Annotated in this window: 67 protein-coding genes and 2 pseudogenes (2 of these 69 running past the window's edge); 18 read left to right on the forward strand and 51 right to left on the reverse strand. The window is 64.9% G+C overall.

What is annotated here, in order from left to right:
- Positions 1–433, forward strand: the 3' end of a protein-coding gene (locus G6N44_RS27715) for an ESX-1 secretion-associated protein (RefSeq protein ID WP_163670504.1). Its footprint begins 536 nt before the window's first position; only the last 433 of its 969 coding nucleotides appear in the window; its start codon lies beyond the left edge, outside the window; it ends in the stop codon at positions 431–433.
- 51 nt (positions 434–484) lie between these two features.
- Positions 485–1,174, forward strand: a complete 690-nt coding sequence (locus G6N44_RS27720) for a sensor domain-containing protein (protein ID WP_088304767.1) — start codon at positions 485–487, stop codon at positions 1,172–1,174.
- Between the two features lie 112 nt (positions 1,175–1,286).
- Here the strand turns inward: G6N44_RS27720 and G6N44_RS27725 are convergent, their stop codons facing one another.
- The 5 genes from G6N44_RS27725 to G6N44_RS27745 form a co-directional block, all read right to left on the reverse strand.
- The gene (locus G6N44_RS27725) at positions 1,287–1,703 is read right to left on the reverse strand and encodes a hypothetical protein (protein ID WP_133062544.1); all 417 of its coding nucleotides are present in this window, start codon (positions 1,701–1,703) and stop codon (positions 1,287–1,289) included.
- Positions 1,704–2,272: 569 nt separating this feature from the next.
- Positions 2,273–2,746: a hypothetical protein gene (locus tag G6N44_RS27730; RefSeq protein WP_133062543.1), complete on the reverse strand. Its 474-nt coding sequence runs from the start codon at positions 2,744–2,746 to the stop codon at positions 2,273–2,275.
- Between the two features lie 400 nt (positions 2,747–3,146).
- Positions 3,147–3,572, reverse strand: coding sequence for a hypothetical protein (locus G6N44_RS27735; protein ID WP_088304764.1), 426 nt, complete (start codon positions 3,570–3,572; stop codon positions 3,147–3,149).
- Between the two features lie 247 nt (positions 3,573–3,819).
- Positions 3,820–8,520, reverse strand: a complete 4,701-nt coding sequence (locus G6N44_RS27740) for a DUF8437 domain-containing protein (RefSeq protein WP_163670506.1) — start codon at positions 8,518–8,520, stop codon at positions 3,820–3,822.
- The gene (locus G6N44_RS27745) at positions 8,520–8,879 is read right to left on the reverse strand and encodes a hypothetical protein (RefSeq protein ID WP_163670508.1); all 360 of its coding nucleotides are present in this window, start codon (positions 8,877–8,879) and stop codon (positions 8,520–8,522) included. Before G6N44_RS27745 ends, G6N44_RS27740 begins: the two co-directional genes overlap by 1 nt.
- Before the next feature lie 247 nt (positions 8,880–9,126).
- Here G6N44_RS27745 and G6N44_RS27750 point away from each other — a divergent pair, with 247 nt between their 5' ends.
- Positions 9,127–9,441 (forward strand): hypothetical protein, encoded by a 315-nt coding sequence (locus tag G6N44_RS27750; protein WP_133062542.1) that lies wholly within the window; start codon positions 9,127–9,129, stop codon positions 9,439–9,441.
- A 40-nt stretch (positions 9,442–9,481) separates the two neighbouring features.
- Positions 9,482–10,144: a DUF4304 domain-containing protein gene (locus G6N44_RS27755; protein ID WP_163670511.1), complete on the forward strand. Its 663-nt coding sequence runs from the start codon at positions 9,482–9,484 to the stop codon at positions 10,142–10,144.
- Between the two features lie 144 nt (positions 10,145–10,288).
- On the opposite strand, the gene G6N44_RS27760 is transcribed toward G6N44_RS27755, so the two are convergent.
- The 6 genes from G6N44_RS27760 to G6N44_RS27785 all read right to left on the reverse strand — a co-directional run bounded on the left by G6N44_RS27760 (position 10,289) and on the right by G6N44_RS27785 (position 16,092).
- Entirely contained in the window at positions 10,289–10,609 is a 321-nt protein-coding gene (locus G6N44_RS27760; protein ID WP_163670513.1) for a DUF732 domain-containing protein, read from the reverse strand.
- A gap of 138 nt (positions 10,610–10,747) precedes the next feature.
- A complete protein-coding gene (locus G6N44_RS27765) occupies positions 10,748–12,082 on the reverse strand; it encodes an AAA family ATPase (RefSeq protein ID WP_163670514.1) in 1,335 nt (444 codons plus the stop codon).
- Between the two features lie 127 nt (positions 12,083–12,209).
- Positions 12,210–13,388 (reverse strand): hypothetical protein, encoded by a 1,179-nt coding sequence (locus tag G6N44_RS27770; protein ID WP_163670516.1) that lies wholly within the window; start codon positions 13,386–13,388, stop codon positions 12,210–12,212.
- On the reverse strand, positions 13,378–13,569 hold the full coding sequence (locus G6N44_RS27775) for a hypothetical protein (protein ID WP_088304756.1): 192 nt from the start codon (positions 13,567–13,569) through the stop codon (positions 13,378–13,380). Before G6N44_RS27775 ends, G6N44_RS27770 begins: the two co-directional genes overlap by 11 nt.
- A 190-nt stretch (positions 13,570–13,759) precedes the next feature.
- Positions 13,760–14,992, reverse strand: a complete 1,233-nt coding sequence (locus G6N44_RS27780; protein WP_407666184.1) for a vWA domain-containing protein — start codon at positions 14,990–14,992, stop codon at positions 13,760–13,762.
- A complete protein-coding gene (locus G6N44_RS27785; RefSeq protein ID WP_088304803.1) occupies positions 14,989–16,092 on the reverse strand; it encodes an AAA family ATPase in 1,104 nt (367 codons plus the stop codon). Before G6N44_RS27785 ends, G6N44_RS27780 begins: the two co-directional genes overlap by 4 nt.
- A 239-nt stretch (positions 16,093–16,331) precedes the next feature.
- On the opposite strand from G6N44_RS27785, the gene G6N44_RS27790 reads away from it, so the two are divergent.
- The 3 genes from G6N44_RS27790 to G6N44_RS27800 all read left to right on the forward strand — a co-directional run bounded on the left by G6N44_RS27790 (position 16,332) and on the right by G6N44_RS27800 (position 18,854).
- Complete coding sequence (locus G6N44_RS27790) at positions 16,332–16,607, forward strand: hypothetical protein (RefSeq protein ID WP_088304754.1); 276 nt, start codon at positions 16,332–16,334, stop codon at positions 16,605–16,607.
- Between the two features lie 99 nt (positions 16,608–16,706).
- Positions 16,707–17,828 (forward strand): helix-turn-helix domain-containing protein, encoded by a 1,122-nt coding sequence (locus G6N44_RS27795; protein WP_088304753.1) that lies wholly within the window; start codon positions 16,707–16,709, stop codon positions 17,826–17,828.
- A 201-nt stretch (positions 17,829–18,029) separates the two neighbouring features.
- Positions 18,030–18,854 (forward strand): hypothetical protein, encoded by an 825-nt coding sequence (locus G6N44_RS27800; RefSeq protein WP_133062541.1) that lies wholly within the window; start codon positions 18,030–18,032, stop codon positions 18,852–18,854.
- Between the two features lie 46 nt (positions 18,855–18,900).
- On the opposite strand, the gene G6N44_RS27805 is transcribed toward G6N44_RS27800, so the two are convergent.
- The 7 genes from G6N44_RS27805 to G6N44_RS27835 all read right to left on the reverse strand — a co-directional run bounded on the left by G6N44_RS27805 (position 18,901) and on the right by G6N44_RS27835 (position 24,481).
- The gene (locus G6N44_RS27805) at positions 18,901–19,305 is read right to left on the reverse strand and encodes a hypothetical protein (protein ID WP_088304751.1); all 405 of its coding nucleotides are present in this window, start codon (positions 19,303–19,305) and stop codon (positions 18,901–18,903) included.
- Positions 19,305–20,615: a hypothetical protein gene (locus G6N44_RS27810; RefSeq protein WP_163670519.1), complete on the reverse strand. Its 1,311-nt coding sequence runs from the start codon at positions 20,613–20,615 to the stop codon at positions 19,305–19,307. Before G6N44_RS27810 ends, G6N44_RS27805 begins: the two co-directional genes overlap by 1 nt.
- 138 nt (positions 20,616–20,753) lie before the next feature.
- Complete coding sequence (locus G6N44_RS27815; protein ID WP_163670521.1) at positions 20,754–21,497, reverse strand: hypothetical protein; 744 nt, start codon at positions 21,495–21,497, stop codon at positions 20,754–20,756.
- A gap of 260 nt (positions 21,498–21,757) precedes the next feature.
- Positions 21,758–23,023 carry a hypothetical protein gene (locus G6N44_RS27820; protein ID WP_163670523.1) on the reverse strand — a complete coding sequence of 422 codons (1,266 nt, stop codon included), beginning with the start codon at positions 23,021–23,023 and terminating at the stop codon, positions 21,758–21,760.
- Positions 23,024–23,147: 124 nt separating this feature from the next.
- The gene (locus tag G6N44_RS27825) at positions 23,148–23,393 is read right to left on the reverse strand and encodes a hypothetical protein (RefSeq protein ID WP_163670525.1); all 246 of its coding nucleotides are present in this window, start codon (positions 23,391–23,393) and stop codon (positions 23,148–23,150) included.
- A gap of 226 nt (positions 23,394–23,619) precedes the next feature.
- The gene (locus G6N44_RS27830; protein ID WP_163670527.1) at positions 23,620–24,222 is read right to left on the reverse strand and encodes a hypothetical protein; all 603 of its coding nucleotides are present in this window, start codon (positions 24,220–24,222) and stop codon (positions 23,620–23,622) included.
- On the reverse strand, positions 24,206–24,481 hold the full coding sequence (locus G6N44_RS27835; RefSeq protein ID WP_235683161.1) for a helix-turn-helix domain-containing protein: 276 nt from the start codon (positions 24,479–24,481) through the stop codon (positions 24,206–24,208). Before G6N44_RS27835 ends, G6N44_RS27830 begins: the two co-directional genes overlap by 17 nt.
- A gap of 281 nt (positions 24,482–24,762) precedes the next feature.
- Between G6N44_RS27835 and G6N44_RS27840 the strand changes: the two genes are divergently transcribed.
- Positions 24,763–25,212 carry a lipoprotein LppJ family protein gene (locus G6N44_RS27840; protein WP_163670529.1) on the forward strand — a complete coding sequence of 150 codons (450 nt, stop codon included), beginning with the start codon at positions 24,763–24,765 and terminating at the stop codon, positions 25,210–25,212.
- A 568-nt stretch (positions 25,213–25,780) separates the two neighbouring features.
- Here G6N44_RS27840 and G6N44_RS27845 read toward each other — a convergent pair.
- The 14 genes and pseudogenes from G6N44_RS27845 to G6N44_RS27905 form a co-directional block, all read right to left on the reverse strand.
- Positions 25,781–26,311, reverse strand: coding sequence for a hypothetical protein (locus G6N44_RS27845; protein ID WP_064915165.1), 531 nt, complete (start codon positions 26,309–26,311; stop codon positions 25,781–25,783).
- Between the two features lie 316 nt (positions 26,312–26,627).
- A pseudogene (locus G6N44_RS29650) lies at positions 26,628–27,173 on the reverse strand (HD domain-containing protein); the annotation flags it as partial.
- Positions 27,174–27,418: 245 nt separating this feature from the next.
- Entirely contained in the window at positions 27,419–27,862 is a 444-nt protein-coding gene (locus tag G6N44_RS27855; RefSeq protein WP_163670533.1) for a hypothetical protein, read from the reverse strand.
- A 175-nt stretch (positions 27,863–28,037) separates the two neighbouring features.
- Positions 28,038–29,108, reverse strand: a complete 1,071-nt coding sequence (locus G6N44_RS27860; RefSeq protein ID WP_163670535.1) for a nucleotidyl transferase AbiEii/AbiGii toxin family protein — start codon at positions 29,106–29,108, stop codon at positions 28,038–28,040.
- 4 nt (positions 29,109–29,112) lie between these two features.
- Positions 29,113–29,844: a type IV toxin-antitoxin system AbiEi family antitoxin domain-containing protein gene (locus tag G6N44_RS27865; RefSeq protein WP_235683162.1), complete on the reverse strand. Its 732-nt coding sequence runs from the start codon at positions 29,842–29,844 to the stop codon at positions 29,113–29,115.
- Positions 29,841–30,272 (reverse strand): hypothetical protein, encoded by a 432-nt coding sequence (locus G6N44_RS27870; RefSeq protein ID WP_163670537.1) that lies wholly within the window; start codon positions 30,270–30,272, stop codon positions 29,841–29,843. Before G6N44_RS27870 ends, G6N44_RS27865 begins: the two co-directional genes overlap by 4 nt.
- Positions 30,273–30,409: 137 nt before the next feature.
- Positions 30,410–31,117: an HNH endonuclease family protein gene (locus G6N44_RS27875; RefSeq protein ID WP_088304739.1), complete on the reverse strand. Its 708-nt coding sequence runs from the start codon at positions 31,115–31,117 to the stop codon at positions 30,410–30,412.
- 167 nt (positions 31,118–31,284) lie between these two features.
- Positions 31,285–31,599, reverse strand: coding sequence for a hypothetical protein (locus G6N44_RS27880; protein ID WP_088304738.1), 315 nt, complete (start codon positions 31,597–31,599; stop codon positions 31,285–31,287).
- Positions 31,600–31,882: 283 nt separating this feature from the next.
- Complete coding sequence (locus G6N44_RS29150; protein ID WP_170309466.1) at positions 31,883–32,035, reverse strand: hypothetical protein; 153 nt, start codon at positions 32,033–32,035, stop codon at positions 31,883–31,885.
- A 153-nt stretch (positions 32,036–32,188) separates the two neighbouring features.
- Complete coding sequence (locus G6N44_RS27885; protein WP_157923420.1) at positions 32,189–32,674, reverse strand: DUF4262 domain-containing protein; 486 nt, start codon at positions 32,672–32,674, stop codon at positions 32,189–32,191.
- 76 nt (positions 32,675–32,750) lie between these two features.
- Positions 32,751–33,005 carry a hypothetical protein gene (locus G6N44_RS27890; RefSeq protein WP_133062535.1) on the reverse strand — a complete coding sequence of 85 codons (255 nt, stop codon included), beginning with the start codon at positions 33,003–33,005 and terminating at the stop codon, positions 32,751–32,753.
- Between the two features lie 213 nt (positions 33,006–33,218).
- Positions 33,219–33,473, reverse strand: a complete 255-nt coding sequence (locus tag G6N44_RS27895; protein WP_163670539.1) for a hypothetical protein — start codon at positions 33,471–33,473, stop codon at positions 33,219–33,221.
- Positions 33,474–33,542: 69 nt separating this feature from the next.
- Complete coding sequence (locus G6N44_RS27900; protein ID WP_088304733.1) at positions 33,543–33,872, reverse strand: hypothetical protein; 330 nt, start codon at positions 33,870–33,872, stop codon at positions 33,543–33,545.
- A 217-nt stretch (positions 33,873–34,089) separates the two neighbouring features.
- Entirely contained in the window at positions 34,090–34,314 is a 225-nt protein-coding gene (locus G6N44_RS27905; RefSeq protein WP_088304732.1) for a hypothetical protein, read from the reverse strand.
- A 388-nt stretch (positions 34,315–34,702) separates the two neighbouring features.
- Here G6N44_RS27905 and G6N44_RS27910 point away from each other — a divergent pair, with 388 nt between their 5' ends.
- A complete protein-coding gene (locus G6N44_RS27910) occupies positions 34,703–35,431 on the forward strand; it encodes a cytochrome C oxidase subunit IV family protein (RefSeq protein ID WP_133062534.1) in 729 nt (242 codons plus the stop codon).
- Positions 35,432–35,575: 144 nt separating this feature from the next.
- On the opposite strand, the gene G6N44_RS27915 is transcribed toward G6N44_RS27910, so the two are convergent.
- Both G6N44_RS27915 and G6N44_RS27920 read right to left on the reverse strand, forming a co-directional pair.
- Positions 35,576–35,884 carry a hypothetical protein gene (locus G6N44_RS27915; protein ID WP_163670541.1) on the reverse strand — a complete coding sequence of 103 codons (309 nt, stop codon included), beginning with the start codon at positions 35,882–35,884 and terminating at the stop codon, positions 35,576–35,578.
- Positions 35,885–35,921: 37 nt separating this feature from the next.
- Positions 35,922–36,065 carry a hypothetical protein gene (locus G6N44_RS27920; RefSeq protein ID WP_157923419.1) on the reverse strand — a complete coding sequence of 48 codons (144 nt, stop codon included), beginning with the start codon at positions 36,063–36,065 and terminating at the stop codon, positions 35,922–35,924.
- A 148-nt stretch (positions 36,066–36,213) separates the two neighbouring features.
- Between G6N44_RS27920 and G6N44_RS27925 the strand changes: the two genes are divergently transcribed.
- From G6N44_RS27925 to G6N44_RS27935, 3 genes are all read left to right on the forward strand, one after another.
- Entirely contained in the window at positions 36,214–36,492 is a 279-nt protein-coding gene (locus G6N44_RS27925) for a hypothetical protein (RefSeq protein ID WP_088304730.1), read from the forward strand.
- A gap of 139 nt (positions 36,493–36,631) precedes the next feature.
- Positions 36,632–36,970, forward strand: a complete 339-nt coding sequence (locus tag G6N44_RS27930; RefSeq protein ID WP_088304729.1) for a hypothetical protein — start codon at positions 36,632–36,634, stop codon at positions 36,968–36,970.
- Between the two features lie 196 nt (positions 36,971–37,166).
- Complete coding sequence (locus G6N44_RS27935) at positions 37,167–38,285, forward strand: hypothetical protein (RefSeq protein WP_163670543.1); 1,119 nt, start codon at positions 37,167–37,169, stop codon at positions 38,283–38,285.
- 32 nt (positions 38,286–38,317) lie between these two features.
- Here G6N44_RS27935 and G6N44_RS27940 read toward each other — a convergent pair whose 3' ends face one another.
- A complete protein-coding gene (locus tag G6N44_RS27940) occupies positions 38,318–38,683 on the reverse strand; it encodes a Fis family transcriptional regulator (protein ID WP_088305622.1) in 366 nt (121 codons plus the stop codon).
- 9 nt (positions 38,684–38,692) lie between these two features.
- Entirely contained in the window at positions 38,693–39,409 is a 717-nt protein-coding gene (locus G6N44_RS27945; RefSeq protein WP_133062591.1) for a DUF6884 domain-containing protein, read from the reverse strand.
- 173 nt (positions 39,410–39,582) lie between these two features.
- Here G6N44_RS27945 and G6N44_RS27950 point away from each other — a divergent pair, with 173 nt between their 5' ends.
- Positions 39,583–40,134: an ASCH domain-containing protein gene (locus G6N44_RS27950; protein WP_235683163.1), complete on the forward strand. Its 552-nt coding sequence runs from the start codon at positions 39,583–39,585 to the stop codon at positions 40,132–40,134.
- A 12-nt stretch (positions 40,135–40,146) separates the two neighbouring features.
- A complete protein-coding gene (locus G6N44_RS27955; RefSeq protein WP_088305624.1) occupies positions 40,147–40,659 on the forward strand; it encodes a hypothetical protein in 513 nt (170 codons plus the stop codon).
- 308 nt (positions 40,660–40,967) lie between these two features.
- Here the strand turns inward: G6N44_RS27955 and G6N44_RS27960 are convergent, their stop codons facing one another.
- Both G6N44_RS27960 and ligD read right to left on the reverse strand, forming a co-directional pair.
- Positions 40,968–41,402: a helix-turn-helix domain-containing protein gene (locus G6N44_RS27960; protein WP_235683164.1), complete on the reverse strand. Its 435-nt coding sequence runs from the start codon at positions 41,400–41,402 to the stop codon at positions 40,968–40,970.
- A gap of 245 nt (positions 41,403–41,647) precedes the next feature.
- Positions 41,648–42,637, reverse strand: a complete 990-nt coding sequence (ligD, locus tag G6N44_RS27965) for a non-homologous end-joining DNA ligase (protein WP_235683165.1) — start codon at positions 42,635–42,637, stop codon at positions 41,648–41,650.
- 149 nt (positions 42,638–42,786) lie between these two features.
- Here ligD and G6N44_RS27970 point away from each other — a divergent pair.
- Together G6N44_RS27970 and G6N44_RS27975 are read left to right on the forward strand one after the other, a co-directional pair.
- Positions 42,787–43,070, forward strand: a pseudogene (locus G6N44_RS27970) (serine/threonine protein kinase); the annotation flags it as partial.
- A 202-nt stretch (positions 43,071–43,272) separates the two neighbouring features.
- The gene (locus G6N44_RS27975) at positions 43,273–43,722 is read left to right on the forward strand and encodes a histone-like nucleoid-structuring protein Lsr2 (protein WP_088305627.1); all 450 of its coding nucleotides are present in this window, start codon (positions 43,273–43,275) and stop codon (positions 43,720–43,722) included.
- A gap of 546 nt (positions 43,723–44,268) precedes the next feature.
- Here the strand turns inward: G6N44_RS27975 and G6N44_RS27980 are convergent.
- The 3 genes from G6N44_RS27980 to G6N44_RS27990 all read right to left on the reverse strand — a co-directional run bounded on the left by G6N44_RS27980 (position 44,269) and on the right by G6N44_RS27990 (position 45,975).
- Positions 44,269–44,616: a hypothetical protein gene (locus tag G6N44_RS27980; RefSeq protein WP_088305628.1), complete on the reverse strand. Its 348-nt coding sequence runs from the start codon at positions 44,614–44,616 to the stop codon at positions 44,269–44,271.
- 34 nt (positions 44,617–44,650) lie between these two features.
- Positions 44,651–44,947, reverse strand: coding sequence for a hypothetical protein (locus tag G6N44_RS27985; protein ID WP_088305629.1), 297 nt, complete (start codon positions 44,945–44,947; stop codon positions 44,651–44,653).
- 62 nt (positions 44,948–45,009) lie between these two features.
- A complete protein-coding gene (locus G6N44_RS27990) occupies positions 45,010–45,975 on the reverse strand; it encodes an alpha/beta fold hydrolase (RefSeq protein ID WP_163670546.1) in 966 nt (321 codons plus the stop codon).
- A 299-nt stretch (positions 45,976–46,274) separates the two neighbouring features.
- On the opposite strand from G6N44_RS27990, the gene G6N44_RS27995 reads away from it, so the two are divergent.
- Both G6N44_RS27995 and G6N44_RS28000 read left to right on the forward strand, forming a co-directional pair.
- Entirely contained in the window at positions 46,275–47,534 is a 1,260-nt protein-coding gene (locus tag G6N44_RS27995; RefSeq protein ID WP_088305631.1) for a tetratricopeptide repeat protein, read from the forward strand.
- Positions 47,535–47,676: 142 nt separating this feature from the next.
- Positions 47,677–48,129: a DUF6166 domain-containing protein gene (locus G6N44_RS28000; protein ID WP_088305632.1), complete on the forward strand. Its 453-nt coding sequence runs from the start codon at positions 47,677–47,679 to the stop codon at positions 48,127–48,129.
- Positions 48,130–48,151: 22 nt separating this feature from the next.
- Here G6N44_RS28000 and G6N44_RS28005 read toward each other — a convergent pair whose 3' ends face one another.
- The 10 genes from G6N44_RS28005 to G6N44_RS28045 form a co-directional block, all read right to left on the reverse strand.
- Positions 48,152–48,529: a hypothetical protein gene (locus G6N44_RS28005; RefSeq protein WP_088305633.1), complete on the reverse strand. Its 378-nt coding sequence runs from the start codon at positions 48,527–48,529 to the stop codon at positions 48,152–48,154.
- A gap of 94 nt (positions 48,530–48,623) precedes the next feature.
- Entirely contained in the window at positions 48,624–49,598 is a 975-nt protein-coding gene (locus tag G6N44_RS28010) for a hypothetical protein (protein ID WP_088305634.1), read from the reverse strand.
- 67 nt (positions 49,599–49,665) lie between these two features.
- A complete protein-coding gene (locus tag G6N44_RS28015) occupies positions 49,666–49,923 on the reverse strand; it encodes a hypothetical protein (RefSeq protein ID WP_088305635.1) in 258 nt (85 codons plus the stop codon).
- Between the two features lie 19 nt (positions 49,924–49,942).
- Complete coding sequence (locus tag G6N44_RS28020) at positions 49,943–50,890, reverse strand: hypothetical protein (protein ID WP_088305636.1); 948 nt, start codon at positions 50,888–50,890, stop codon at positions 49,943–49,945.
- Between the two features lie 280 nt (positions 50,891–51,170).
- Positions 51,171–51,569 (reverse strand): hypothetical protein, encoded by a 399-nt coding sequence (locus G6N44_RS28025; protein WP_088305637.1) that lies wholly within the window; start codon positions 51,567–51,569, stop codon positions 51,171–51,173.
- A 302-nt stretch (positions 51,570–51,871) separates the two neighbouring features.
- Positions 51,872–52,423 carry a DUF1643 domain-containing protein gene (locus G6N44_RS28030; RefSeq protein WP_198542297.1) on the reverse strand — a complete coding sequence of 184 codons (552 nt, stop codon included), beginning with the start codon at positions 52,421–52,423 and terminating at the stop codon, positions 51,872–51,874.
- Complete coding sequence (locus G6N44_RS28035) at positions 52,416–52,628, reverse strand: hypothetical protein (RefSeq protein WP_088305640.1); 213 nt, start codon at positions 52,626–52,628, stop codon at positions 52,416–52,418. Before G6N44_RS28035 ends, G6N44_RS28030 begins: the two co-directional genes overlap by 8 nt.
- A gap of 352 nt (positions 52,629–52,980) precedes the next feature.
- Positions 52,981–54,831: a DNA cytosine methyltransferase gene (locus G6N44_RS28040; RefSeq protein WP_088305641.1), complete on the reverse strand. Its 1,851-nt coding sequence runs from the start codon at positions 54,829–54,831 to the stop codon at positions 52,981–52,983.
- Entirely contained in the window at positions 54,828–54,962 is a 135-nt protein-coding gene (locus G6N44_RS29735; RefSeq protein WP_264033067.1) for a hypothetical protein, read from the reverse strand. The genes G6N44_RS28040 and G6N44_RS29735 overlap by 4 nt, the downstream gene beginning before the upstream one ends.
- On the reverse strand, positions 54,959–55,074 hold the final stretch of the coding sequence (locus G6N44_RS28045; RefSeq protein WP_163670548.1) for a hypothetical protein. The gene runs 160 nt beyond the window's last position; 116 of the gene's 276 nt are visible here — the last part of the coding sequence; its start codon lies off the right edge, out of view — the gene reads right to left on this strand; the stop codon is at positions 54,959–54,961. The genes G6N44_RS29735 and G6N44_RS28045 overlap by 4 nt, the downstream gene beginning before the upstream one ends.

The raw sequence follows: 55,074 nt of genomic DNA on the forward strand, positions 1-55,074 counted from the left end.
GCCTGATCAGATCCGAACCGGTCCGTACACGGGACAGATGTCGATGGGCCAGCCAGATGCTGCGACCACTGGCTTCGACTACGAGCACAACTACCACTTCCGCATCGCCGGCATCGAACCGACCGACACCACCAAGATGGTGCAGATCGGCGACAGCTGGTATCCGGGCACGTGGAACCGCTACGCCTATGAGGTGCAAGACCTCAACCGCATCGTTGGCATCGGTGATCTTGGCGCTATCTCTGAGATTCCGTCGGCGTCAGCATGGACCCCCATCTCGCACAGCGAGATCCGCCAGTTATCGCATCAGTTCCCGACCAACACCTTCTACTTGCCTGACGGATGCGGATCGAACCTACAGCTGGTCGACACCAACATCCGCAACACCCCATTCCAGGGGCCGGTCGTGCCGATCATCCGCATGGGCCGGTAGTAACGGCACTGCACCGCCCGGCCGCATTTTTCACCCAGCCACAATTACCTGGTGCCCGTACCACGAGCCTGGCTCCCGATCGTCGCCGCGGCCACCGCCCTGCTGGTCGCCGGCTGCACCACTATCGCGGCCGGCACTGCTATCTCCACAACTGCCCCGCCGACCCACGCCCAGCTCGACCAGATCATGCTGCCGATCAACGAACTCAAGGCGATCGTGGGTGCCCGCAACATGGCATTGACGAGCAGGTCCACGACGCTGGACAACAACTTTTGGTGGGTTCGTGAGCCGAAGTGCGTGGGCGCGCTCTATCCCGCAGAAATGCGCGTCTACCGGTTCACCAACTGGAGGGAAATACGCACCGAGGTGGCCCAGGACGCCGACTCAGACCACCAGCACTGGGTACAGCAGGCGGCGGTGCGGCACGCTTCTGAGGATGACGCCCAGTCCACGCGCCGGATCTTCACAAAGTGGTGGGGGCAATGCGCGGGTTCTGCTGTCTCGATCGGCACGAGCGCTGGCGGCAACACCAGCGACCGCACCTGGAACATCGGCGCCCTCGACACCGAGGGCGACAATGTGATCAGTCAGACTTCCACCCGCGCAGGCACTGATGGATGGACCTGCCAGCACGCCTTGGCTGCGGTGTCCACGGTGGTTCTCGAGTCCAAGGTTTGCGGCTACCAGGTCCGCGATCAAGCGGTAACCATCGTGAACAGGCTGTCCGCCAACGCGAGGTGACTTCGCCGCAGTTTAGGAACCGAGGCTCTCGCTGGGGCCTGGCGGCCAGGGCGCAAGCAATCGCCGATTCGTTGCTCTCGCGCTTGACCTTCTCCGGTTCGTTCGGGAATCCTCACGATGGTGGCGGCGGCGATGAATTCCGTTGTGCCTTAACTTCATTAAGCCATACATGCGGTTTGTTGTTCCAGATAGCCGCTTCTATTGGATCCTCAACAGTCACACCTTCGGGCCCGAAAGTGTCGAGGACTTCCAACGCTAGCCTCATGCTGACGATGAGCAACGGCAGCTTCTCGTCGTTCCAGTCCTGCTCGAAGTCGCGGCTTTTGTCCACCACACGTCGGGCTTGGTCGGGCGCTACCCCCTGGGCGGATTGTGCGGTTTCTGCGGCCTCACGCATCGTGTTGAGCATCTTCTGGCCGTTGACGACCAGCCGGGCCAGGCTGATCACCGCCCCTTGCGGGTCAACGATGCTGAACACGGACTCGTCGGAGCCTCCGACAGATCCGGAGGCGTCGATTTGGTCTTCCACCCGTTCATTGTGCCTTTCGGCGAGCATGGGCTACCGATGTTTTCGTTACGGCATGGCATTTCTTCGTCACGTTGCAGCGAGCGAACCCCTCCACAGACCTTTGCGCAGTCTGTCGTCAAGTCCGGCGACCCGCGGCGTTGCACAGTGACGCTGCACGACCCCTGCTCGCACCCCACTTGGCCTGAAAGGCGAACTGGCCACCGGGTGATGCTCCGGTGGCCAGCTCTGAGGGGTGGTCTAGGTATCGCGATACACCTGGTGTGTCACCGCTTCTGCGGTCGCCGCGCCTGCTCTACGCGGGCTGCGTGCACATCGTGACCCGCTTCGGTGAACGGGCCTGCCCCGCAGGTGCACGACACCTTTCCGGGGGAAAGGCGATCTGGTTTGGCGTCGTGTTTCATTGGTGCAGTTCCCTTCTCGGGTTTGGTGACCAGGCTTGAACCACCTAGTCGTATCGGTGCCGCAATGTCGCTGCGACATCTCCCATGTTAGCAAAAGGTCCCGACAAGACTGCCCGATCGAATCGAGGCGATGTTTGGTTTACTCCATCAATCACGCTGGAGTGGTGCCTATTTGGACAACGCACTACGAACTTGCGCCAGCTTCTCTTCCCCAGTGCCACACACGCCGTACCCATTGATCATCGCACTGTTGACATTGCCGTTCCACGACCACTGCACGCTGATCTCTTGGGCGCCTTTGCGATACACGGTGACTGAGCCTGGTCCTGCGGCCGGTTCCCAACCCTGGCTCGCCGCTTGCTCAGTGATCTGAAGTGCGCACAGCGATCCGCAATCCACCCGCTGTTGGCCTTCAGACCGCGGCGCTATCGCGTCGACGACCATGTCTGCCAAACCGTTGTGATCAGCAGCGTGGATGTGGCCGCGGCGGCCGAACTCCTCGCCAAGCTCTTTGACCTTGCGCTCCAACTGCTGGTCAGCGACGAGGTCGTCGCTTTGCCGCGCATCGACCCACCCCATGATCAGGCGGTCACGAAGGAGGGTGAGCTCCTCGACCGAGGCACGACTCAGGTCAGCGTTCACATCAAGTGAGCCCTCTTCCAACCTCCCAGCGAGCTCAGAGGCACGGCCGGAGAGCACTCGAACGTCGCGCCGAGCCCTCGACAGCACCGCCCTGGCGTCACCGGCACAGCGCCGAGGCCCACCCGGTTCCTGCTTCGACCGACACATGCCGCCGCCCCTCTGCACCTGACTACTACGTCGAACTCGACGGTAGCGGCGCGCAAGTGGGCCGAATCGAAAAAACCGGGCCAGTTTCCACTGGTTCTCGGACCACAGAGACAGCGGCAGCACTAATTTTCTGCGGGCCGAGGCTGCGCACCGGAGAACGGTCGGCGGGGCAACGGACGAGGCGAACGGCTACCCCGGCAAGAAGTCCTGCGGTGCAGAGATGGACTCAGACCAAGGGCTGAGATTGCTAATTTCAGCGCATCGCCGCGGAGAGATTGGATTGGGTGTGTTGCACCGTGTTGGCGCCGTCTTGCATGCGCACCCGGTCCAGCTGCGCGATCCGGGCAGCAACCTCTGGGTCGTTAGGAACCGAAGCGAGCCGGGCGCGGTTGATGCGGTAATCGGTCTTGATCGACGTCATCTGCGTCTTGCCCTGATTCACCGCCGCGCTCACGGCGTCGACCCGCGATCGGACCCTGTCATCCTCTGCGGCGAACGCGGCGTTGGTACGCGACAGCGATTGGGTGCGTTCTTGCAGGTGCTCAGCCGCACGCGACTGCCAGTTGGCAGGCGCCGGCGGGGGTGTCATCCCGCGAACGGTGTCTGAATGGGAGACACCGTGCTGGCGGGCGGCACCGAACAGGTCATCCATCGCGTTGAGAAAGGCATCAGCGCTCATGTCCTGTCCCACCCCTTTCGTTCAAGCCGGGCACCTGTGTGACTTGCCTCGCCGGCAGGCCTATCGAGTACCCACAATGCGGCACCGCACCTCAAGCAAATATACCGACAACTATCTATACCTACTCGCGCCAATGCCACCTAGGCCCCGAGGACGCCACTGCAGCTCAGTCGTGAACGTAGCCGCGACCGTTCGGCGGTCCAGTCCCGCACCCCTCCTACCGGCCCGAAGACCGGCAGGAGGGCACCTAGGCGGCGGCAGGCGGGGTGTCCGACTCGTCGAGTTCCTCGCGGATCTGGGCCTCCACCGCTTTGAGTTCGCGGCAGGCGGCGACAAGCTCGGGCGGGTCCGTCAGATCTACGGCGTCAGCGGCCGCGCGGGCTTGCACCGCGCGGTGTTGCGCCTCGGCCAGTGTGGACTGCAGTGTGGCCAGCTCGGCGTCTGCCCAGCGGATCCAGCCGTCGACAACCTCGCGAGCCCATCGCTCAACCTCGCCGGCTCCGCGGCGCCGAGTCCGCCAGGGAAGCACCTCACTCCACACGTTGCGTGATCCGTACGTCAAGTGCAGCTCAAAGAACCCGCCAGTCTTGACGAAACCGACGGTGGCGCGCCCATCGGTCCACCGATGGAACCGGGTGGCGACAAACCGCCCCGGTTCGCATACCGCGGCAGCGGTGCGTTTGAGGTCCGCGCCGGCCACTGCTGACTTGTTCGCGACCAACGGGCGCAGCACCGCAAGCCGCCGGCCGAACTCCTCGGCCCGCCACTCGGCGGCTTCGGCCTCATTGCGCAGCCGCTGCACGTTCTGGCGCGTGGTGACCTGCGCCAGGCGCAGCTTGCGGACGCGGACGGCCAATTCGTGCTGTTGGAGCAACAACGTGTTTCCGGATGCAGCGGCCTTGAGCTCCGCGAAGTTCAGGACGGCCTCGCCTACATCGTCGATCTCGCGTTCGATGGCGGCAGATCCCCGGTAGAACACCTCGAATGAGCGGGCTTTGCGTTCGATAATGTCGAAGCTGCGCGCGTCGAACGAGTACTCGCTGACATACGAGTAAATCCCGACACCGGTGTCTATGAAACTGTTGCCGTAGCGCAGGCCGCGCGCGTTGCCCTGCTCCCATGCCGCAGGCGTCCAAGGAACGTCCACCCTGTGGATCGAATGGAGCCGGTGCTGAATGTTGGTGCCAATCCCCGCTTTCGGAGTACTTCCTAGCAAGATTGCGCAGGATCCGTTGCGGCAGGCGGCAAAGATAGCCTCACGCGCTTTGGGTGTCGTGGCTTCGTGAACGAATCGGATGGTGTCGGCGGGTACACCGCGGGCGATCAGGCCTGCCCGGATCCGCCCGTAGCTTTGCGCATCGCCGTCTTTCGGGGTTCCCAGGTCACACAGGACCAGTTGAAACGCTCCTGGGGTTGACCAGTCGGGATACTGGATGCCTCGGGTGCGGTGATAGATATCGGCGATGTTGGCAGCTGCGGCGTCCAATTTTGTGGCTGCCCCGCCGACTCCCACGAGGGCGGGGTCCAAGGCCACCGCTCGCCCCTGACTGCAGATCACCAGCATGTTGTCGATCCGGCCGTCGCGGACCTGCCGGCGCCGGATGGCCTCGGCGCGGTCGATGAGGGTGTCCATGAATTCGCGGGCCTGTTCGGTGGGCTCGACAACCACGGTGTGACGAATGGCCGCTGGTCGCGGAAGTCCCGCCATTTCGACGCTCACCATGGACATGAACTCTTCGAGCATCGACAGCAGCTCGGGAGCGTTCTGAATGACCGCTGGCCGCCACTTGCTGCGGAATCCGTTGCCGTCGGGGCTGACTTCAACGAGTTGTTCGTAGCGGATGAATGTTGCCGCCCAGGCGTCGAAGTGCTCCATGCCTACCTCCGTAAGCAGGTGGGGGGCCAGGTATTTGGTCCAGACAAATGCTTCGGCGAGGGTGTTGGTGAACGGTGATCCGGTGAAGAAGCCCACGTGCGGGCGGCGAGGATCGGCGCGACGCAGCAGTGAGACCTTCATGTGCAGATCGGCCGCTCGATCGGAAGCGCCAAGGCTGAACCCCTCGGCGCGGCAGGCGATCGGCAGCCGCCGGAACTTGTCGACCTCGTCAACGCACAGGTAGTCGATACCCAGAAGATCCCACGTGAGAATGTCGGGATCGTTGGTGCGGTCCCGCAGCTTCTCGAGTTGAGCTTTGTGTGTCCGGACCTGACGAGCTATCTGCTTGCCGGTACTTCCGCCACCTCGCAGGTAGGACTCGAGGTCGCCCAGTTGGTCGTCATACCAGGCGGTCTCGTCTTCCACTGAGACAGGAATCGCTGAGAACGTTTCGTGTGTGAGGATGATCAGCCTGAAGTCTCCGGTGACGCATCGGGCCATGAAGCGTCGTCGAGCCGCGCCGTGTAGGTCGCTGCGATTGATCACCAGTACGTTTTCGGCGGGAAATGCCTGCCGTGCGGTACGTGCGGTCTGCTCCAGCAGGTGCCCGGGCACAATGCAGGCCACGCGGTTGGCCAACCCGAACTGACGCAGCGTTGCCGCCAGCAGCTGGATGGTCAGGCCTTTGCCCAAGCTCATCTCGTGAGCTGCCATGGTGCCCGGGGTAGAGATGGCCATGTCGACGAAATCGCGCTGCCATGGCCACGGTTCGACGCCCTCAGCCAGTCCCGGGAAGCTCAGGTAGGACCCATCGTGCTTGCGTTTCACCCGCGAGTTCATCGTCTCGTTGTAGGAGGTGACAATCCGCGTTTCACGCTCGGCGTTCTCCCACACCCACAGCGAGAACCGTTCGGCGATCGCCGCGGCTTTCAGTTCGGCCTGCTCGGTCTCGTCGGCGTTGCGAACCCGCCGTTTAGCCCGGGTGCGCGGGTCAATGACCTCGTCGTACACGACGGGGCTGGCGCCGCGCAACGCCGTCTGCAGCAGTTCGAAGGCGTTGCGCCGCGACGTGCAGTAGGCGATCTTGGCGGCGTCGGACAGCCACCGCTCGGGTCCGTCGACCTCCCATTCGGCCAGGGGGCCGATGTGTGTCACGCTCGGTCGCGCGTCGAAGACTTCTTCGCAGAAGTCCTCGATGTCGGCCGCGGTGATAAACGGTGAACCCAGCTCGATCCGGATCTCTTCGCGGCCCAACCATTTGGGCTGGATTTCGCGCAGCGAGGCCACGTTGCGCTCATACGTCGGATCTGTGTCGGCGGCCGCTTCGGCGGCGCGCAGTTTCACCCGGACATTTCCTGACAAGTAGTCCCGAGCGAGGATCGGTTGTCCCTTGGCCTGCGGATCGCGGAATACCAGTTCACCGAGAGCGTCCAGCGCGGCATCGGGACCATCCAGTGACATCAGCTCGGCGATGCGCTCCAGGTCCAGCCCTCGTCCCTCGCCAAGAGTGATCGATAGTGCTTGCTGGGGGTTGTCGGCGCGGCTGGCCCGCACCGGCGGCCGGTTGACCCTTCGCTGCAGGATCGCAGCCGGTGTGGCCGTTCCGCTGTCTTGGTCGTAATCCTCCAGGGCCAGCACCAGCGAGGAGTCCGGATCTTCACGAAAGCCACCCAGCCGCGGGGTTTTCCAGCTCAGTTTGGCGATCCCGGTTTTGGGGTCAACCGCACCCACTTTCAGCTCACCACGGTTGAGGGGCCCGAATCGTTCGACGTAGCGCCTGTACAGCGCAGCGCACTGCAGTCGCAGCGGCTCGATGTCACTGTCGGGCCGGGACCAGTCAGCATCGGCCGCCACCATCAGCATCGCCGCGTCCCGCAGCTCGATGAGCGCCTGCAACTCGGCGGTGGGGCGTGTGACGTCGGTCAGCGCGCCGGCCACCACGCGGCGCACGGTGCCATCAATGAGGTGGAGCGATCCTTCCTTGCGTCCCTGGGCGTCGGCAAGGATCATCGCGGCCGCCTCCGCATTGGCAGCGCGGGAGGGCTTCTCATAGGGCATCAGTGTGGGGGCCACCTCAGCGAACGCGGCGGCGACCGCCATTTCGGAATCCTCGGCCAGCACGGCCAACGGGTTGCGATCAAACCCGGTCAGTGTCATCTGCCCGGCCACGTGCTGGGGGTGGGATTCCCAGTAGGCACTCACCGCGGCGCGCCGGTGCCGGCCGTCGATGATCCCGGCAAGAGTGACTGTGGCCGGGTTGGGAGGTCGCCAGCCACCGGGCGCCTCGCGGTTGTCGCGCACGCGCAGGACCACGACATCAGCGATCACATCGGTTCCTTCGCCGGCGAAGTAGCCGCCGGGCAGCCTCACCGCGGCAAGCAGGTCGGCGCGCTCACGCAGGACACCGGAAAGTCCGGTGGCGCTGTCGAGGGTGTGGCGGGAGGTGATGACCACGACGTACCCGCCGGGACGCACCGCATCGATCGCACGCGACAGGAAGTACCCATGCAGCGAGGAGTGATAGCCGCTCGCCTGGTCATAGACACTGGATTCGGAGAACGGCACATTCCCCACGACGACGTCGAAATCGTTTCTCAGCGTGACGGTTTGCAGCTCGGCGGCATGAATGCACGCTTCGGGGTGTAGTGCGGCGGCGATACCCGCCGCCACAGGATCTGCCTCCACCCCGGTGTAGTCGATCGCCAGCCTTTGGGGTGCATGGCTGAGGAATCGTGCGGTACCGCAGCCCAAGTCAAGGACCTTTCCGCCATGGAACCCGGCTGAACGCAACAGCTCATAGATGTGGGTGATCAACGCTGGAGGTGTGTAAAACGAGGTATCCACGATGCGGCCAGCCGCCGACATCGCGTCGGCGTCGAAGTCTTCGAACTCGTCGGCGAGCTGCGCCCACGTGCCGGTGGGCATCCCGTCAAAAAGCGGCGCGGCCGGCCCCCAGCCGGGGAAGGCCTCCAGCACGGCGCGCTGTTCGGGTGTGGGGTCTGCGCCGGCAAGCTCCCGCAGCGTTCGTGCGGCGTGCAGAGCGCGGCGCGCGGCCTGGATCGTCGCCGCCATTACCGCACCGCCTCAAACTTCGTGGCGTCCAGGTCCGCAGCGGCGAACACCGCCCCACCCAGCCAGCGGACCTTGCGAATCCGGTTGTGGCTGTGGGCGTATACGAACCCGGGCTGCCCCTCCTCGACCTTCGCAATCGTGTCGAAATAGCCCTGGGCGCCCTCAGCTGTGCTGTACAGGCGGCCCGTGCCGTCGAGGCTGTGCGGTGGGTCTACCCGCAGGTTGTGCGCAGAACCCAGCACGGTGACATAGAGGCTGCCCAGTTCATCGAAGGCAGGAGCATCAAACGTCCAGTACTCGGCGCCGACCTTCGGGCGCGACGGCGCAGACAAGGCATTGGTATCAGGATGAACGGTCATCGCCTGAAATCCCCTTTTCGGGCTCGGTGACCGGGCTGCTAGACCCGGACGTATCGGTGGTGCGCCACCTTGCGGTGGTTGCGATGTCGAGGGTATCGCCACCCACCGACAACAACCGACGGGAAATGTAAGCGCTCGATCCGATGTGGCGATCGCCCTCCAGGCCGACAGTGCGTCGCGAGGACGCGACGATATTGGCCCGAAATACTGCGATCTGGCACCATCGCGATGGCCGATACTCGAAACCATGACCTCGACCGAGAATCGCCCCTACGTTTTCGAGCTGGCCGCCCAGGCGCTCATCAGCGCCGAGGAAGCCGAGATCTCGCGATCGATCGTGGAACGCAAAGACATCAGCACCGAGTCATTCGATCGGGCCGTGGCCACGGTGCAGGCCCTCAAGGCCGCTGGCGAGGATCTCGACGAGTGGGTACGTCGTCAGTACATCGTGGACGGCTGGCTGCAAGGCTGGTTGCAGGTGGACGCACAGCTACTGACCGATGCGGCGGCGGCATCTACCTGGCAGCTCGCCCAGCTCGCCGCCGGGTTCTACGGGCACTGACCACCCCGCCGCTGCGTCTGACAGCCAGATCGCATTCCCCGTGAGTAACGGCCACCTCTCCCCCGCGGCACAAATGCGCCGCACCCTTGATCAGCTTCTGTCCCAACAGGTCCGGCCAGTTCTCAAGCAGCGGGGCTTCACCAAATCAGGGCGCCGGTTTCTACGACAGCGCGGGCCGCTCTATGACCTCATCGACGTGCAAGGCAGCAAGTGGAACGCTGTCACTCCCCACCACGGCTTCTTCGTCAATATCGGGGTCGGCTCAACCGAGATCGATGCCGTATACCGCAACCCCGGCAATCCCAATCGGCCCGAGTACGTTCTGTACACGCGGTGGGAGACACTCCTGCCGGGTATGCCCCGAGAAACCACATTCGACCAAAGCACCGACATGGTGTTCTTCGCAGAGCTGTTTATCGGCGCACTGCGCCGGCTCCTGGACGTTATCGACCCCATCGATGCCAGCCCCGGCCTGGCACAGTGGGCAGTGCAGCGCAACCTGTTGAACCGCATGGAAAAAGTTTGTGCCTACCTGGCTGCCACCGACGACATCGACAGCCTTGCCCGCTACGTCTCCAGAATCCGACAGCGCCTCGCCGACGATCGCCGCTGGCCAACTGTGAACCGCACCATTCTCGACGTAATCGGCCCCGTAGGCCCGGCATTCGTCGAACAGGGCCTGCTCGATCCCCCGACACCCTAGCCAGCTGGTTTCCTGCACGCGGGGCGGGAGAAATACGTTGCCGCGCCAGGCGGTGAAGGCAAGCGGTACTCGGCGAGCTGTGTGCTCGCCCGCCGCTGTGCCAGTTGCCGCCCGGGCGTCGGTGGGGTTACGGCCTGCCGACGATCACCAGTCAGTACTCCACAGTTCAGCCGGGCAGTAGATCCCGAGGGCATTGCGCACGAAGGCCTCTGCGTACATGCGTTCCTGGGTGAAGGCTGGGTCGGCGGCAACCTCGTCGACGAGACGATCCCATGTCGCGCCCGTCCTGCTCTCGGCGCACATACGGCGCCCCTGGCTGACGGCATTATCTGCAGACGTGTAGTGCACACCCCACGCGCCAAGCGCTGTCAGGAACGTCTCATCGTCGCTAGCGGCACGCGCCGGCGCCGGCGCCAACACAGCAGCCAGGCTTGCCGCAGCCACTGCCACCCAGATCTTTCTCACGCTGCATCCTAAATGGCCGACCGGCCCGTCGTAGCCTCGCCGGCAGATCCCATCTCTCGACCGAACGACCAGGAACACCTCGATCGCTGCCAACCTGTGTTGCGTGCCGACGGTGCCGGGCCCCGCTAGGGGCAGAGCTCAGAAGTGAGCACCCCCGGCCAATTGCTCGACAACCGCACGCGATTGCGTGAACTGCTCGCCCTCGCTGTCTGCCAACAGCTGCGGCGTGAAGTCATCGATGAGTACCGACAGGTGGCTGCGGTGCCGTGAGAGCATCACGCACAGTCTGCCTCCGTCGAGCGCGAACGTTTCCGCGGTGCGCCGACCGGCCAGTGGATGAACGGCAACGACCGCAGTGCGCTCCAATCCCTGCAGGCTGTTGGCTGTGCCGCACAAAAGGTTTGGGTACTCGGATAGGGTGGCGCGCACAGCTGCAGCCTGCGCGACATGTGGCACCACCACGGCGATATCGGATTCCCCCAACGTCCGCCGCCCCACAGCGGTGACCACGCTCCCCCTCGTCAGCAAGGTCTCGACCCGATCCACCACCGCCGCTACGAGGCCGCGATCAGTTGGCCCATCGGTGACGGGCAGCAGTCGGTGCGCCATCTCAGGGACCACGGCTCCGTCAATCTCGACGTGTTCTGCCGGTCGCCGCGACGTGAACGGCATGTCCGGATAGAACGCGGGCTGCACCAGCGCGGTGGTCTGTGGCCCCAGCCGGTAGGTGTGGCGCAGCGCCACCGAGGCCACCACATCGGGATGCGCGGCCGCCAGTGCGATCGGCGCGGGCAGGTGCGGACCGGTGGGTGAGTCGGCCCACCTGGACACATCCCCGGTCACCACCGGATCGATCTGACCCGGGTCACCCACGAGCACGACCTGTTTGGCCATGCTGCCCAGCGCGCCGAGGTCAGCGTAGGTGGCCTGGTAGGCCTCGTCCACGATCAGGACGTCAGCGGCCATCACATCCGGGTCGGCGAACAGCCAACGTGCCGTGGTGGCGACCCGCACCGCTCCCCCGCTGCGCGGCCAGACCGGGTCGCCCGGTGCTTTGATCGGGCATCCCCCGGCGTCGGGGCTGACATTGCGTTTCCACAACAGTGCGATTTTGGTGTGGTCGCACACTGCGGCCAGTCTCCGCGCCAGATCGATTGCCTGTGCTCGGGTTTGGGCAGCGACCCCGACGCGCAAATCAGCCCGGACCGCCAGCGCCGGAGCCAAAAACGCGACGAGCCGGGTTTTCCCAGCACCCGGCGGGGACGGCACGGTTACAACGGGATCTCCGCTCCACACCGACATGAGAATGCGCGCCGTCACCGGGTCGTGCAACAGCTCTTGCCCCGGCCATTGAACTGACGCGCCCGACGGCCGCTGCCGCGGCTGCGGCGCAGCAGACGCTGGGGCAGTGTCCGTCGCAGCCGTTGCGGCTTGGCCGGTGCTGTCGGCGCTACGGGGCTTGATGATTCGCATCGAGGATGCTCCTAGCAGAGACTCGGTGGCTGGGCTGCTACACCCGACCGGATCGGATCACCGTGTTGGTGATGCGTCGAGTCTATCGGCGGGCACCGACACATTTCGGTGCCCGCCAAACCCTCCACTACTCGTCGTCAGCGGCGGCGATCAGCACGTCCAGCGGCACATCGCGGCGAGTGAGTCCGGGTGTGCGACCTGAGGCGATCCACGAATCTGTGCCGAACTGCAACCGCCCGTAGCGGTTTCGGCGCGAACGAACGGTGGACTGTTGCGGCGGGGCGGGCATCAACGATGCCCAGTCCCCGGCATGAGGCCGTAGGTCTGCCCGCACACGACTGATCGTGAGCCACAGGGCACCGTTGACCACCGCCGCCTTATTTATCTCGCCTTCGAATCGAACGGCACGATCGTAATTGTCCAGTCCCCCTTGCCACCCGGTGACTTCCGATCCGTCGCGCAACCGGGTGTCCAATCGGTTGCAGGCCACGGTGAAGGTGCCAGCGGTCGTGGCGACCACCTCCCCTCCGCTGACGTGGCCGGTGTGGGTGGCGCGTTGCCGCCACAGCCGGTCGCTGCGCAATGCGGCCTCCCACAGCTCGGCGGCGTCGCAGCGGCGACGTAGTCCCATCGCCGCGACCGGTGCACGGTCCTTGGCCGCCCAGTCGGCACCGGATGCGAACCTGTTGGCTGCCACGGTGAACGAGTAGCGGTCGTCCTCGCTGGCATCGGCGAGCATGTCGAGTAGTGGCCCACGAGCGAGCCGTTGCGCCCACGGCCACATGCCTCGGATTCCCACTGCTACGCCGAATGTGGCCCGCCAGTGCTCGCTACGGCGTTCGGCAGATGGCAGCGCGCCGGTGATGTAGCGCTGCCGGGAATGGCTCATCAACGTCACGACAGCGCCGGTGCCGGGGTAGCCGGTGCGGTCAGCCCACCAGCCCACGACCGCAGCGGCCGCAGCCACGTCGGGCCGGTTGCGTCCGGCTCGGGCCGCCGCGGCGAGCAGCCCCAGCGCGCCCCCATCGGTGATCACCAGTTGCGGCAGGGGTTGGGCAGCGGGGTCGTCGTCGAATCCGGCTCCCGCATCGCGCAGCGCGCGCAGTACGTCATCGCCGCTGACGCGGCGGGGCTGCCCGTTGGCCACGGCTATGTCGGCGGTGAGGGTTCCGGCCGCGTCGGTGGCGACCTCGGCGACGATCGCGGTGGGCGACAGCTCAAATAGGGCCCCGGCCACCCGCAATACCGGCTGGCCGCTGCGGGCTGCGTACAGCCGCTGTGCCAGGTCGTAGTACTCAACGGTCATGGCGCACCTGCGCTGCCCGTCGAGCCATGTCCCATCCGTGCTGAACCGCTTCGGTCGCTGCGCCCTCACCCGAGAGGTCCGCGCCGATATCGGCGACCGAGATTCCGGTGCCGGCCAGCACGCGGCGGGCATAGTCCTGCAGATTGTCGCGGTCGTCCTGGCCGCTGTGCGAGTGTGTCATTCCCTGTGCCTTCCGGCTCATGCGAACCCGGCTGCTACACCGGACCTTTCGTGGGTGTGAGTAGCCGTGGTGGCCACTCACACCCACGATGTTATCGCCCGCCACCGACAAACTCGGCCGCGGGAACTCAGCCAGCAGGGGTCGGTGGTGCCCGATTCGCGGACACCACCGACCTGCAACTACGGCGGACTCACGCGCGCTGCGCGGCTGTTGGCACGTCCACCGTGATCGCCCACGGCGGGGTGCGAGTCGCAGCGGCGGGATTGCCGATCACCACGCATACCAGCCGCGCCCGCGTGGGCACGTCGGGCCACGGCGTGTCGCCGTCGGTAAGCACGACCACGACATGCGGGGCAGGGTGAGCCTCATGTGCTGCGGCGATCCCTACCCGCATATCGGTGCCACCCCCTCCGGTGAGCACGATGTCACTGACCCGGTTCACCCGTTGTGCAGCAGTCGAATCCGCGTCACAGGTGTAGACCCGAAGCTGGTCTCGCGCCACGGTGGACGTTTTGAGTACCCCGTTGACCTCCGACAGTGCGGCGCTGAGGTCACTACTGGTCATTGATCCCGACGTATCGATGACCAATGACACCGAGACCCTCGGACCGCGCATCGAGGGCAGCACCACTCCGGGCAGCCGCCGCCGTGACGGGCGCTGGTAGGTGTAGTCGGTGCGGCCCTCGGCATCGGCGATCGCAGACCGGACTGCTTTGGCCAGCAACCGCTCCCACGACACGGCGGGCGGGGCCAGAACGTTGTCTGCCCAACGCCGCACCCCTGCCGGGACGGTACCGCGCCCGTTGGCGACTTCGTCGCTGACGCGTTGGGCCACCGCACGTCGGATCACATCAGCGGTAGCCTGGTCGATCCCGGCGCGACCGTCCATGACGTGGGCGGGGTCGAGTTCCCCTGGTAGTGCCGCCGCACCGCTACCCGATCCGCAGCCCACAGAATCGTCGTCGCAGTGGTCACGGCTCATCTGCTCGTAGTACTGCTCGGCGGTGCCGCCCGCCTCACAGCCCAACGCCTCCGGTGTCACGACCCCTTCGGGCAGTTCGGCTCCGGCAGCCAACAGATCGTCGTTGATCTCGGCGTCACCTGCCAGATTCCAGGCATCGAAGGCCAACGGTTGCGGCATCGCCTCACCGCGCGCGGCATGCTCGCGCAGCAGATGCCCCAACTCGTGCAGCAGCACTGCCCCTGCCTCACGTGGCGTCCACGCGGTTTCACCGATCAGACACGCCGGGTCGGCGTACAAGCGCCAGTGCTTGTCCACCCCCAGTGTGCCCAGACCGGGTGCTGCCACGGCGATCATCGAGAACAGGCCCGACGAGAAGTAGGGCATCTGCTCGCTGGCCACCAGCCGGGCGACTTGGAAAGCGCGCCGCTCGGCGGGTGTGAACTCGCGGACCTGCATCACGCCACCTCCGCATCGAGCAGGCCAGCTGCCCGCAGCATCGGCGCGAAGTTGCGCGCTGCACGCGGAATGGGTGCCTTGGCGGGGCGGGCCTTGGCCAGCCTGCGGGCGGCGGCTGCGGCCACATCGGGTGCCCCGGCCTCGGCTGCGGCCACCAGCGGTCCCCAGGCTTTGCGGAACATGTCGAGGGTGCGCGCCTGGGCTGCCAAGGTGGTTACGGCGGTCAGGACGGCCCACACCCGGTCGGGTCGTTCTGCTTTCCAGTCCATCACCGCAGGGTCAGCGATGACGGCCTCCGGATCGGGCAGGTCGCTGGTGCTCAACCATGACAGGAACTCCGCACCCACACCCTCGCCGAGCAGGCCGAATGTGACTGCCTGGATCGCTGCGGTGTCGTCGGCGCGCAGGTAGGCCAGCACGTCGGCGACCATTTTCCAGGATCGGCGGGTGTGGTAGGGGCCGTCGCCTTCGACGATGCGTTCGGGTTCGCAGTCGAGCAGGTCGGGGCGAAGTGAGATGAATCCGCTGACCGCGCCGGAGGTCGCCGCCCGCCGTGACGGGCTATCGACGCCTGCCCGCGACGCGGGGCTTGCCGCCCATCCGGTGGCCATGCCGTCGAGCCATTCATCGACAGTCGGCGCAAATTGCAGGTGGCAGAAGCGGTTGCGCAATGCGGCGGGCAGCTCATAGCCCGCTCCGGAGTATTCCGGTGGGTTCATCCCTGCGACAACGGCCACGCCGGAAGGCAGTTGCAGATCGCCCACCACTCGATCAAGCACAACTGCCAGCATCGCGTTCTGCACCGAGGGTGGGCACGTCCCGAGTTCATCCAAAAACAGGATGCCGATCCCGGCGGCGTCGAGTCGTTTGGCCCAAGCCGGGGGCTCCATTCGCACGCCGTCTTCGCCGACAATGGGCAGGCCTGCGAAGTCCGACGGCTCGCGCAGCGACCCCAGAACGGTCTCGCACGCGATGCCCTGGGCCTTGGCCAACGACCTCACGAGCGAAGTCTTTCCGAATCCTGGGGCAGATACCAGGAGGCTGGGCACGCCTGCGCGTGCGCACGCGTCGATCACAGTCACTACGGTTGCGGTATCGGTCATGTTGATTGGCCCCTTTCCGGGCTTGGCGTACCGGACTGCTACATCCGGTCGGATCGTGTTGTTGAGAAACATGTTTCCCAACACCACAGACATTACCGTGACCCACTGACAAGTTCGGACGCCACCGATCCCGCCGTCGTCCTGCCGCATCTTGCGACAGCGCCCAAAGTAGGCTGAAAACGGCGGTTTTCGCCCACCGCGGTGGACGTATGGTCGAAGCAGGAGAGTTTGCTTCAGCAATGGACGGAGATAGCACAGTGGCGCGGATCGAGTACGCCGGGTTGGCCTGGGATGCCGGCACCTTCACTGGCGACGCGCGCACCCACGACCGTGTTCGCGCTGTTTTGACTTCCGCACCAACGGTTTTAGTCGCCGTCCCGGGCCACTACCACGCCATTGAGGCCGGCCGGTGCAGTCTCGACGACGTCCAGGCGGCGTTCATCGCCGTGGCCGAGGCCGATGGTCGGCGCAACGAGCTGGTCCTGCTCGCAGACGGAGACCCCCACCCGTACTGATATGCACCCCGACACACACCGCCTTACCGAACCGCACGCGGACATCGTGTGTCTGCGTGCGGGTATCAGCAACCCAGGGCCGATCACTGGGGTGCTGACATGACGATCGCTGTTTTTGGATTGCGGATCCGACAAGCCCGACTGCTGCGCAACCTGACCGGCAAAGCCCTGGTGGGCACGCTGGGATGGGAGGCGACTCGCCTGACGCGCCTTGAGCGCCGCGAGGCCGCGACGCTGTCAGCATCCGATCTGCAGACCTTGGCTGCCGCGTTGCGGTTCCCCGAGGGGTTCTTTACCTCACGACCCACGACGTACCTCACCGCGACCGACCTGTCCTATAGCGGCCCTTCCACGACCAGCAATGCTCAAAAGAGCCGCACCACACAGCTGTTCGCGCTCACCGGTGACTTGCTGACCGAGCTGCATACTCACCGGCCGCTACCGCCGGTGCAGATCGCCCCGGCAAGAAGCGAGTGCGACCCTGTCACCGCCGCGGCCATGACGCGGGTCCGGCTCGGTATCCGGTCGGGCCAGCCGGTCACCAACCTTCTCGCGACCATGGAGCGCTGCGGGGTCACTGTGGTGATGCGTCAGGGCCGATTCGGGGACCGGCCAATCTCGACCTCGCCCAGGGCGCCAGGCGAGCGGCACACCGGCAGTTCCACCTGGGTTGGGAGGACCAAGAATCTGCCCATCGTGATGTTGCGCGACGTGCCTTCGTGGGAACGGACCCGCTGGGCATTGGCCCACGAGTTGGGCCATCTGGTTCTCACCCGTGCCGGCGCCCAGCGGTGTCCGGACCATGAGCAGCATGTCGATACCTTCGCCGCCGAGCTGTTGGCCCCGATCTCTGCGGTGGCACCAACAGTGCCCCCGTCGCCGTCTTTGGCTGAACTCACGAAGATAAAACGTCGCTGGGGCATCTCGATCGCCGCGCTGTCGAAACATCTGCGCGATATTCAGGTGATCAGTGATCACGACTACGGTTCGCTGCACAACGCTCTCCACACCCGCATCAATCCGGCGACCGGATCAACGTGGGGCCATCATGAGCCCGGGTGGCGAGACCGCGAACCCGAGCGACCCCGGTTGCTGGGATCTTTGCTCAAAGAGGCCTCGGAGACCGGCGCGGTGGATTCGCTTGTCCGCACGTGGCCGGCCGAGCTTCTCGCCGAATTGACGGCCGGGCAGCAGACGACGGGCGGACAGGAGCCGTCGTGAATCTCCCGGCGAGCGGTGCCGAATCGTTTGCCACATATAGTTGAGCAATCACAGATATTCGTGCTTACATCGTTCTTTTCGATTTGCGGCACATCTTATTCTCATTGCTGTTAGTGTGCGACTCGGATGATTCGATGGCTCGTTTGCAGCCTTCCTCAAGGGGGAGTCATGGCCATATCTGGGTGGATTTACCGTGCCGCGTTGACGTTCGCCGCGCTGTCGATGGGGGTGTCGGTCGCGATGGCTGTGCCACCGGTGGCCGGCGCCGACTACTTCGAGAATCCGACCGTTCCCGACGCTCCGCCTGGAGACGGCATGGGACACGTCTCTGTATCCACAGCCCCGGGCAACACGGTGATCGTCGACATCGTTGGCCGCTACGACGCAGTCGATACGACCGGGCCCTTTGCGAATGCCTGCCTTGTCAGTCTTGGAGCCCACCAGGTCGAGCAACATGTGGCGCTCGATGAAACCGGCAGCGGTACTGCGACTTTGGTGGCTCCGTTTGACGGCAGATGGGCACTGGGAGGTAGCTGCGGCACGCATCAGCCTGCGGGCTCGGATGTGAGCGCGAACCTGAATCTGTTCGCGCCGTTCGCGCCTCTGTGCCCCGATTGCTCCTCCCGCGCCTACGCCCTGCATCTGGTCGGGGCGCCGTACATAGCCGGGCCGAAGTACGCCAGGCCCGCGCCGCGCAAAGCGCAGCAGCAGCCCGATCTCAGTTGCACCGACAGCATGCGGCAGACGTTCGATCAATACGGAGCGTCGGCCGAAGTAGCCGATCTTGCTGCGGCACTGGCCAAGAAGCCTAAGCCGGACCTGGCAGGAAAAGCCTACGGCGCCTGCGCTCTGATCGCCGACAACCCGCGTGATGCATTCCTGGCGTTATGCAACGTGGGCCGGTCCATGATTCCTGCAGATTGGGCCTACCTCGCGATCACAGAGCTGGGAAGGCAAATCTCCAACGAAGACGTTGAGAGCTTCGGCCAAAGCGCGAGCGATTCCTGGAACGCGCAGTGCAGGTAGCCCGGACTCGGCGACGGGCCGCGCGCTGAACTGCGCCCACTCAGCCTCAGCTCACGCCTGTGTCTTTCCGGCGCGGCCGGCGCTGAGCGCCGAAAGTGCGGACGGCAGCGGGCTCCCAGTACAGGGTGCCTCCGATGCGACGAGATTGTGGTGCGGGATTACGTTTGCCTGGCCGGTTGACGTAGGCATACCAGGTCCGGGTTTCGATCCCCAGGTGCTGGGCGCATTGGTCGGCCGTCCACAGGTTGTCGGTGGCGGACTTCTCGAGGATCACCTGAGCGCTCTGCGTGTCCGCATCCCAGAGCACGACACGATCCACACGGGCGAGGGTTTCGACGATGGCGGCCACGGTGGTGATCGGTTCTGCGCCTGACAACGTCACGTCGTGTGGGCCCGCGGCCACGTGCAGTTCGACATGGCCGCCGGTGCTCTCTAACCAGGCGGTGCTCATCAGGCCGCAGCCTCAGCGACAGGTGTCAGCTTGCAGCGGATCACCGTGGTCTGTTTGATGCCACGGTATTCACCGTGTTCTTTCACTGTGGCGCGATCGAGATGATAGCTGGCACCCTGTTCGATCTCGTTGTGCCGACCGCTGGCTTTCCATTTGAGGACATGGCCGTCGGCGGTGCGCATCACGACAATCGTGTCGGTGGAGTTGTAGCTGTACCCGTCGACATAGAGCACCGTCTGCACAGTGACCTCTAGGTCAGTCAGTTTGTCCTTGGGTTGACCGATCCATTCGCTGGCCGCGACCGCCTGTGCGTGAGCTTTCACTTCGGCATCCTTGCGCAGCACGCGATTTCGAACAGCAATCAGAGACACCACCAGGCCTACACTGCGCGCGGTGACGTTCTCCCCCGCCAGGGCGGCCGCCATGTTGGCCCCGTAATCGTGGTTCGGGTCGAGGGTTTGGGCACCGGCCAGAAGTTCGTCGACGATGTCATCGGACACCTGGGTGGCCGCCGCGCGCATCGCGTCGATGTAAGGGCGCTCTTTTTCCGCGTTGCGGCCAATGGGCTCCCAGTGCCACACGTACAACGCGATCTGGCCGGTGGAGCTGATCGGCTTCCAACTGTCGCGGGCTTGCGTGGCGGTGATGAACTTGGTGCCGCCATCCGATACCGCCCAGGCCATCGCCAGCAGTTGCCGGATCGGGTAGACGACGGGGATCCGGCCGCCGAAGTAGCCGCTGTCCTCACCGGCGGGCAGGAGCTCCTCGGGGGCCAGTGTCAGCGTCCACAGTCCCGCAGGCGTGACGCCGAGGAAGGGGCGCAGGCACGACTTGCCGATTTGGATGATCTCGCCGGTGGCGTCTTTGCGGACGACGTACGAAGTGCTGCGGTGACGCGTTTTTCCGCAGTAGTCGCAGTGGTGGTCTTCGGGCCGGGTCCAGCCGTCGAGGTTCTGACCTGGGGCGGTGCGAACGATCATGCCGCCCTCTTCGCGGGTGAGGCCGGCGACGAAGGTGTAGCCCGGGACGGTGATCTCGGGTGCGGACAAGGTGATGCGCTGCATCGGAATGTACTGGGCGATACCGCCGTTGCTGGAAACTTCGCGGGTGAACGGCTCGGCGGTGTAGGTGAATCGCTCGCTGGAGCCGGCGCGAGCCAGGCGCCGGTTGGCTTTGTCGATACGGGTTTCCAGTTCGCCAATCCGGTCGGCGTGGATCTCGTAGACGGGCAGCTGCGGGCCAGCAATCTCGGCAGCATCGTCGGACGCAGCAACAACAACGTCGTCGTCGCAAACAGCGGGCTCGGTCATGCCACCACTATTACATACTGAGTATGTAATAGGCAAGCGATGGCGGCCACCGCGGGCGGCATGCGCATGTCGGCGCCTGTTCCACGCGCGGGGATTTGGCCAGCTCGTGCCACGACGAGTGCACGCCGCTTGTCGGAATCAGCCGGGATTCGCACCACCTGAGCGCGACACTGCCCGGACTCCCGCGCGCTGAACGAGCCGCTCACCTCTGAAGTCCATGTAGAGGTAGTTGGACTCATTGACCGTGGCGTCAGCATCGAATGATTGCGCGGCGAGTCGTTTTACCGTTGCCCGTACGGCGCTGACGAAATGCTCTGGCAATGCGACCATCCGAATGGCCAGAACGGGTGCTTCTCCCCCGCTGATGAGTCCGACAGGAATCGCAAGGCGATGTCGCGGCTCGACTGCGGGCATTCCTGGGGTCTTCCCGTGTGGGGTGTCCCGGTGTGGGTTGAACGGGAGGAATTCCCATGGCGCGCTGCCGAATCGGCAGCACAGTATGCCGTTGTAGCGGGCATCGATCCAGGCGAAATGTGCGTCGGCAGTCGCGAACTCGGAGATCTTTTCCGGTGTCAGATCGAGTGGGTTGATGAGGACAACGCACCCGTCGGTGGTCAGGACCAACTCCTGTCCCGGCCAGCGGCGGATGCCTGAGTCATAGACCTCACCGACGCGCAGTCGCAGTGGATCGGCGCTCTGCGAACGCGTGGTTGCATCTTCCATGCCCTGGCGGGCGGCTTCCCTCCGCCGGCCGTGCTCGGGCAGCCCCCACCAGCTGTCTGCACCATCCCTGGGGACTGCTGCAGCCAGCGTGGCGGCCGGCACCGGTCCTCCGTACTCGGTCGGCGCGGCGACGATGGGCCCGGGATTCTCTTCTGGCACGCCGATTCCCTCACCACGGGCCGCTTTCCGCGGGCGGCGCATCTACGGGTTCTCAGCGTTCGCAGAGTGGGGCTCGTCTTCGGCCTGTTCTTCGGCCCGGGCGATGCATAGTTCGATCTCGCGTTCGTGACAGGTGGTGATGTCTGACATTGCCACACCTTTCTTCTTCGTCGTGTACACCATGGAGCTGAAATCTGCTGGGGCGTAGCGTCGTCCGACTTGGCGACTCTCGTCATCGGAGCAGAAGTATCCCGGTGGGTTCACGTGGCCCCTCGGGGATCGCCCGGGCTGAAGGCCAGTAGGCCCAGGATGAGGTTGCGGTGTTGGGTATCGGGATTGTGTCCTGCGGCGCCTTCCAGACCCCCGTATTTTCGATGGAACAGCGCTTCCATCCCCATGCTCAAGACGTTGTTGCGGCTGTGGTCGGGGTAGTCGATGCCGACGGCAACGTCGGCGAATCCTCCGTCTCGGTACCAAGTGTCGCCTCCGATCACATACCGCTTGCGGCGTTGACCGACGACACGGCCCTGCAAGAAGGTTTCCGTCGCCAAGGTGACAGCATGATTGTGCTCGGCCATGCGGTGGCTGAGTTCGTGCAGCATCACCGCCGGATCTCGATGAGCGCGGTCAAGTGACGCGTAGGGCCCCACGGGCCCAGATGCGATGTCCTGGCCGACGTAGACGAAGCCCGGCCGATCGCTGGCCACGGTTCCCACGTTGGGCCGCCGGCGCCGATAGGTCGCCAGCCGGGCCCGTAATTCTGGGGTGTCTTCGACGAGTGGCATCGCCCAGCCCTGACTGAGTTGCACGTGCGGGTAGGGCTCGGGCGCGGTGGTCAGTCCGTCGGTGAGCTCGCCGGCCTCTCTCGCCATTAGCGGCATCGTCAGCATGGGAGCTTGTGTCGCGGGGCGGTAGCACGACGAAATGCCGCCCACGTTGCTGTCTTCCTTGATGATCAACGGTTTATACGGCGGCCGATTGGTTGCCTGGACCCACTCGTCGGGGAAGTAACCGCTCTGCTGGCGTGCCATCTCGACACCCTCGCGGTAGCTCCCGGGTTGGGTTGCCAACTCTGCAGTTCCGAATGACCTGATTTCGGCCAGCGTGTCGCGGTATGCCAGAGCTCGCGCCTGCAGGACCGCGTCCCAGGTTTGGTCCTCGGCGCCCTCGGGCGGCAAGGGGTGGCTGAGCTCGACTTTGTAGGCCACTTCGGCGCCGGCTTCGATGACCGCGTCGCGGTATTGCCCTCGGTATCCGTCGTCTACGCTGGCCCGTTGGTAGGCGTCGTGGACCTGGTCGCGTTCCACACTCCACTCGTCGTCGAACCACCCGCTACTGCTTCCACCCGCGCCCCCGGGCAGCGTGCTGTAGGCATCGGACGCCCCGCCGGCAGGTTCCAGACCCGCCTCGAGTTGGGTTTCAGCTCGTACGAGTTCTGCGACGCTGCTCGAAGCGCGCTGATAGGCCGTCCGGGCATCCGATGAGCATCGCCGCGGTCCGCCGGGTTCGGTGCTGGATAAGCACATCTAGTGCTCCGATGCCGCGTTGACGTTGGAATTCACACATCGAGGCTATCGATTCCGTACCGGACGATTCCTGGGAAAAACGGCTCATTTTCGCCGATCGCGGTGAGGCTGCCAGCGAGTGACTTCAGGTTCCGCGGGCAGCCGCCGCACTACGGCGGCGATCCTCTGATGGCCGGCCCAAGGCCCTCTCCGGCGGCAGCATCGGTTCCAGGACATCGAGGGCACGTTCTGGGTCAGCTGCCACCCAGCGCAGCGCCGCTCGCAGATACCGAGTCAACGAAATGTTGCGTTGACGCAGCTCGGCGCTCGCTGCCGTGTATTCGGCGTCGTCGGGGCGATATGTCCGCTGTCGATCGTTATGACCGGCCATACCAAGGGATTCTAGTGGCGCCACAGACCCGAGCGCAGTTATCGCGGTCGGCGCATACCGATTCGTCGCTCCCCCGGCGTGTCGCGACCCACATTGTTCTCATCGCCATGGCCCGGACGCCACGGCAAGCGCGTGCCGCTACCGCGGCCGGTGGGGCCAACAGCCAGACCCGGCCCCGGCGGCATTCACCGATGGCGCCTACTCGGCCGCCCGCGTGTCGGGCGGCCTAGGCACCGGCCACTTTGGCGATCTCGCGGCGGACCCATTGGCGCGTCGCGTCGGGAATCTCGACGGAGCGATCACGTGGATCCAGATCGACAACAGCCAGGGCAGCGACCACCTCGTCAGCGCGCAGTCGCCCCTGCCGGAACTCGTCGAGTGCTACCACTAGCGTTTCGAGCATCGCGCGCATCTCGGGCGGGTACTTTGCGAATTCCACTCCAGCCCACGCCAGAGCCTCGCCGCTTTCGCGATCGATGCGATCCAGCGCTCCGTTGACGTTGCTGCGGAATTTGCGCAGCAACCTGCTCTGCTCTTCGGATAAGTCCCCAGAGGCCAGCTCGGTCTCCGCCTCGTCGCGCCAGCCAGCCAGCGTTGCCACAATTCGCCGGCGGCGCCGATCATTGAAGCTCAGTGCGCGCCAAAATGTCCGCCACGCAGCTTTGTATTGCTTGTCCTGGCGGGCCGGCACTAAGTGTGCGGCGATGTAGGCATCACCGACCTGACTGGCCGTGACCTCGCCGACCCACTTCGGGGTCACCCTTTCGGGCAGGTCAACAGCGGGATAGTCCCAAGGGCGCACCAGGTACACATTACGGGCCGTCGTCATTGGGTCCCTCCTGGTCTAGCCAGCGGTCAATCGTGTTGGTGGATTTCGATAACAGCGCGGCGATCTCGCGGATCGAACCGCCTGCATCTTTGGCGCGGCGAACCGCTCGCCGCAGGGCAATCTGAGCACCTTCGGCGGCCGCAGCTGCGGCAAGCAGTTGCGATCGCTGCGGCTCCGGCACCGGCTTCGCGCGCGGGCCGGTAATCGGACGTGCACGCGCGCCAGGCGCTTCGATGTCGCCATTTCGCTGTTCGACCACCCGCACAGTGTATCGGTTATCGCTACACTTCCTGGGACAGAATTGACCGGTTCGGGAGCAGTGCCGCTCGCACCTACCGAAGCGGTGCTCGATACGTCTGGTCACGGAGATCTACTGTCGAGGTGGCCGGCCGGGATCACCCGGTAAAGCGCGGAACGGCGCGCTCAGGATCGTCACCGTCATCAGGAACGCAGGGAGGAGCATGAGCATTGGGTACGCGCTGGAGACACGCGATCGGGGCATTGCTGTTGGCCGGGGTGACGGTCGGATGTGGTGACGGGGTGACAGATCCAATGTCACCGAAGCAGGCACGGGCGCAAGTGATGTATGCCGGCAAAGAGTTGGTCCGGGATCTGAAGTTGCGGGACAACCTGACCAGAACGACGTTCACCTACGAATCCTGCACCGACGACAACAAGGGCCCGTTCAGAGGCAAGCTTGTGATGATCTTCTGGATGCCCGGAGCGGCCCGGTCCGCGCCACTGGACCCTGCGACGCTCATTACCGCACTGCTACAGCACGGATGGCAGGGCGATCCCGACTCCCACTCACACAGCAGCGCAACGTTGACGAAGAACGACGTGGACGCATACGTACATGTGGTCGAGGCCTACCCGCCCCCAGTAGGACACGCCAGCATCGACCTCTACGGCCAATGCCGCGACACCTACGACCACTCTAAAGACCCGTTCGACCGCGGCGACGTCACCGCCGAGTTGGAATCGCAATAGCCCCTGGCTACTTCGCAGCCAGACGGGCGCCCGGTCATCTCGTGTACCAGTTCTGTATCGGGCCCAGAGTTCCTGGAATAGTCGTTGCCAATCACCCAGGCTTTCGCTGGTGTCTATCTGGGGCAACAGGTCGTCTTACTGCCACACGACATTTGACAGCGGGGAACTTGTCGGTGGCCGCGCTGAGCGATAGTCACAGTCGATGCCGGTGCGGTCAGGCCAGACGGTGGTGACCATTCCGTCCGGACACTTCGCGCATGCACCCCCAGCGAGTTGAGTTCCGCCCGCAGGACACGCCGCTGGCCCGGAGGCAGCGGCCACTCCGGCCGATGCCGGGAGCAGTAGCGCGCACGACACGAAAGCATGGATCACCTTGTGGGCCATCGTGTTCCTTCCTCTCACCCGCCGCAGTGCGATCGCCGGGACGACGCGTTCATCGGCACTGCACGCATTGCCCGCGACGCCAGCAAGTCGTGACACGGATCCATTGCGGCCAGCGCAGGCACTCTGGTCACATGAGATAGCGGCACCTCCATCCGACTCTCCTTGTCGCGCAATTTGACTGGATTCATAGGGACACCTTGACAAGAATCTCGCTCGGCCCCGAACCGTCCCGCTCCCTGAGCCGCAAGTAGGTCAGTCGGTGCCGACCATCGTCAATACCCTTGGCTTCATCACAAACAGTGATCGGGAACAGCAGGTAGTCGCCGGCGACGAACCGGCCACCATCCCATCGAGCCCCATGAGGAATATCGTGGTCGTCGCAATGCGTTCTTGCACTGTCAATCCAGTCGCCTTCCTCGACCGCCTGACCAAGACACCCGACTCCGTGCGCGAAAGCTGTCGCGCCAGAAACCACTTCGACGACCGAGGGGCTCCAGCTGGCTTGACTTAGCCATTGATCTACGACCGCCCGGTAGCGCGCGTCAGTCGCGAACGCCCGTTCGTGAGCGGCCGGGTTGTCACATTCGGCTTTGAGGAGGTCCCTCATTGCGCGGCGAAGCCCAGGAATCTCGTCCTTGCCCAGCCCGGCGGGCCAGGGCAAGGCAGCAAGTGCGCGCACCTCGTACCGAAACAGTTCGCCTCGTTCTACCTTCATCCGAGTCGATCGCACCCAGGAGAGATCAGGTCACAACCAGTTGCCGGATTCCACGCAACCTCGGTCCTCTCGATCTTCGAAGCGCTCATCGCACTCCGCGAGCGCTGTTGAACCGCCCGTTGTCTCCGGTCCCGAATGCCCAGACTCCTTGGGCCGCTTCCCTACCCAGTTGGCCGACCGCGACCTTGCGTTCGAGATTGCGAATCTCCTCCTCGGAGAAAATGTCGCCGTGGTCGGCCGATATCCACGAAGCCAGCCGCTCGGCCGGCGCGCCCTGGCGTTGCTCCGCGTTGCGGGCCGCCTCGGCTGCAGCGAGGACCCGGCGGGCATGAGCCACAAGCAAAGGCGCCGACTTGGTGATGGCTCGATGAACCGGATGGTCAGCCGGGTATCGCGTGAGCACCTCGATGAGACGATCGCCGGGATTCACCGATGAACCGTCTGGCCCAGTGCACAGATCCGCACAACTCAAGATGGCCAACTTGGCGGCCTCGGGCACTGCGTACTCAGCCAGCAGATGCTGGAGGCCTCTTTCCTGAGCCTCGAACGCCGCGCCGGTGTGATGCGCGACGAGGCCTACTACCTCCGCTGGAATGCCTCCACTCATCCCCACATAAGCGGCTAGATAGGCGGCGCCATCGATGGGATGAAATCGGGTGTCGATCAGGCATGGCGCATATCCGATGTCGTGCAGCCAAGCCGCGCAGACGATCTCATCAGCAGACTCCGGCGCAAGCACTTTGGCCAACTCAGCGGCGGTAGTGGCCACCCCGATGGTGTGAGACCACCGGCGGGGCACCGCATCCGCAAGAAGTGCCTCCGCGATCTGCCGCGCCCGCTCGACATCCAGCGAGACCCTCATACCAGTTCTCCTCCCTGATTTCGTTTGGCCAGGTCTATCTTCAACACCGGCCCCACAACTGCTGCGCTGCTTGGGGTTGGTTTCCACGGCGACTCCACTCCATGGAACTTGCAGCTGATTCCAGCTCGGAAACAGAGCTTGAAGCGGATTCGCGTGCCGGCCCAGGGACATCACGCTTTACCGCCTTCTTGCCGAACATGTGCGGCCTCCTTCGCCTGGAAAGTTTGCCTATTCACCTGAATCAGTTACGAATTCGGCGTGGAATGCTTGGTTTGTCGGCCGGCGAGATCCCGTCCAACACCCCATACGGCGATCGCGTGGGCGCCGACGGCGGCGAGCATGATGCCAAGCGGGCCAACAAGGTTGATGATCCAGTCCGCAGCTGACGCGTCATTGCCGCCGGCCGCTTCACCTGGCGCGCTGAGAAGAAACGGCAATATCGGCCCAGGGAACATCCGCATACCCACCGCGACGATGGCCACCGCCACACCAAGACCGAGTAGCAGATGCTGCAGCCTCTGCCGCTCCGACAGGCCGCCTCGCCGGCGGCGTAGCGTATACGAAGCCACAACCAGGACCGTCGCGGCGAGCGGCACATGGAACAGCAGGACGGGCGGGGTCAGGTAGGCCAGCGGTCCCCAGAACCGCACCTGCTGAAACGTCGAAAGGACTAGGACATCACCGTTCATCGTTCGCTCTTCCTCTCGCCACCGGTACCAGCATCGTGGGCAGTTCGCGAAGCCTTACTGCTACTGGCGTTTTTGACCGTTCATAATTGCTTCGCATCCTGATTTCGATTCGCCTGCAATTCTCCCCCGCAGGCCAGGCACCGTGCGGCGGGTTTCGCCACCGATTCCCGTGCAATCACTGTGCGGATCCACGATGAGTCCCGCGCACTCGGTCCTTGTCGTCGCGGGCGGCCCAGGTTTGGCGATCTGGGTCCCAGCGGTGATGGTCTACCGTTCCGAACAGCACCGGACCAAGGAATCGGTTGGCTTCTGCGAGCGCACCATTGGCGGTGTGAAGCTCGGCCGGCAGCGGGGTGCCCTTCACCCGTGGCGGGTAGGCCTGGTGCCAGCTCGCATCAGGCAGTACGAGGTGCCGTGGAATCGTCACCCCGCGCCGCTGTTGTTGCAGGTCGAGCGCGCGGCGCAGTTCCCCGGCGTCGACTGCAGTGCACCGGGCCAGGATGACGATGTCGGCCAGGTCGTGTGGTCGACTGGACGCGACGTTTCCGTTCCCGTGGATTTCGTACATTGCCGCGACTTTGTCGGCGAGGTGCGCGGCCACGGGGTACACCGGGACGGCCGGCAGCGGGTGGACGTCGTCGATGTCGACCACTGGGGCCGCGGTGAGCGGTTCGGCCGGAAAGGGGATGTAGTGTCCGGTGGCGATGTCGATTTTCGCGGCGGCGAACCGTCGCCCTTCGAGCCCGTAGACGATGGTGCCGGTGAACGTTCCCGGGCCCAGGGCAGGATTCAAGGTGATATCGAATTCGCCGTGCTCGCCGCCGCGGCGTTCGGTGGCTTCGGTCAGGACCGCAAGTAGGTCTCGTGCCTCTATTCCTGCGGCGATGTCGACGTCTGTCGTTGAGCGTGCCTCTGGCGAGCGGATTTGCAGAGCGGTGCCGCCTGTCAGCATCCAACCCGGTCGCTCGTCAGCGAAAACCCGTGACAGGAATTGTTGCAGGACAAAGCGTCTCGCGATGTCGTTGTGCTGCAGCCCGCTCTGTTGCGAGGCGAGGCGGATCCGATCGTTGAGTGCACTGCGAAAGGCCCGCGCTGAGCTGTAGGTGCGGTTGGCGTCCAGTTGTGAGGTGAGTTCGCCGGCCCGCGCGGCCAGGCGGTCACGCTCGGAGCGTGCGCGTTCGTAGTTGTCGCGCGCGTCCGACGGGCACCGCCGGGGTCCACCTGGCTGGTCTGCCGAGCGACACATGGTGCTATCCGAGCCGGCGGCCGGCGGCCTCGGCGAACAGGATCGCCAGCTCGGTGCCGTTGCGCGCGCCGTATCGGTCGGCATATGGGTTCAGCAGGTATCCGACTTGTTCCCTGGTTACCAGGTTCTGTGCTACCGCGTCGGCGATCACCGTTCCCAGGTGTGATCCATCGATTCCCGCGAGAGCAAGGTCGGCAATGATGCGGGGCGCGGTGCTCACTGGCAGCCCGTCAACAAGGTCCCAATCCACGCCTCGCTGCCCGATAGCGCGCACGTAGGTGTGCACGGTCGAGGAGCGCACCGAGACGCGCCGCGGGGCACTCAGGTGCATACCGGCACTGACCACGGTGCCCAGCTCGCGGATCACTGCCGCTGTTTCGTGGCTGAGCACAGAATCCGGATCGGCCCGTCGCACTGCGATGTCGGCCGCGGGGCGCAGTGCCAGCCACTGCGCTGCCCAGTCCTCGTAGGGGTGCTTGTCGGCGGCCGCGTCGGTGAACGCGTAGACGCCGTCATGGGCCCGCCACAATTCGCCTTTCTGGGCGCCGCGGTGCAGTGCCGCCGAGGTCACACCCAGGTTTCGGGCTTGTGCAGCGGTGAACAGCCCGAACTGGTCGGCGGCGATCGCTCGCAGCCGACGCCAGGGCGCGTTGCCCGCGGCCATGCACGGATAGTAGCGGCGCCGGTGTGGCGGCAGGGGCCGCCACACTGCGCGCCGCAGCACTAGCTGGGTCATCGCACCTCCTGCATGAGCTGCCTCAGCGCTTTCTGGACGCCGCTGAGGACGGCACTTCGTAGTTCTGTTGATGCCCGTCCGTTGCACGCGCCGGCGGCGAGGACAAACCGGGACAGGTCGGCCAGGTCGGCCAGGCGCTGCGCGGATCCGGGTGTTGGCGTTCGTTCGGCCACCAAATTGCTCAGCCGCATCGCGCCACCGATGATGTTCAGCAGTGAACCGACGCCTGGGGGCAGGACACGTTCCTTGAGCAGGCCGAGTCCCGGTGCCGGTTCCGGGTGTTCGCTTTGGTGGACCAGTTCGGCCAGCGCGCTGGCTACCTCACCGGGCAAGGGGGCAGGGCCGTGGTCGAGAATCGTCTGACACAGCAGTCGCACCGTCGTCCACGCGATCGTGGTGTGTCCCTCGGGAATCGTGGAGACGTTCATCGCAGCGCTCCTGGGGCGCTTTTCCTCAGGGGCACAGTGTGTTTGATCAACACCACTGACTTCAGCCCGTGCCACTGGCCCGTCCATTCTGTCGCGGTACGAAACATGATTGATGGATCCGCCGACTGTCGGCCTGCCTAGGCCGTATTCAGACACGAACGTGTGGCGGTAGCCTTTTCGGCCTGGGTGATCGGTAGCGCGTATTTGACTGCCACGCCCAAGACCCGGCCGATATAGGTGCAAACGAAACCGACGTTCTCAGGAAGCCATTCATCCAGTCCACCATCGGATTTCGACATATTAGCCTTACCGGACACAACAAGGAGGTTGTCGTGGTCGTTGGCAAAACGCTGCCGCTGCTTGAGATCCCACGCCCACGCCCCCGAATCCCAAGCCCTGGCAAGGGGATACAGATGGTCGACCTGCAGCACGCTGGCTTGCGTGTTGGTGTACTGAATGGTTTGGCCGGTATAGGGATCGGACTGCAGAGTTCCTGAGAGAACCTTGCAATTGCGCGTCCCGGGCTTGAATACCACGTCGGTCAACGCCTCACGCAGCATCGTTTGCCGTGTATCGCAACCCGTCCGACTGTCCGGGTCGTTCCAGGCTGGGCCGAAGACGCATTGGTGGCCCTTCTTGCAGCTCCGGTCATATCCGGGAACGTCTGCGATGGTGGGCACCACCTGGACTTGGTCAAGCAGCGCTCCGATCTGCCCAGCATCGGCGACGGCCACCGCGGTGGGCCCGCCGGTAGAACGCTGCACTACACCGGGCGCATACACACCAGCGGCGATCGCCGCCGCGCCGATCGCGGCCAGCGACCAACGCAACCGTCCCCTGCCCATCACACCTCCAGTTGCTACCGATGCCTTGTGCAAGACATCGAGTTCTCAGTATCGGCGACAAAACGGGGCCGCCGGACACGAAAATTGGGCCAATACCGCGGCGTTGCGGCTCCGGAGAAGACGGTGCGCGCACCCGGCCGCGGCCTGCACGTTCGCTGTCGAGCGCGTTAGGCCAGAAAGAGAATGAGCCCGATCAGCACCCCAAGAGCGAACAGCGCCTTGGTCGTCGGTGGGTAGCGCTGCCACAGCGACGTCAATCCCTGGGCTGGCTGCGCGGCGGCGGGCTGCGCCGGATAGAACCCGAACGGTCCCATGGGGCCGTTGCCGGCGGCAGCTTCCACGTAGACCACGCGCACATACTGCGCGCCGTTGGGCACTGACACCGGCGCGATCACGTCCGCCTCCGGGAGGAATCCCGCCGGCCATACCGTCGCGTCACCGAAGCCACGGTGCGGCTGCGGCCGATCCTGCACGTTGTTCATGACGCTTACCCTACTCTTTGCCGTAGCGGCTTTCGCTACAGTTTTTGCTCCTTTTAGCTTGATTTGCACCTAAGTGCTGTATCGGTTACTGCACCAGTTCACCGCGCGGCCGCGGCCGGTGGGCACTTCCTCGGTCGGGTCGTGCACTGGCCATCGCGACTACCGTATCGAGGGCTGGCCCCCTCAAATCTGGGAAAATCGGGGCAGTTTTGCCCGGCAGCGATCCGCCCGGATCAGCCGAGGGTGCAGCAACCGGTGCTGGTTCTCGGCCGGGAACGGGCCATCAGTACTGGCCCGCCGCCAGTTCGGCCTCGAACTTCTGATGTTCGGCACGGCGCTGGGCGCGCTTCTGCTTGCTGTTGCCGGCCTTGGTGCGCTCGCCGCAGCACTTTCCACAGCAGGGCTGGCGCCCGGGACCGAGCATCTTGGCATGCATGATCAGATCTCCTTCGTTTGGTGGCGCGGGCATCGCATGCCCGTCCGGTTGCGTTCGGCCGTATTCGGCCTGATGAGTTGAAGTGTAGGTAGAGCCACCGACAAGTTGGCGATCGCGCAGCTGGGCCCGACCGGCCGCAGTCGTCGACGCGCGTCAGGTCTTCGCCGGAGCAGTACCACGCAAGGGTTGAGCAGCAGAGCTCAGTGCGCACCCTGGTTCCCAGGGCAGCCTGCCCGCCGCGTCGGGCCACACGATCTGCACCGCGCTCCACTGGGCATAGAGGCAGTTGACCAGGAGTAGGTCGCGGCTGTCGGTCATGGGCATTGCGGCCAGTTCCAGCCCGCCGCCGACAACCTCGGGGAAGCGTTCGCCGGGTGCGGGTCCAGCTCCACGGTCGATGAGGCGTCGGGCCAGGGTGTCGAGGAGCTGCTTCGCCACGCTGGCGGGCACTCCGTAGATCGCCAGCTCGGGCTGCCCGATCGTGGTCAGTCCCACCGTGTAGACGTACCGCACGTCAGGGTCCGCTGCGGTGGGGAGCACGGCTACGGTTGTCCACCCGTTCTCAGCGATCTCGAAACGCAATCGCTGGACCGTGTGAGCTATGAACGCTTTCACATCAACGCCGTCGTCTTGTGACATCGGACAGGTTTCCTTTCTTCGACAAACGATTTGGTGGGCCGGATCGGCGGATCCGCCGCGCAGCACTGAACGCCAGTCAGACCCTGGGCTGCGCGGTGACGTAGTCGCGGCGGGCATCCGCGATCCCGCCCCGGACGGCCGAAAACAGGCATTGACCGCCGTTGAGCATCGCGTGGATACGTTTGGGCGTGACCAGTTCCGGGTGCCCGGCACTCAGGTACAGCATGGCCAGGTCATAGGCATCGCAGCGCACGCGGTAGGCGCCGCGGGTGTGCGCGCGTCGATAGTTGCGCGACATCGCCTCCAGATCAGGTGCGGCAGTCGTGGTCATGGTCATCCTCCTGACTGTGGTGGCCGGGTTGTCGCGCCCGACCGGATGTTGTTGGGACCGTTGCCGCGAGTCGCCATGGTATCGATTGGTACCGACAAGGTTTGGCGGTCGAATCGCCTTGCGGTGTTCAATGGTTCGCCCACACCGCGCCGCCCCTGGGGCCTGTGGCCGCTGCCGGCCCGCACGTGTGTCCCTGCGCCCGGGTGCAGCGATCTACAGGGCCATTCCCTTCGCTAGGTATTCGAAGTAATGCATCGGATCCGCGTGGCGGAAATCGATGCGAACGAGAGTGTCCCGGATGGTGCTCTGGTCTTGCGGTGAGGCAGCTTTGGCGGCCTCAATGACAGCAGCGACGGGGATGATGTTGACCGGCCACTGGGTGCCTGCCACCTCGAAATAGTGGTCTTGGTCGAGTTCCTTTTCGTCGACGTATGCGTCAAGCCATTGGCTGAAATCTGGTTCACACATTGGCTGTTCCTTTTCTTGAAGTCCGACCCACCACCGCCGCGCTGGTGCAGCACGTGGCGGGTCGGTGGGCTACGCCTCGATGTACACAGTCGACTGGTGCACGCCGTTCATCACGGCTGAGACTGGAAGCCAGTGCTCGAAGGTGGCTGACACGTGCACGAACTGGTCGCGAATGTCGGTGCCCGGGCGGGCGTCGAGTACCGACCCTGGTGCATCCACCACCCTGCGAAGCACGCCGTGCATCACGTTTCCACCGCGAGACGGCACGGGGGCGATGGCCGCTGGGTCGTCGATGTCCTGCATCCAGCGGATCTTCAGACCGCGGGTCGCGCCGTCCAGCACGCGCGCCGAGAGGAGGACTTCACCGTGGGTCATCGGTGCAGGAATGGTGTTGGTCATGGAAGTGACCCCCTTTCGGGCTAGGTGACCGGTGCTCGCAAGCACGGGCCGGATGGGGTTGGCATATGTTGCACCAACGGGTTTCAGTGTAGTCGGGCCCTCCGACAAGTCAGACGGCCTCGTTCCGGTCCCCGGCTGGGTTCGGTGCGCCGGACGCATCTCGCGCTGATTGGCTTAGATGCCACACCCCGGCGCACCGAACGCCAGCATTGGGTGTCTATCCGCCTGCAGTCTCTTGCGCCTCGGCCAACAGCGCCGGGGCGCTGAATCGCAGTCCGGCGGTCAGTTCTTCCATAGTCGGCGGACGGTCCCATGCTTCACCGAACTCCTCAATGATCTTCTGGAGCGCATCTCCCATCAGGTCGGCGGGGCCGTCACCCCACACCAGTGCACTGTCTACGGCGAACGAGTCACCTTCTGCGGTTGTATTCCACCAGCCCATTATCGTTGTCTCCCATCGCATTGCGGCCCCGGTCGCGGCCGGGCTCACTACCTATTGTATGCGTGTGGTCTGACACTAATACCCTAGATATGTTGTGGCCCAACGTATTACATTCACTCGGCCGTAGCTGCCGGAGTTCTCCGGATGGTGACGGCGTTCCCGGACGTGTTGCGCTGAGGTGTATGACCGGCTGTCGGCGGCCACGAAGGGTTCGCGGGACTGGCGTCACACGGCCGAGGAGGAATGTGCCACCGCGCTGTGCATCGGTCGACCTTGATGGCTCGCCCGTTTCAAGGGTTCACTTGAGTCGAGGTATGCGCGAGGATCGGCGGGCCACGCGTCATTTTGCCGCTCAGACACTGCCTGGCCGGCCCTTACGCTAAGACGCATGACGCGACCCGCATCCTTTGGCCCTTTGCCCCCGGGACAGATCTGGCCGGGCGATCCGGCTGCGGCGTGGGCCAGTGCTGCGCGGACCCCGTTGCAGCGGCGACGCCCGCTGCCCGCGTTGGCCACGGCCAAAGATTTCGAACGGTCGATGGCCCACCCCGATGAGAATCGGATCTTCGCAATGATCATGGGGGTCGTCTTCGTGGCCTTGCTGGCTTTGACGATCGTCGCCTTTCTCGTCGGCGGGATCCCATTCCCCTACTCGCTGGTTATTGCGGTGATAGGGGCGGTGGCGCTGGTGCTGTTCCCGAAGATCGTGTATCGCACCACCTGGAATCGTCTGCACACCCGCGCAATGGCCGGGGCGATGCTGTGCGATGTGTACCCGTCGACGCTGCCGCTGCCAGGCACCGGTGGTGCTGCGATTCTGCTCGACACCCGTATGCCCGACCAGTTGGCCGCGCATATCCACAATGCGTTTGTGATCTGGGCCGAGAGGGTGGCCTCGGATCCAGCTGCGGTCGCCCATATCGCGGACATGTTCGGCACTGACCTCGTCCGCGGGGCCGAAGAGCTGTTCGGGCCCCAGGCGCGCGGCGCCTTTGTTGCCGCCGATCGTGACGCTAGCGCCGGGGCCTGGCGGCTGATGTTGCCCGAGGCTGCACCCGCCGATCCTCACCATCCGTACCGCAATGGGACGCTCGTAACGGTCAACGGCCCCAAGTAGTGCCGCCAGATCCACAGATCGTCCTAGCCGCCCTGGCCGAATTGATTGGGACGTAATCCAATCCGAGGTATGCGGCCCAAGCCGGCAAGCCAAAACACCGCGGACTAAGTATGCGGCGGCCAGGCTGAGCCCCGTGGCCGCGGCTCAATCGCCCGCGGTGTCAGCACGCTCGGATTCGTCGACATCAGCGGACCCAACGACCACCAGCGGAATGAGGACTCCGCTGGCCGCGTCGACGACATAGCCGCTGGGTGGATCCAGCGGCAGCGGAACCACGCTGCCGCCGGCCTCAGCGGCATAGCGATTGGCTTCCTCGGCCTGAGCATCAGTGAAGACACTCAATGCCTCGGGCTTCCCCGGTACTTGCACCAGCATGGTGAAGTCGGCGATCTCCTCGCTGCCAGTCCGTTTACGGGGCTTCTGAACGGCGTACGAACTGTAGTCTTCGGTCACGGCTCCATTCTCGCTGCCACCGCCGACACCGAACAATTCACGACGCCGCCGGCGCGTCGCAGCGTGACCACCCACCACCAGGTACGAAGCGCAGCACCTCGTCATTGGTGGCAACGATCGACTCGTCGATCTCGGCCGGCGACCGCAGAGCGGTGGTCGGGACATCGCCGCGCGTCTCCATCAACGTCTACACCATGCCCGCCGCTGACCCGTCCCGGCTCGACACCAGGGCCAACACATGCACGCCGTCACCGCCGGCTAACGCGAGACTGCTAGACATCGGGGTGTGTCGCGCCCCACGATCACCGGTGGGGCCGCAGCATCAACCCATGACCGCTGACGACATGAACCCACCAAGCTCGACACAGAGCACGCACGTGTACCTGATGTCCCACGGCGCGGACGGCGACCAGGACGTGTACCGGTTCGGCATAACACCCACCGCAGAAGGCGTGAGCGACGTGCTGAACCACTACAACCTCCCCACTCGCAAAGAGGTGATCGAGGAGTTCCTGGCCAACCCCGCCGCCCTGCGCCCAGACCTCAAGACCATCAATGGCCAGACGTACTACCTAGCCCGACACCCCCACCACCGCGAACCCGGCTGAGCCAACAGCCTGGAAATCACTACACGAGGCAACAGAGTTCAGGCAGGTAGGCGGCGCCGAACAAGCGCCGCCCCCGCCGCGCCCTGATCGGCGCCCCGCCCACCATCCGATAACGTCCGATACTCGACGAGAGGGAATCATGGGCGACAACAACAGTGAGACCAGCACCGAGCATCGTTCGGCACGGGACCGCATCGCGACCACGGCAGCCGAACACGGCTGGTCGGAGGCGTTCGGCGACGTCGCAACCAACGGCCGAATCTACGAACGATCAGAGCGGGTGATCATCATCGGCTATGCGCCGGCCGGAGCGGTCACCAGCGCAACCCGCATGTACGGATCCGCATCGACTCCGCTGCGCACCGACCTGCCCAAGGACGAACTGACCCAACGCGACCACGACAAAGCCGAACAGATCCTGACCTGGCTAGCAGAGCACGACGCGCCCGCGCCGCCGCCCGCCGGCACCGAGGCCTAGACCGCCAACATGGATCACGACCGCGAGCTCGGCGCCATTCACGAGCGCAATCGCCGCTCCTGGGAAGCGCTGATCGCGCACCACTCGACGAGGTGCTGCCCGAGATGACCACCGAAGAGGCGCAAGCCGTCCTTGCGACCCTGCAGCAGGCCCAAGCGTGCAAGCACCGCCGCGCCCAAAACAACTAAACCGGCTTATGGCGTCCGCAGAGTTCGTCGAGCAGCCCCCGGCCGGTTTCAACTACACCTACTGGTTCACCTGCCCCGACTGTGCCGGCAGGATCAACACCACCACGCTGGAAGAGCCCGTGACATGCGCGTGCGGCGCCGAGAACGACACCGCTGACCTCAACCCAGTCCTGCGTGACCCGAATGATGTTGCTCTGCGCGATGATTTGGTGGCCAGCCTGATCTGGTATCACACCAGCCGCTATGAAAACTGGCCCGACCGCCAAGCCTATGCGGCCGAAACAGCCGACATGGTCGCCGAGGGCTTCTCCTACCTCGACGAAGCAGCCCAACAGCAGATCATCGAGCAGCGCACATCATTCGCGCTGCACCTCGGCACTTACGAAGCGGCAATCGAGAACATGCTGCGCCGCCTCAGCGACCAAGACCCCGTGGACCGATCCACCGTCCGCTATTGGCTACACCGCGTGCACATCCACCTCGCACCAAACGACCTCCATCCACACGTCGGCGACGAAATCCCCAGTTACTTCGGCGAGGTCCCACTGTCCGAGCTCGACGAGCGCGGCGCCCGGGCGGTCCGCTACGTCAACATTCACGAGGCCCACGGATCTGTATCGCTCGCCATCCATCCCGACGTGATCGCTACCGTGGCCTCCATCGCACTCCCGCTCCAGTCCCTCGCCCCTGAAACACCCGCCGCGGCCGACGCGACCACCGCCGCGGCCGCGGCGCTCAGCGAGCTCGAACAGTCCCGGCCCGACACCACCGGAATCGATCGCATCTGTCTGCGTTTCCGGCCCATGCTCGACGCGAGATATCCCGACCCCCACGACCCAGAACGCCAGCGCATCGCAACGATCGCCGACCAGCTCGATGACTACGAGAACCGTCACTCAGCGATCTGGAGCAACCTGACTAACACCCTGGAAGCCGAATACCTGCCTCACATCAACGGGAATGTCCGCGAACGCTTTCACCACGCCCTGAGGCATACCGACGACCCGGCCGAGTACCACCGAGACTTCCAGGCACTCGCCGCACTGCTTACCCGACCAACCGACGTCCTCGCCGAGCTCGACACCGCCCCAGTACGAACCCTCAGAACCACCGACCACAACCAGTAGCGACAAGGGACGCCCGAGACCGTGTCACATGGTTATGCTTCGCGCCGCCGATACGGCGCGATCTGCTTGTTGGCCGCCTGCTGCGAAATCCCCAACGCCTCACCGACCTCGACATAGGTCGCGCCGGCATCGACCGCGGCCGCGCCGGCATCGACGTACTCAAACCCGGCCTGCCGCAGCAGAGCCGCGTGCAGCAGCTGAACATCCTTGGTCTCCGGAGCCCGGCCCCGCTGCACCGCCTTGATCAACCGGGCCCGCTGCAGCGGTGTCACCTGGCGACCCGCAACCCGCTTCAACCAGACATCCACGGCAAGTCCCAGCGAGTGCTCGGCCATCCCCGCAGCGAACGACTCGGCATCACGGGCGCCCGCAGCCCGAATCGACGGCTCGTTGCTCACGCAGCATGCCTACACCCCACGGACCATCCTCGACAACACCGCACGCTGATCCCCGATCCCACGCGCACCGGCGAACCGATCCACCAGCTCGACGTCACGACCCTCGGCGCCGAGCAGTTCCACGCCCTCACGCAGCACCGCCAGATAGCGCTGCGGAACCACCGCCTCGATGCGCTCAGCACCCAGCATCTGCAGCTGCCCGGCCACCCACATGCCATCCACAGCGCCCGATTGGCCCATCGTGACGTCGTACGGGTCGATGTAGTCGTCCAACGTCAACAACCCGTGCTTCGCAGACAGCAACAGCGCCTGTGCGCCCAGCTCGGCTGCCCGAACCTCCGCCGCGCGCACCGCCAACCGAAAATGATCACTGTCATACAGCTTGCGAACATGGTGAGCACGGTCCAACTTTCGCGCAGCACAGGGGATCACCACCAGCCGCCGGGCCCACCGCGGCTCAGTGGCCAGCCAGCCAAGCACATCATCGAGTCGCGATCGACCCCAGCCGCCAGCGCTGTGGGCCGGGGTCGGATCGTTGCCATAGCCAGTGCCGCAACCCTCCGGGAAGAACAACCCCACCTGCAGCGCGCGCCCCGTCGGGCTGTAGCCCAGGTGCATCCGAGACACACCCCGCGCCCACACGTTCTCCGAACGGTCGCTCGGGTACCGCCGCCAACCATGAGCCAGCGCCACCTGCTCAACGGTCTTATGTGCATGAATAGCCATCGCGCTACCTCCACGGGTCGGATCGAAATAGTCAGCTGCACTGCGGCAGTCAACCCAGACGCTAACCAGACGCACCGACACGAGAACAACCAACGGTTGTTACCAGGAACAACCGTTGGTTGTTGCACTATGCACGAAACGCAATGTCAGTACCCTGTCGTACAGTCCAAACCATGAACCACACGCGGCGGGCATCGAGCAATGAAGAGTCACAAGCCGACGCAACAGCGCTGCGCTGCATAACAATTCAGCAGCCCTGGGCATGGGCGATCTTCCACGGCAAAACCGTCGTGAATCGGACTCAGCAGTGGTCTTACCGAGGACCAATCGGAATCCATGCCGGCAACCGCTGGTCCGACCGCGGCGGAGCCTGCGAACTCGTCGACCAAGCATGGAACGACGCCACCACCGGATGCACCACCGCCGAATACAGCCACACCTCACGCATCTGGACCGCACGCGGCGAAATCATCGGCGTCGCCGACCTCGTCGACGTGCACCCCGAAATCGGAAACTGCTGCCAACCTTGGGGCGAATCCGCCCAAGTCGCGCACGGCGGCCGCCGCCGCCGGCGGATCACCCACCTCGTCCTGGAAAACGCGCGCTCACTGCCCGAACCAATCCCATGCCGAGGCGCACTAGGCCTGTGGATCCCACCGGCCGACATCATCGAACGCCTCCGAGTCGCCACGACGACAAACCAGCCAGCAGTCAATCACCAGTAGGGAATTCACACCGTGACACCGCCACCGACGACGGCAGGCGAACAGCTGACCATCGACTTTGATCCCGCCACCACACGCGTCCAGGCCGCCGCACGATCGGCACGCGATGCGGCCTTCGCCGAGCTCGTCACCACACAGACAGTGACAGTCGCGGACGCCCGGGCCCACGACCTCTACTACCAGCTCGATGACGACGACACCATCACCGTGTGGATCTGCCCCGCCTGCGGAACCTGGGAAGCCAACGAAATGCTGCTGGCGAACAATCACGGCATCGACCGTCACTACCTCGTTCAGTGGCCCAACAGTGAGTGGGCCAACGATGGCGCCTACTACGGCCGCCGCTGGTGCGTAGCACTCGATCTGACCGCCAACCATGCCACCTACGCCGACGGCCACCTACACAGCCGACAACTGGCCATGCTCGCCCAACTACGCCCCGACGTCCGGGAACGGTATGAACACGAGGTCAGGAATCGACCACACCGCCGCCCGGTCGGGCGCTCCGCTCGGCCCGCCACATGACACGCTGCCCCGTCGTCAAGGCCCCCGCGTGGCTCTTGATCACGGCTCATCCCTGCCTCACTGGACTTCTGCATGAGTAGCGCCATTCGCATAGCGATCTGCCCTAGCTCGACCGGCGGCGACAATTCGAGTCTGCGCAACGCCCTCCCAATGGCCACCAGTCGGCTCGATAGACGCCACTTCAAACGGCCCACCGCGAATCGCGCGCCGGCAACCATCCGGCCAAACAAGCGAGACGACGACGTCGCCCGCCTCAAGGTCGGCGATCGGCTTATCCATCCTCACCACCCCTGCCCTCCCGACGGAGTTCATTCGGCGACAGCCGGCCTGTCGGTCGAACCTGCAGCGATCCGCGCACCGAGATTCCGCAACTCTGACACCTTTTCGAGGACCGCGTTCACGTCGCGCTGGTCCATCTGCAGCAGACGAAGCCTCAAGGTGATCTCAATCGTCCCCGCGTCACCGAGGTCGATGACGTCGCAATCGTCGTCACCAGCTACAGCAGAATGAGCCGCGGCAACGGGATCTGACACCGCCGGAGAGACGATGGCGGCCAGGGGAACGTTCAGAATCTCTGCGGCGCGCAAGGCTTTGTCTGGTGTGAGACGTTTGCGGCCACCTTCGATGTTGGCCAAGGTTGGCCGGGCGATACCCAAAGCCTCACTGAACTTTTCGGTTGTCCAGCCCTGCGCCGCGCGCAGCGCCTTGAGGGTGGCCCCGACACGAACTCGATCATCACTCACAGTTCCCATACTATCCCAGGGCGGGAACGAATAGGAACATTTCGAGGCGTGTGCTGGGTATGTCCCTCCAGTCGGCGTGATACGTGCTGATATCGCCCTTTGCCATCGTCGTCGCCCCCCAAAGACAGATCCCAGTGGTGAAGATCAGATACCCCGCCGACGGGGTTTACATTCGCCGGGCCGCTGCACCACGCGAAAAGCGACGTCCCGGGCGCAGCAAAGCGCGCGCCGGGCAGCTACGCCGACTAGGCAGGTAATTGCACGTCGCTGAGCGAGACGGCGGCGCGCAGGCCCTTCCATGAAGCGTGGCGAAGCCCACCGCCCGGCGTGTATTCGCGATACGCGACCTCGCCGACATAGAGAGGCTCCACCCAACGGAGACCGGACGCTTCGTAGAAGCCGCGATCGACGGCAGGATCCGGGCGCTCAATCGTGTGCAGCAGCTCATAGAGGTGTCGCCTGGCCGACGAGCTGAACCCGGTTCCCACTTTCCCTACGACCACCAATTCGCCGGCCTCATCGCGACCTCCAAGCAATAGGGCACCAATGCTTGGCGAGGCCACCGGAGCCGAAGCCGGCCAGTATCCGACTATCGCGACCTCGGCTGTGGAACGAACCGGGCACTTCACCCACAACGGTGACCTGCCAGACCGGTACGGCGAGTCCAGGCGCTTGGCGACAATCCCCTCCATCCGATGGGAAGCGGCGATCTCGAGCATGTCGGCAGGTGAGATCCCGGTCCATGACTTGGGCACCGCCAGGACAGCTCTGTGCCCATCGGCTGGCGCCAACGTGTCGAGCACGGCGCGGCGCTCCACGTAGAGGGCCGCTCTCATATCGAGACCATCCAGAGCGAGCACATCGAAAGCCACCAGCTGCACCGGCACCTCCCGCAGCAACTCGGGTGTCGGCCGACGGTTCTGAGGCCATCGCTGCTGCAGCCGCGAGAACGAGGGCAGACCGTCACGAGCAGGCGCGATGATCTCACCGTCGAGAACCACACGGCGGTGGTCCACCGCGGTCGCCACCCTTGAAAGCTCAGGGAACGCGCGAGTCACATCTGCGCCAGATCGGGAGAAGACCGCGACATCGGAGCCGTCGACAACGACAGTCGCGCGCTGGCCGTCGAACTTCCACTCGACCGCCCAACCAGTGTCGTCGTGAGGCGGCGAACCGAGGACAGCCAGCATCGGCGCAGGAGCCCGGCGCTGGCTGCGGTTGACGGTTCTGGCCACTCATCGACGGTACGCGCACCGAATACATGCGCCGCGGCTGCTGCTGGCGGAAACTGCAGAGCAAGCAGCGAGAGCCGGGCGGTTAATCCGGACGGCCACGTCTGTGGCAAACCGCATCAGGGAATCGGGGGCCCGATTAGCATTCGGGCATGTCGCTCGCCCCAGGTGATACGTTCGCCGGCTACACAGTGGTGCAGCTGCTCGGCACCGCCGGCATGGGCGCGCGGTGTACCTGGTCGACCACCCACGGCTGCCCCGCAAAGACGCGATCAAAGTACTTCTGGCGAGCACCGCCGAAGACCCCAGCTTCCGAGAGCGCTTCAACCTCGAAGCCGACCGGGCCGCCGCGCTGTGGCACCCGCACATCGTCGGTGTCCGCGACCGCGGCGAACACACCGGCCACCTCTGGATCGCCATGGAGTACGTCGACGGCCGACAGAAATACGCCGACGCCATCGTCCAAGGCCTCACTGCAGCCCTGGCCGCCCAGTAAGTCCCAGCCGCCAAGGGAAACGTGTCGCCATGGCGCCGCGAGATTCGAAAACAGGCTGAGACCTGGACAACCGTCGCCGTACCGGAGTCGATACACGCGATAGGCTTCACCGCGAAAATCAACATGACCTGGAGGACGCTGCGTGGGAAAGATAGTCACCATCGAATACGTCGACGATCTCGACGAGGTATCCATTGATGCCGAAGCCGTTGACACAGTTGACTTCTCGTTCCGCGGCCAAGACTACACACTCGTCCTCACGAAAAAGAACGGCGCCCAGTTCAACAAGGACATGGCCCGATACATCGCCGCCGCCAAGAACGCCCAAGCACGCGACGCCAAAGCCGCACGGAAAACAGCTCGCCCCGGGCCCCGAAAGTCGACCAAGAAAGAACTGTCGGCCAAGAAACAACTTGAGCCTCTCAAAGCCTCCTCACGCAAAACCGCCACCCGCAAAACCGCCACCGCGAAGGCAACGGGCCCCGAACGCGCCCGCGCGATCCGCGAATGGGCAACCGCCAACGGCCATACTGTCTCCCGGCGCGGCCGGATGCCCGCTGCAGTCATAGACGCCTACGATGCAGCACACTGACCAGTAGCGGCGAATCAGCCCGCACTCATCAACGCCTGGCGGCGCTCGTCATCAGGCAACGTCGGCACATCAGCAGTAGCTCAACGGAGAATCCGGTGGCGGATCAGGCGGACCGCTCGTCCTGGTTCCCTGGTGCCGGCAGCCTGCGTGAGGGCCAGCCCCGGCAGGGCGGCAGGAACGCGGATTAAGCCAGGCACCAGGGGTGGCAACCCACTCCGCTGCACGATCTCCAGCGGCCAGGATCCCGGACCGGAGAACCCCGTCGCGGCGAATGGGCTTCTCCCCCACTACATCCCAGCACGGGCACCTAATGTAAGAGCCAACTTATTTGCAGTGGCAAGAATCATAGCGAGCCATACCAGCTGGGCGTCCGGGACGGCCTCATCGTAGCTCGCAGCGGCCCCCAGCGCGAGCAGGTGACGACTCCGCAGCCTCGCGGCAACCGCGCTGACTGACACCCGCTCGCCGCGCCCCCGACCGCATTATGCGCCGCCGATCTTTCGAAGGCCCTGTGGATATCCGAGCGCGGGAGGGGCGGTCCTGAACCTAGCCGGCAGCGTGGGCGACGATGTCGTCGAAGATCAGCTCGAACGGGTCGACTTCGGCCATCGCGCGTTCACTGCGCCTCTCGGCCAGTTCGTCTGGGCACGGCGAGAGGGCACCGCAGTCGAAGCACACGCCGTAGTGGCGCGGCAGGACGCACACCCTGATGTGGCCGTCGATACGGACATACGATTCGTGTTCGTACTCGATCCCGGGAGTGTGCAGGACCCGGCCCCACACGAACACACTGCCGTTGCGAATCGTTCGTACGCGGCTGACTGAGAAGGCGCGCATCGCTCCGTTGGGGCAGCGCACCGCGACGCTGACACCGGGCTCTAGGTCAACGGCCATCACCCGCCGCATCGATCGGCGGGTTGCACTGCGGTTAGCCATTGCTCAGGCTCGCGTGGCCGGCCAACAGGTACAGCGCGTCGGGACGGCAGGGCCATTTGTCCCCAGCGATGTCAACGACGAAGTCGAACGGGGAGATAGTGAGTTGCCCTGCGAACGTCTCGCAGATCAGCTCTCCCCACTGCTCACCGTCGGGGCCGGCCGCACCCTCGCCTCGTCGGTCGTAGAACCCGCCGCACCACCGTGCGATCTGATCGCCCTGCTCGGGGCTGGTCCACTGGACGGCCTCGACGATGCATGGCTCGATTTGGAACTGCTGAACATCGGGCACCCTGTGGTTTCCTTCCGGTGGTGTCAGGTGTGGGACCAGGCGTGGGCGCCCGGTACTGGTAGTCAGCTCGCAGCGATCGCCACGGTGGTGGACGATTTGACGCCGGATCCGGTGCGGGCGATCACACGGTTGATCGACGCGGTCACCGAGCGCGGGACCTCCGACAGGAGCATGTGTCCGGCCGTGGGGTGGTGGACGTGAGCCGCACCGGGAATGGCGGTGGCGAGGTCTTGGGCGTGCGAAACGGGCGTGAGCATGTCGGTTCCGCCGCTGATGATGACGGTGGCGGCTGCGATCTGTTTCAGAACTCGGTACTGGTCAAAGTGCTTGAGTCCCACCAGGAACCCGACTGCGGTCCTGATCCGGGCGGATCGGACGGCATCGGCGGTGACTGCGGTCAACGCTTCCCAGCTTCTGGTGCTGTGCCCGTGATGGCGAGCCAACATCGCACAGGCAGGTCCCACGATCGCGCGGGCTACACGTTCGGCGGCTTGGTGGGGCATTCGCTCGACGAGTTCGACCAGCACGCCGAGAGCCGAGGATCCGAGCAAGCGGCCAAGCCCACGCTCTGCCAGGCGGCCAGCGGCCGTGGCCACCAGCACTAGTCCGTCCGGATCCACCGGTCGTTGCTCGGCGGGCAGCGCGACGTACTCCAGGGCCGCCATGCCGCCCATCGAATGGCCCGCCAGCACAACCGGCGATTCGATGTGCAGGGTTCGGATTACGGCGGCCAGGTCGCGGGCCAGCTGCTCGGGATGGTAGGTGCTGGTGTGGGCGTCTCCGGAGTTGCCGTGGCCGCGGTGGTCGTAGGTGACGATCCGGATCTCCTCGCCCCAGCACTCCCTGAGATCGTCGAGTGGAAGGGTCCACGACTCCTTGCGCAGACACAGCCCGTGCAGCAGCACTACGGTGCAGCTGGCTTGTCCGCCGGCGTGGTAGTCGGCCACCGCCAGGCGCACACCATCATCGGTGATCACCGTGCGCTCCACGCAGCCTTTGTCGTCGGCTGGAAGTGAATTTGTGCGCATTGCCCCGACCCCCTGCCTTGTCGCCTGCGCCGCGACCATTGCCCCAGCGCGACGGCGATCAGGACGCCCCGCGGGCAACCAACCGTCTTCTGCGGTCGGAGTTCTCGCCCATGCCGTTTCGGTCGCCATAGGACGATTCTTGCGACTGCACCCACCCCGAAAACGCAAGTTTTGCGACCAGTTCGACCAGTTTCGCCTCCGGGCAGCGGCCTACCGCTCGCTCGCGAGCCCCCGGCTCTGGGCCAAACTCATCGCGATATTGGCTGCCCCGGCCCCCAGGCACCCGGCAGTATGAAGAGATGACCGACCCCGTTGGCGCCGAGCGTCCTGACCAGGCCGTCGCGCCAACGCACGAAACTGTCGACACAGAGCGGGTCACCGAACTTCGCACGTTGCGTGCACATGTCGACGCGCTCGCCGCGGCCGGCGACCTTGCCGGGGCCACCAGCTCGGGCGCCGAGCTGCTGGGCGCGCTCAAGGATGCACTCGGGCCGCATCATCCCGACACCTTGAACATGGCAGTGATGCTGGCCCAGTGGACTTTCGGCAACGGCTACATCGATATCGCCTGCGAGCAGCTGCAACGGCTCATCCCGCTCTTGCAGGAAGCGCTGGGACCGACCCATCCCGACACCCTCATGGCACGCCATACCCTGGCATGCCATCCCGATGCCTCCGTTGACCCGGCAGCCACCCTCATCACTTGGGTACAGCTGTTCGCCGATGAGCACAGCAGCCTCGGTCCCGATCATGCCTACACCCTGTCGGCGCGCTACAACGTGGCTATCGCGCGTCGCCGCCTCGGCGACCTTGCGGGCGCGATCGACGAAGCCAGCCAAATCCTGACCACTCGCCAACGTGTTCAGGGCTCCCTGCACCCCGAGGTCCTCGTTGCGCGGATCGGACTAGCCGTCTGGCGCGGTGATCTCGGGCATACAGCCGACGCGGTCAACGAGGCTGCCACGGTACTTCCTTTGCTTCGCAGCACATTTGGTGCAGACCACGAGCACACGTTGGCCGCACGATTCGTGTGCGCGAAGTGGAACCCAGCCGATCACCGCGATGTCGACGCCCTGGCTGATTGCGAAGTGCTCGTCGAAGACCAAACGCGGACCCTAGGTGCCGAGCATCCGATGACCGTGGCTGGTCGAGAAATGCTGTTGCAGCGCCAGGTCGGGTGGCAGCACTGGCTCGACGAGTATCACGGTCTCGCGCGGGCGATTTATGACGATGAAGGCGGCACCGACAGCGGCCAATGGGCGGAGGACCAGGCCGCGCAGCGGCGCCGTGAGGCGACATCGTTGCTCGATCACATCATTGCCATCAAACGCAGGATCAGTGAGCACACACGGACTTTCGGCACCGAGAGCCATCAAGTCCTCACGTCGCGTTATCACCTTGCACATGCGTTGTGGGCCGCCAAAGAGTTCACCGCCGCACGCGAACACACCCAGCGCCTGGTCACTGACTGCGTCCGCTTCCTGGGCGACGACCATCCGTTGACCGCCCTGGCGCGCGCAGCGCTGTCCGCAGGAGACGGGCTCGACCGCCACGTCTAGCATCGTTCCGCCGGCGGCGCTCACCATGCCAAACTGACCCCAGAAACACCCCCGCGCCGCCCCCGGCCGCGACTAGCGTTCTATTCACGTCACATGTGATGAATTCCTTTGTTTCCAACGGAATTGAACGGATGCACGGTCGATGGTCGATTTGGTCTATCGCGGATACGGTCTGGAAAGCGCTGCGGGACCTCGCCTTGTCACGATCGAGGACGATTCGGGCTGCATCGCTCCACTTCCCCACCATCCATTGCACGGTGAAGACGGATTCTCCTGGGGGTACGGCGGCAGTGGACCCGCCGATCTGGCACGATCGCTCATCATCCACGCTCTGGGGAACTCGGCACTGTGCACGACATGCCGCGGCACCGCGGTGATCCTGCACGCCAAGGTGATCGCCGATCAACCAGAACCCACACCGTGCACACGGTGCCACCACGGCTACACGGTCAGCATGGACCTCTACCAGCAGTTCAAAGCAGACGTCATCGCGCATCTACCCCTGACCGGATGGACTCTCAGCCACGACGCGGTCATGCGGTGGCTTTCCCAGCAGGCCGGCCCGCTAGGTGCGTTCGATGACCTCACCGCCTAGGCAGCACTCACACACGATGCCGCTATCTACTGCCCAATAGGATCAGGCAAGCGAGCACGGCGAAGGTGACGCCGAAGATGATCAGCACGGTCATGACGCGGGCCCGCGCGGTCTTCCCGAAACCGTCGGTGAAGTTGCCGGTGCCAAGAACCAGTAGCCCCTCCAGAAACCGCCAGAACCGCGAGTCGCCGCCGTTGCGCCGGGCCGCGGGCTGTGGGACGGGCGGTGGCGGGTAATACGGCGGCTGCTGTTGGTAGGCGCCGTATGGCTGCGCGGGCGGGCAGGCAGCGTTGTTGGGCGGATAGCCGTATCCATAGGGTCCAGATCCTGCTGGCGGCGAGGGCGGGTAGTGCCCTGGGGCTGGTTGCGGCCACGGCTGGTTGGGATCTGGATAGCTCACTGCGGCACTCTCCCCCTTTTTTGGCTCGACTCGATCGCCAGAAAAACTCTATAGCACCGCCTGAGGGGGTCCGATCAGCAATTTTGGAGCTGCATCACCGGCGAGAACCGCTGGCGGCGCCGAATGAGGTCATCAGCTCGTCGACGTGGGCTTTGGCTTCCTTGACGCCGGCGTGTTCGCTTCGGGCGTTGAACCCGACGGGGTGGTGCACCCGCAGCACTTGTCTGCCTCGGGGCCCGGCGGCGGGGGTGATGGTGTAGGTCGTGTCGTCGGGATCGCGGCGGTAGTTCACGGCGAACTGGTGCCATCGTCCGTCTTGAGCGATGGCACCGGGCCAGGGCAGGCCGGGCATCTCGGCGGCGGCACCGCTCGGTCTCGCCCACCGTGACACCACACCGAGGCCGTGATGGTTGGCCATCGTGGTGATCACACTGCAGGGCCAGGCCACCGTGCAATCGGCGCGCAGGTAGCCTTCCCATTCCCCTGCCCAGTCGCCGTGTTTCAAACTGCACCCCGCACAGGCCACCTGAGTGCAGTTGTGGTTGTCCTCGTCGAGGTCGTCAGGCGAGCTGGCAGTGTCGGTGCATTTTTCGCATCGAAGGACAAGAGGGCGGTGGCGCGCCGCGTGCGCCAGCAGGCTCGAGAGTGCTCCCGGGCCGATCTCACTGAGCGGTTCAGCGCCCAGTTCCGACTCGGGTTTGAGGATCGCGGTCAGCAGGCGATGCAGGAGGTCGGGGTCTGTGCCGGCGGCAACCATGACCCCGCGGTCGCGGCCGGTGACGGCGTATCTGGCGATTTCTTCGGCCATCGGGGCGGCCCCGCGCATGGCGAGAACCCATCCGCAATGCTCACAGCGGTGCGTACGGACTGTGGGTTTGTCGGGATCCCAATCGCCCCACAGAGTTGCCTCGGTCGTCCACTGTCCGCACACAGCCAACGAACCGGCGGAGCGGGCGGCCCCATCAGAGGCCGTCGACTCGTGGGGACGCTCGACGGCATGCCGGCGGCCATCATCGCCGATTCCTATCCCGAAACGACCTGCCACAGCTTCACTGACGATCTCAGTCACCGCTTACACCTTTCAGCATTGGGGTTGCGCATCGAATACACCTGCTACCCAGTGCCATTCGACGTTGTCACGGACCGAACAAGACATTGATGAGCCCCGAGGGGTTCTCGGGCAAGCCGACACTGCCCAGCACATCGCCGAGGGAGGGCAGCAGCACGGCAGCCACCGCAGCACCGATCACCAGCACGGGGATGCGCATCACCCATCGAGTGACGCGCCGCATCACCGCGATCGCTACGACCACGACTCCGACCAGCGCCAAGGCGAGAACGACCGCCGTTTGGCCGCCGGAGGCGGGATCAGCTGCTGCCGCACTGAGAGTCACCAAAGGATCAATAGTGCGCTCATGTAGGGGCATGCCTACGATTGTTTGCGATCAGGGCTGCTCCGTGTGGTGAATTTTGCGGCCAGTTCGCCGCGCCGCCCGGGGCAGAGGCTGCGGTGACGTCGCGCAGTTGCGACAGCGCCTGGTCGAGCTGTTCCACCGCCAGCAATGTCTCGCGCACCGGGTTGCGGTAGCCCTCGGCCAGATTCCAGGCCGCTCTGCGCACATCGCCGCAGGCTCGCACGGCCTCGGCGATCTGTGCGATGTCGGCCAGCGCAACGCGGCCTCCCCGCGCTGTGGCGGCGTCGGTGGCATGCCAGTCAATCTGTGCACCCAAAGCCTGCTCGACGAGTTGAAGGCGGGTCACCAGCTCGGCGGTGTCCGGGATTGCCGACATCGCCTGAGACACTGCCTGATCGATGCGCTGCTGCACTTTGGCGTTGGCCTGGGTGGTGGCCTCACTGACCGCAGTGGACCAGAACTCCGTCATCGCTTGCGCGCGGCGGGTGTCGTATGCGGCCATGATGCTGCGCACCGCATCCCAGCTCGGCCGATGCGACCCGGGATCCTTTCGGGCGGCTTTGACGTTCACTTTCATCCGCGAGCTTCCCGCGCGCCCCGGTGACATCAGTCCCCATCCGTCGGGAAGTTCCCCGTCGTGCACGATCTCGGGGTCGCTGACCACCAGCCACCATTCGTGGCATTCATCGGCCCACGCGTCTGCTTTTCCGACCTTCTTGAGTTCGCTGAGCCAGTCCGCGCGCGACACTTTGAGTTCGTGGCCAGCGAGGATTCGCCCACTGGCTGAGGTGAACCCGATGTAGAGGGCGTCGCATCGACGCACCGCCGGCCAAGAGTGCCCCCCGTTTTGTCCGACCTCAGCCAGGAACACTCCACCGGTGACGATGTCGCCCGGCTTGATGTAATGGCGCTGCAGTGCGGCAAGCAGGGCCGCGGTGTCACCCACTCGACGCCTCCGTCTCAGGCCGGGCCCGGTGGCGGCTGTGCAGCCAGTCGCTCACCCGGTCGTGGGCCCATCGGGTGTCCTCGTTGACGCTCGTGGTTCGAGGCACGACGTCCTCTGGGCGGCGCGGGTAGAAGGTGATCGGGCCGCGGCAGACGCCGCACGTCGATGCGCGAGTTCGGGGTTCAGGCATGGCCGGCCCTTGCAACCGGGTGCCGGCGGCGCCGGGGAGACGCGCCGCGCAGGACTTCAATCGGGAACGAGTGAGCGTCGGTGCTCGGCATCACGATGCTTCCTCAAACACATGGTTCTCGTGTTGCTGGCAGACCATGTGTTCTCCCTCCTCGTCGGGATGGGCCTTCGCGTTGTCGCAGATCTCGCACTTCTGGCAGTTCGGGCACAGCAGCTCGACGGTATGAACCACGATGCACGGCGTTCCGTCAGCGCGTTGACCGGCTTCGTTGCGGGTGCGCTCGAACCAGCCGTCGGCTACGACATGGCTGATTGCATCGCCGGCATCACGGAGCGCACCGAAATCGCCGTAGTCCTCCTCGACCGTCCCGCAGGACGTGCAGCGCGCCTGGTACATGGTGACCTGGTGCACCGCCTGGTATTTCGGTGCGACGACCGCGATGGCGGGTGACTCCCCCAGCGGTTCCCACTGGTCATCGGATGCGTTCATCTTGCGCAGTTCCTTTCCTTAGTGTCGGTTGTCTGGCCACTTGTTCGGGCGCTTACGTCGGGCTCGGCGGGCCGCCTGGTGCGGGGCTTTGCGACGCGCCAAGGTGTGATCCGAATCCCCGCCACCCGACCAATCTCTCCACGGCGGCAGCCATTTCTGCCAGGAATCGTTCGTAGCGCAGTTGGTGTTCGGGCAGTGTGCCGTCGTTGCGGATCCGTAGGTCTGTGCCGCACAGCCCGCAGAAGCCGCGTTCGAAGGTCCCTTCCCGAGGGATCGTGTTGCCGCCGATGCACTTGCGCCTCTCAGCCGGCATTGCTGGGTTCCCATCGCTTGGGTGTGGTGTCGGCGGGGACGTACAACGGGTGCTTGGGTGAGCCGTTGGCATTGGTGCCCAGGCAAAACAGCGCGGGGCGTTCAATCACGGTCCGTTGCCAGGCGTAGGGGTAGCCGGCCCACCATCCGACCGCGGCCGGGTGAGCGCCCCAGGCCACAATCGTGCAGTCCGCGACATCGTGGCTGAGGGTGTCGCGGTTGTCCGGTCCGATCGGGTCTTCGGCGTTGGCCAGTTCGGTCGGGTCGGTGGCGCGGTAGGCATAGAGGTTCCGCACGACAATGCCCCCGTAGCCCCAAACACGCGCGAAGCCAGGGTGTTTCACCGATCCTGCGATGCGTCGGATCGTTGGATCATCGGTGTTGGCGTCGGCGGTCGAGGGATTGAGCATGATGAACTCCAGCAGTGGACCCTCGTGATCCCAGCGGCGGCCGAGCTCGTAGCGGTAGCGGCCACATTCACTTATCACCGCGTACTTGACCTCGGCACCGGCGCACGAGAACAACGTCATTTGCTCACTCATCCGTTTGGCCCTCATACGTTTCGGTGAGGTAACCGCGCCGGCCGGCGGCTACAGATTTCGATTTGCCGAGGTTTCGCCGGATCCGGGTCCACCCTTGCGAGTGGTGCACACAATTCCGGTGCACGGTCCGGCCGCAGCTGCACGGCGGTACGTCGGTCATCAGCCCGGCCTCGACCAGCACGTCGGCTGCCGGGGTGTCGATCACCGATGTCGAAGCTGCTCGACTTTCGCTATCGCGCACGGTCACCTGCCTGCCCTGGAGCCACCAGCGCGGCGGCGCAGATATCGCGGTGCCGGATACATGTCGTGCGTTGCGGTGACTCTGGCCGCCCCGGGGGTCTCGCACACCACGCACGGGACCGCTGCGCTGGCCGTCCCGCCCTGAGACAGCAGGTGGTCAAGATGGGCGGTGCACGTTGGTGTTGTGCGGCCCTGACCGTGCCCGCAGGGCCAGGCAATATCGACGCCGACCGAGCCGTCTCCGGAGTGGCTTCCTCGCCATCCGCATGGCTTGCGGCCTCGGAGTCGCATGGCAAGCGCCTGTAGTCTTCCGGTGCTCACGCGGCTTCCTCGGTGTGCACGATGGCCCGCAGGCGGGTGCCGAGCCACGTTCCGACAGCAGGTGAGACGGCGTTGCCGAATCCGTCTGTTTGGTTGCGGGCTGACCCCCAGACGATGAATGTTCCTCGGTGGGTGCCGAAGTCGACGTCGAACCCGCATCCACGGCCGATCTCGTGGGCGCCCATCATGCGGTAGTAGCAGTCCTCGAGTCGCAGGTCGGCCAGTGCTGCCTGCCACTCAGGTGTCGGGGTGACCAAGGAGTAGTCGCCGACCTGGCTGACCGATGCGGCGGCGGTGTCGGGCTTCCATCCCGAGAACAACATGCCTTGGGTGACAGCCGATCCGACCACGGTGCCGAGCGCTTCGCTCATCGGGTAGGACCGGTAGTGGGCTTCGTCGATCGAGCCGTTGTTCTTGATCATTCCGGCTGCGGTCAGCAGGCCCGGGATCTGCTCGGTCGTCACCGTTGGCATCGCTTCGCCATGGCTGGTGGGCACGGTGTTGCGCCGGTAAGGGACAATCCCGGCCGACAGCAGACCGAGGGTTTCCGAACCGACCTGGGTAGGGAGCGGCTCATCTGTGCCCCGGCCGGCGCCCTGGTAGTTGTCGATCGCCATCGCCAAGGGCGGGGTCAACAAACCTGTTGTGTTGGTGGCGGTCTGCGCCCACAGCGGTTGGCTCAGATCTCGGCTGCGGCAATCCGATCCGGGCCGCTCGAACGTGTGTCCCGCCACGCCCATGATCGCGCCGGTCGACAAGATTCCGGTTTCCTGCTGGCTGGTCTGGGTCGCCAGTGGCTGCCACGGATGCCGTTCGGATCCTCGTTGCGCCTTGGCCGGCATCAGCACCGCGGGGAACTCGGCGAATCGCTGCCGGCACCGTTCGGCCCTTGCCATCGTGGTGTCGGCCAGCGCCTTGTCCCGGTCGCCGATGCGGGTGCCGAGGTCGGAGAGGTCCAGTGCCGCCAGGGACGGTGTCATCGGGGGGATGACCTGGTGTCTGCAGCTGGGGCAGCGGTAGTCGTACTGGCGGCCGTAGGTGACTCGTCCGGTCGGTGACACCCCGGTGCGCCAGGTCCACACTGCCTCGACCATGTTGGCGCAGAAGCCGCACCATGACACGGGCCGGTGGTCGAGGTCGGGGGTGGGCAGGGCGCGGTCCCACATGGCGATGTAGAGGCGGTCGCGGCTCTGCGGGACCCCGAAGAACATGGAGTTCAGGTAGAGGATGCGGTAGCGGTAGCCGAGTTTCTCAAATTGCTTGATCCACCATCTGAATGTTGTTCCGTCGCCGTACTTCTTGCCTGGCACCTGCGGACCCCATGACGTCAGTTCGGTGGTGCACTCGACGAGGATCAGGCGTGGATGGTGTTGGGCGGCATAGTGCAGGACGCAGTTGGCCGTTGCGCGGTCGCGCTCTGACTTGGTGACCCGTTCGTCGAACTCGGGATCGTCCAGGTCGAATAGCGAGAGGCCTTGTGCATAGGCTTTTTTGGTGTTGGCTGGCGAGTGGTTGACGCAGGACACTCCGGCGCAGAGCATGTCGCCGGGAGGCAGATCGCGGACTGAGTGGTAGTTGGAGGCCTCGCGGTCGACGAGGTCGGCGATCCAGTGTTCAGCGTTGGGATGGTTGGCCTCGTGGACCTCGACTTTATATTCTGCGTGGTTTGCTGCCGAGATCACGTCGATCCCCGCGGCTTCGATTCCGCGTGTCATTCCGCCGAAGCCGCTGAAGAGGTCGACGGCGACCAGGGTGTCGTGTTTGAAGCGTCTGCGCCGTGTGGCTGGCCGGTGCTGGGCGGTCTTGACCGCCGCCTTCTTGCGCTTCTTCGGTAGCGCTGTGGTCAAAGGACACCTCGCAGGTGTGCGACGCCGCGGTATGTGGTGCGGACGGCTTCGTCGCGTGCGGTGATCTCGGCTGGCACGCCGTAACCGTTGTCGCGCTGCCACTTCTCGTCATAGCCGATTGACCAGCTCATCTTTTCCTCCACATGGATCCGGTGGTGCGTCGGCGTTCACGGTGGGCACACATCGATTCGGCGGTCATCGGACCTGCCGCCGCGGTCCGCCGGTTCGGCGGCTGGTGCAGGG

This window comes from Mycolicibacterium alvei (assembly GCF_010727325.1).
GTDB lineage: Bacteria > Actinomycetota > Actinomycetes > Mycobacteriales > Mycobacteriaceae > Mycobacterium > Mycobacterium alvei.

Coding starts and splice junctions, on each gene's coding strand:
- G6N44_RS27735 (WP_088304764.1), bottom strand. CDS start 3,572: ATGAGCGCTGATGCCTTTCTCAACGCGATGGATGACCTGTTCGGTGCC.
- G6N44_RS27740 (WP_163670506.1), bottom strand. CDS start 8,520: ATGGCGGCGACGATCCAGGCCGCGCGCCGCGCTCTGCACGCCGCACGA.
- G6N44_RS27745 (WP_163670508.1), bottom strand. CDS start 8,879: ATGACCGTTCATCCTGATACCAATGCCTTGTCTGCGCCGTCGCGCCCG.
- G6N44_RS27750 (WP_133062542.1), top strand. CDS start 9,127: ATGACCTCGACCGAGAATCGCCCCTACGTTTTCGAGCTGGCCGCCCAG.
- G6N44_RS27765 (WP_163670514.1), bottom strand. CDS start 12,082: ATGCGAATCATCAAGCCCCGTAGCGCCGACAGCACCGGCCAAGCCGCA.
- G6N44_RS27770 (WP_163670516.1), bottom strand. CDS start 13,388: ATGACCGTTGAGTACTACGACCTGGCACAGCGGCTGTACGCAGCCCGC.
- G6N44_RS27775 (WP_088304756.1), bottom strand. CDS start 13,569: ATGACACACTCGCACAGCGGCCAGGACGACCGCGACAATCTGCAGGAC.
- G6N44_RS27785 (WP_088304803.1), bottom strand. CDS start 16,092: ATGACCGATACCGCAACCGTAGTGACTGTGATCGACGCGTGCGCACGC.
- G6N44_RS27790 (WP_088304754.1), top strand. CDS start 16,332: ATGGACGGAGATAGCACAGTGGCGCGGATCGAGTACGCCGGGTTGGCC.
- G6N44_RS27795 (WP_088304753.1), top strand. CDS start 16,707: ATGACGATCGCTGTTTTTGGATTGCGGATCCGACAAGCCCGACTGCTG.
- G6N44_RS27805 (WP_088304751.1), bottom strand. CDS start 19,305: ATGAGCACCGCCTGGTTAGAGAGCACCGGCGGCCATGTCGAACTGCAC.
- G6N44_RS27810 (WP_163670519.1), bottom strand. CDS start 20,615: ATGACCGAGCCCGCTGTTTGCGACGACGACGTTGTTGTTGCTGCGTCC.
- G6N44_RS27820 (WP_163670523.1), bottom strand. CDS start 23,023: ATGTGCTTATCCAGCACCGAACCCGGCGGACCGCGGCGATGCTCATCG.
- G6N44_RS27825 (WP_163670525.1), bottom strand. CDS start 23,393: ATGGCCGGTCATAACGATCGACAGCGGACATATCGCCCCGACGACGCC.
- G6N44_RS27830 (WP_163670527.1), bottom strand. CDS start 24,222: ATGACGACGGCCCGTAATGTGTACCTGGTGCGCCCTTGGGACTATCCC.
- G6N44_RS27845 (WP_064915165.1), bottom strand. CDS start 26,311: ATGAAGGTAGAACGAGGCGAACTGTTTCGGTACGAGGTGCGCGCACTT.
- G6N44_RS27855 (WP_163670533.1), bottom strand. CDS start 27,862: ATGAACGGTGATGTCCTAGTCCTTTCGACGTTTCAGCAGGTGCGGTTC.
- G6N44_RS27860 (WP_163670535.1), bottom strand. CDS start 29,108: ATGTGTCGCTCGGCAGACCAGCCAGGTGGACCCCGGCGGTGCCCGTCG.
- G6N44_RS27865 (WP_235683162.1), bottom strand. CDS start 29,844: ATGACCCAGCTAGTGCTGCGGCGCGCAGTGTGGCGGCCCCTGCCGCCA.
- G6N44_RS27870 (WP_163670537.1), bottom strand. CDS start 30,272: ATGAACGTCTCCACGATTCCCGAGGGACACACCACGATCGCGTGGACG.
- G6N44_RS27875 (WP_088304739.1), bottom strand. CDS start 31,117: ATGGGCAGGGGACGGTTGCGTTGGTCGCTGGCCGCGATCGGCGCGGCG.
- G6N44_RS27880 (WP_088304738.1), bottom strand. CDS start 31,599: ATGAACAACGTGCAGGATCGGCCGCAGCCGCACCGTGGCTTCGGTGAC.
- G6N44_RS29150 (WP_170309466.1), bottom strand. CDS start 32,035: ATGCATGCCAAGATGCTCGGTCCCGGGCGCCAGCCCTGCTGTGGAAAG.
- G6N44_RS27885 (WP_157923420.1), bottom strand. CDS start 32,674: ATGTCACAAGACGACGGCGTTGATGTGAAAGCGTTCATAGCTCACACG.
- G6N44_RS27890 (WP_133062535.1), bottom strand. CDS start 33,005: ATGACCACGACTGCCGCACCTGATCTGGAGGCGATGTCGCGCAACTAT.
- G6N44_RS27895 (WP_163670539.1), bottom strand. CDS start 33,473: ATGTGTGAACCAGATTTCAGCCAATGGCTTGACGCATACGTCGACGAA.
- G6N44_RS27900 (WP_088304733.1), bottom strand. CDS start 33,872: ATGACCAACACCATTCCTGCACCGATGACCCACGGTGAAGTCCTCCTC.
- G6N44_RS27905 (WP_088304732.1), bottom strand. CDS start 34,314: ATGGGCTGGTGGAATACAACCGCAGAAGGTGACTCGTTCGCCGTAGAC.
- G6N44_RS27910 (WP_133062534.1), top strand. CDS start 34,703: ATGACGCGACCCGCATCCTTTGGCCCTTTGCCCCCGGGACAGATCTGG.
- G6N44_RS27920 (WP_157923419.1), bottom strand. CDS start 36,065: ATGGAGACGCGCGGCGATGTCCCGACCACCGCTCTGCGGTCGCCGGCC.
- G6N44_RS27925 (WP_088304730.1), top strand. CDS start 36,214: ATGACCGCTGACGACATGAACCCACCAAGCTCGACACAGAGCACGCAC.
- G6N44_RS27930 (WP_088304729.1), top strand. CDS start 36,632: ATGGGCGACAACAACAGTGAGACCAGCACCGAGCATCGTTCGGCACGG.
- G6N44_RS27935 (WP_163670543.1), top strand. CDS start 37,167: ATGGCGTCCGCAGAGTTCGTCGAGCAGCCCCCGGCCGGTTTCAACTAC.
- G6N44_RS27945 (WP_133062591.1), bottom strand. CDS start 39,409: ATGGCTATTCATGCACATAAGACCGTTGAGCAGGTGGCGCTGGCTCAT.
- G6N44_RS27950 (WP_235683163.1), top strand. CDS start 39,583: ATGAACCACACGCGGCGGGCATCGAGCAATGAAGAGTCACAAGCCGAC.
- G6N44_RS27980 (WP_088305628.1), bottom strand. CDS start 44,616: ATGGCCGTTGACCTAGAGCCCGGTGTCAGCGTCGCGGTGCGCTGCCCC.
- G6N44_RS27990 (WP_163670546.1), bottom strand. CDS start 45,975: ATGCGCACAAATTCACTTCCAGCCGACGACAAAGGCTGCGTGGAGCGC.
- G6N44_RS27995 (WP_088305631.1), top strand. CDS start 46,275: ATGACCGACCCCGTTGGCGCCGAGCGTCCTGACCAGGCCGTCGCGCCA.
- G6N44_RS28000 (WP_088305632.1), top strand. CDS start 47,677: ATGGTCGATTTGGTCTATCGCGGATACGGTCTGGAAAGCGCTGCGGGA.
- G6N44_RS28025 (WP_088305637.1), bottom strand. CDS start 51,569: ATGAACGCATCCGATGACCAGTGGGAACCGCTGGGGGAGTCACCCGCC.
- G6N44_RS28030 (WP_198542297.1), bottom strand. CDS start 52,423: ATGAGTGAGCAAATGACGTTGTTCTCGTGCGCCGGTGCCGAGGTCAAG.
- G6N44_RS29735 (WP_264033067.1), bottom strand. CDS start 54,962: ATGAGCTGGTCAATCGGCTATGACGAGAAGTGGCAGCGCGACAACGGT.